We start from the raw sequence: 57,671 nt of genomic DNA on the forward strand, positions 1-57,671 counted from the left end.
GAGCATTAGCCTTCCAAGCTGAGGGTCGCGGGTTTGAGCCCCGTCTTCCGCTCTACAAAGAGTCCTGATTATGGGACTCTTTTTTTTATCCCCTGCATCGAGATGAATTTGGAACAACAAAAAAGCTACCGCATTTAGCGGTAGCTCCCTATATCTCCGTAAATACTTCTATAAAGTTTACTCAGCCTTTTCTACAAATTCTGTAATACCATTTGATACCAATAGGTTATACCACTGTATAAGCTTCTTTATATCACTCAGATGAACTCTGTCTCTATCGTAATTAGGAAGTACCTCTGCCATAAATTCACCCAACTCTTCTGCTGATGCCTTTTTATAATCCAAAGATGTCTTGTTACCACCTTCTTTTGTCTTTACTGCCTCAAAAACCTCAGACAGTGGAACTTCATCAGCATCAGTATACATTGCAATGTCACCCAACGAAATAACTTTATCAGAAGCATAAATTGGTAAACGCTTCTTGTCTGGACTTACAGACTCAACGATAAGCATATTCTTTCCTTGCGAAATAAGCTTATATAATCCCGGTTTGCCGGATATGGCCAAAATTGTTTTCAACATATTTCTATCATTTTTATTTATAAATTCCGAACAAAAATACAACTCACATTCGAATTACACAAGATATTAAATATCTTTTATAAGCTGCAACTCTGAAATAAGTTTGTCAACCTGGCTGTCAAGCAAAAACCTACCGTCATTCTCAATAACAAAATCAGACATTGAAATTTTGACGTCGTCATCCATTTGTGATTTAATACGCTCCATAACCTTTTCTCTATTGGTATTATCACGTTCTATTACCCTGTCAACTCTAATTTCAAGTGGGGCATGGACCATAACTATTTTATCCACAATATCATTAAAGCCAGCCTCAAACAATATAGCACTCTCTATAGCCACTATATTATATCCCAACAAAAAATAACGATCTGCCCACTTTAAGAATTCATTTTTTACATAAGGATGCACTATTGAATTCACTTTTGAAGCGTTTTCAGCAGATGTAAATATATACGAGGCCAAAAGTGGCTTGTTGATTTCCCCATCTTGATACACATGCTCTCCTAACAAAGATTTCAACGAGAATATTATCTCATCATCTGTCAGCATCAACCTTTTAGCCTCAAAATCTGAATCAAAAACAGGTATTCCTTTTTTAATCAACAATTTTGAGAGAAAAGACTTTCCACTTCCTATACCACCTGTAATACCCAATCTGACTTTCATTATTTTTATCTTTTAATTTTAACCGTCTCTTCTATCAAATAATCTACACTTGAAGGATTTACCCTTATATTTGACACTGCCGGATTCGTGGTTGTAGCCACTAAAGTTACATGGTCTGTACCTGAATTGATTACATCATCATATCGCACCCCTATCAGAAAATCCGATGACTGAACTGACGAATAATCAGAAAGCCCCACCTTAAATGTTACTTTTACCTTTGACGGGAAAGTACGAAGTGTCTTATTATCAGGAAATCCCAAACCTACAACAGGAACATCAACTGTTTTCTCAGAATACATGTCAACAGAAATTGAAACATCACAAAACTGGGGATCATATTTCACACCATCAATTTTTTTAAAAGATGTCCGTAATGATGTTTTCCCAGAAATGTCTTTACACTCAAGAGGTACAGTATATGCAGTCTGAATATTTTTTAACACCTTAGCTGGCGCATATATTACAACTGAATCAGGAACAATTGTTATATCAGATACATAATACTGCATTGCCGGAACAATATCACCGCTAACTGAGACCGGAACTTTCTTAAAATCACCACGTGAATATATAAATCCTATGGAATCTGGAGAAACCGACAGCAATCTTGTAGTTGGATTTAACTGCGAAGCTACTCTCTTACGCAAATCATCAGAAGACAGCAGTACACTAGAGGAAGAATTATCGTAATCTGCAAAATCTATCGATATGGGCAAGAAGGAACGTCCAAGCATATAATTCAACAAAACGGTTCCTCTATCCTCAACCTTAACCTTTACTTCATTCTGCAAATCTGACGTAATTATAACATCCTTTGGTACAGACTTTAATCTTAAAGGTATACTGAATTCCGTCTGGAAGGTTCCATCAAGCGTCTGCAACATCCAAAAACCAAATGAAACAGCAACAAAAAAAGAAAAAATCAAAAACTCCCTGCATTTTTCAGTAAGCAGGAAGTTTCTGATTTTTTCAAAAATGTCTCTAAAAATATCTTTGATGTTCTTTTTACCGAACAACATATCAAAATAGTTTTTATTTATTTACCTGTGCCTGAGCATCAGCATAGATTGAATTTCTATCTACTTTTATCTTTACACTTGGAGCTATTTCAACTACCACAGCATTATCTTCCAATTCTTTTACCTTGCCATAAATACCTCCGGCAGTAATAACAGACTGACCTATTTCAAGAGTCTTACGGAAATTAGCAATTTCCTTCTGTTTCTTGTTCTGAGGACGAATCATGAAAAAATACATAATGGCAAAAATAGCCACCATCATTATCAGGAAAGAATAATCTGCTCCACCCTGAGCTTGCAGCATTACTGTCAATAAGTTCATAGTTTCTTTATTTAATTTGATTAGTATTAAGTTTCGCTGACAAATATATCATTATTTTGTCAGCTTATTTTCCTTTTTTAATTTGTTAACTATTGCATCCAATGTACCGTTGATAAATCCACCACTTTTAGGAGTACTGTAAAGTTTTGCAATCTCAACGTATTCATTCAATGATACATTTACAGGAATATTCGGGAAACTAAGAATTTCAGCAAGTGCAATCTGCATTATCACAACATCCATCAACGCTACACGGTTCAAATCCCAATTCTTGGACGTCTCACCTATCAAATGACGATAATATTCGGCATTCATTATGGCACGACGGAACAAACGGCGCGCAAAGTCCTGATCTTCCTCATCCTTAAATTCTGGAAGAAGTTCCTGTTTGGCACCATTTTTAGGATCAAAACGCTTGATTGTCTTAAGAACAAAAGTGTCTACTATTTCTTTATCATCATTCCAATAAAGACTTTGGTCTTCAAGTACCTCATCAAGCTCTGTATTATTGAAAATTATATTTTTATATATTTTTCTCCAGAACTCGCGATCGTCATCGTATGATGTTGTCTCTGCAGACATATACTCGGCATATATATCACTCTGCTGGATTTTTTCGTAAAGAGACTTAACGAAATCCTCTTCATTATCCCATGTTTTCTTTTGGGCTACAACGAAGGCATTAAGATCGTTGTTAGCTTCCAGTTGGGCAATGAACTTGTTTTCAACAAACCTCATGTTAGGTGATAACTCCTCTTTTGTAGGTGCCAATTTATTCTTCGCAGCATCAATTCTCTTATTAGCATACCGCGTTACAGCCACCATAAGAAGCAAAAGATAATTGTACAAATCGTACGCTTTGGATAAACTGAAGAACAACTCTTTCTCTGCAGTATCCAAGTTTTTACCGCCATTCTGATAATAAGCGTAAATAATCTGAACTATTTTCAGACGAATAAGAACTCTGTTTATCATATTAATAAGATGAAATTTCAGCGGACAAAATTAATCATTTTATTCCTTACTGACAACATAAGTACGTATTTTTCTATTTTTTTTCACTTTTAGAATAAATTCTATACATAGTTTCTTTGTACATAAAAAAAAAATATTCAACTTTGGGCACGATTTATTTATTATATATAGTGACTATGGAAGATTTAAAAAAGAAAAGTATGACTGAAACAGACAAAGAGATTGTATTCTCAAAAGCAATTAAAGCCGGAAAAAGAATTTATTATGTTGATGTAAGAAAGAACAAGAAAGATGATATGTTTCTTGCAATCACAGAAAGCAAAAAGGTTATTTCCGGTGAAGGTGTCTCCCCTGCTGTAAGTTTCGAAAAGCACAAAATATTCTTGTATAAAGAGGATTTCGAGAAATTTTTAAACGGTATTCAAGAGGCCATTAAATTTATAGAGGAAAATAAGACGTCTGATTTTACTGTCGACAACAGCAATTTGGCTGAAAATGGGGAAGGAAATGATTTCAAATCATCGTCTGATATTAAAATAGACATAGACTTTTGAAATAAATATTATAATCAAATAAGAACTATATTATATAAATAAAAAAGAAGAAAAACGATACATTGTTTGGCTAATTAGAATAAAAGGCATATCTTTGCACCGCTTTTTTAAATTCATCGTGTGTATACCACATCGTGTGATGGCGAATTAAGCAATTTTTTATTCAACTTAATTTAGAGTAACACAAAATTTTTAAGAAAATGAAATCAATTGAAATTAAAGGTTCTTTGAGAACTGAAACAGGCAAGAAAGCTACTCGCGAACTTCGTAAGTGTGACAGTGTTCCATGCGTATTGTACGGAATCAACAAAGATGAAAATGGAAATCAGGTAGCAACACACTTCACTGTTACTAACGATGGTTTACGTAATTTGGTATATACACCACACATTTACGTAGTTGATTTGAATATTGACGGTAAGGTTGTAACTGCTATCATGAAAGACATTCAGTTCCACCCTGTAACTGACAGAATTCTTCATGTGGATTTCTTGCAGATTGATGAAACTAACCCAATCGTAATGGAAGTTCCTGTTAAATTGGAAGGTCTTGCTGAAGGTGTTAAAGCCGGTGGTAAATTAGCATTGCAGGTTCGTAAACTTAAAGTTAAAGCTTTATACAACTTAATCCCTGAAAAACTCATAATAGACGTTACTAACTTAGGTCTTGGTAAAACTATTAAAGTTGGAGATTTGAACTACGAAGGATTGCAGCTTTTGAACGCAAAAGAAGCTGTCGTATGTGCAGTTAAATTGACTCGTGCTGCTCGTGGTGCTCAGGCTGCAGCAGCTGCTAGTAAGAAATAAGTAATAGTTTAAACAACTAATACATTACAAATCCGTATTTAATGAAATATCTGATAGTAGGATTGGGAAATATCGGTGATGAATACCGTAACACCCGTCACAATATAGGATTTATGGTATTGGACGCCCTTGCTAAGGCGTCCAATATTGTTTTTAGCGACAAGCGTTATGGTGCTGTTGCAAACATGTCATTAAAAGGCAGGCAACTAGTATTGCTCAAACCATCTACTTATATGAATCTTAGTGGAAATGCTGTACGTTACTGGATGCAACAGGAAAAAATACCACTGGAAAATGTTCTTATTATAGTAGACGATCTGGCATTGCCAATAGGTACCCTACGCCTAAAAGGTAAAGGCAGTGATGCCGGCCATAACGGACTTAAACATATAGCGGCAACACTTGGAACACAAAACTATTCACGCTTGCGTTTCGGTATAGGTAATGATTTCCCAAAAGGAGGACAGATTGATTTTGTTTTGGGTGAATTTGATGATGAAGCCAGAAAAATACTTCCTGAAAGAATAGAACTTGCAGGCGAAATTATAAAGAGTTTTTGTCTGGCCGGACTCAATATTACCATGAACCAATATAACAACAAATAATTATGGCGGAAGCAAGAATTGACAAATGGTTGTGGTCGGCAAGAATATTCAAGACTAGAACCATAGCTGCTGATGCATGCAAAAAAGGTAGAGTTTGTATTAACGGAGCTCAGGTAAAACCTTCAAGAATGGTAAAGCCAGGGGATATCATCAATGTAAAGAAATCTCCAATAACATATTCATTTAAAGTTTTGCAAGCTATAGAAAAGCGTGTAGGTGCCAAACTTGTTCCTGAAATAATGGAAAATGTCACTACACCAGATCAGTATGAACTTCTTGAGATGAGTAAAATCAGCGGATTCATTGACCGTGCAAGAGGAACAGGCCGTCCGACAAAAAAAGACAGGCGCAGTCTGGATGACTTCTTTACCCCTGAATACTTTGATGATTTCGATTTTGATTTCGAAGAAGATGAGGAAGAGGAAAATGAAAACGATTGACATCAGAAAATAAAACAAAGCCGTATCAATAATATCCATGAGCAATGATATTAAGATACGGCTTTCTAGCGATTAAAGATATAGAATGAAAATATATGGGTGTTTTTGTGTTTCTTACGTATGCAAAGATACTTACAAAACACTATTGCCGATAAAAATTATGATGTACACGTAAAAGACTTATCTATCTGTATTTCAATTTATTGATAAATTTTATGATGTACATATCAGAAAACACCCTATATTAATACTTACAAAAAACAGCTTTCTACCCTAATAAAACTGTAGTTATTCTGAAAATAATCGAATATCGCTGCTATGTTTCATTTTGCTTACAAAATCCGCATAATCATCCATCCCCAACGATAAAAATCTTTCTCTTGACATATTCAACACATCACTATATCTACTGTCCACGGTACTGAAATCTATATTGTAAAGAATACGTAAGAAATCATCCGAATATTCAACAAAATCAGAATCAGCAAACGAAAGATACCACAAAGCATATTCAATACGTGAATTCATCACATCACGATATATACCGTCGTGAGTTTCTGATTCTGAGAGTAATACCAGGCGGTCGGCACACGAATATTTTTCAAGGATAATATCTTTGCTTGCCATTTCGTCCAAACATCTTGATGCCATAGCTGAGCTTCGTACCGAATCTCCGTTAGACTTAATCCATTCCGCAGCTCCGCATATCATTCTCTGCATGGTGATAGCCATTCGTCTGTTCGTCTCATCGAAATAGACAGAATTGTCTGACAGGTTTCCATATAAATATTGATTCATTATGTTTTCATAACATCTGTCTGCATCAACCGTTTTATCGAGTTTTCGCGCATTGAACGGAACAATCCTTTGAGCCATACCTTCAAGCACAAGGTAATCATCCAAATCAAGATACTCACCTATCTGCATCGATTTGGCTACGTAAAGAGGACGTTCCCAATTACAATTGCTTATCAAGTCGGCAAGTATAATACCGCTTCTTGTCAGATATGATCTCCCTTTAAGGTTCACTGTCATGGTTTCCGGTATTTCAATATCCTCTGGAATATACATTCCCGAACGCCTTACGGCATCTTCATCAATGCTGAAGTGTATCTCATCCGTCGGGATACATCGCATGGATTCATCATCAGAGGTAAGCCAGTATCTGACTATGTTTTTCCATTCCCACGGATCCTCGCCAAAAGGATATTCCCCCGGATGGTCATTATAATATGCTTCTATCTGATCTTTTATACGGACCGGCTTCCCATCATCGGTATATCCTGTTACAGGATTAACACGCACCACATCGTTCACACCGTCTCTGTAATACTTTCTTTCGAAGGATACAGGCAAACCTGGAGAAGAATGTGCAGGGCGGCACATCTGGTCGACATACCATCCACCGGTCAGGTACATAAGATTGCACACCCTAACATCAGTCCGCACTCCCTCAACTTCCTGTGCATACCATAGCGGAAACGTTTCATTATCACCATTCACGAACAGTATCGGATTTCCTTCTTCCTGAAGAGTATTGAGATAGTTATATCCCATATCGCGGCAAAGATAGCGGTTGCTCCTGTCATGATCGTCCCATGTTTGCGAAACAATCAACAGTACAAGACCTGCACATATCACTGCAGAAAAAGTCATTCCCACGCAATCTGTTATCCTACTGAATATTGCCTTTATGGTATAAAAGAGGGCTGCGGCACCCAAACCTATCCAAATAGCAAAGGCATAGAAAGAGCCCGAATAAGCATAATCCCTTTCACGGGGCGGCATAGGAACCTGATTGATATATAGAACAATAGCCAGACCTGTCATGAAAAACAATATCATCACGACATTAAACTGACGTTTTCCGACAGCACCTGTTCTCAATTGCCACACGATACCCATAAGTCCCAATATCAGTGGCAATGCATAATATACATTTCTACCTTTATTATTTTCCAGATGCGACGGAAGCAACTCATTATCGAGAACGAACAATCTGTCAATAAAACCAATTCCCGTAATCCAGTTTCCATTTATCCTGTCTCCATTACCCTGAATATCATTCTGACGTCCTACAAAATTCCAAAAGAAATATCTCCAATACATATAATTAACCTGAAAACAAAGAAAATACTTCAGGTTATCCATAAACGCAGGAACCTTTACAGACACATTTTCACCCTTAGCCTTATCAAAAAAAGTAACCTGCTTTCCTTTCATACCTCCAGGAATCCATGCCTGATATTGGTCCGCATGACTTTCGCTATACATTCGGGGAAAAAGCATACAAGTGACGTCCTCATACTTAGGACTGATTTTACTTCCTGTGACCACATATTTCTCATCCTTACGAGTCTTGGCAGTATCTGTCGTCCAGTTCTTCCTTCTATATATATCCTCTGTTTCTTCATAATCGTACATCAGATATCCATCCTTTTCCTTCAAGGCACGTACAGATGCAAAAGACTGACCATAAAGCAATGGAGTATCACCATACTGCTCGCGCCCCAGATAATCACGAAGAGTAAAAGGATCTTCTGGAGACTGTTGGTTCATAGGCGTATTGTCCGACGAACGTGTCAGTATAAGGGCATACGAACTATAACCAACAGTAAGCATAAGCATGCAGAAACTGACTACATACGACATACGCCACAACCTGTCATGAGCGGTTTTCTTGTAAAAGAACCATAACACAGCGGCAAGCACAAACGATATAAACAGCGTAAGTGGCATACTACCCTGAAACGTAACCCCCAACATCAATGCAGAAAGATATATCAATAACAATACAACACGGATATCATGCATTCTCACGCTCTCAATACACGATATAATAAGTAATATGAATAATATCACGGAATAGACTATCATACCTATGTTATATCCTGCTTCGAGTGTATTGGCAAAAAACAGTTCGAAAATTCCTGCCATCTTCATTACACCCGGCACTACTCCATATAGCACTACAGCTATGACCATCATACTGACGGCAAGCGACAATAATAATCCTTTTAGACCATAATTGGAGAATTTACGATAATACACTACCAGTCCGACAGCGGGAATGCACAACAGATTAAGCAAATGCACTCCTATTGACAGACCGATTATATATGACATAAGGACAATCCATCTATCGGAAAAAACACTCGCGGACTCTTCGTCCCACTTTAGAATAATCCATACCGTAAGGGCCGTGAGAAATGATGAAAAAGAATATACCTCCCCCTCTACCGCCGAAAACCAGAATGTATCCGTAAAAGCATACGACAGGGCTCCGGTAAATCCACACAACATAATCAAGGCTATTGAAGACGACGTATATTCGCTTCTGGCCTTACCGGCATATATCAGCGACGACGCAAGATACGTTATAGTGAGAAACAGAAAGAATATGCATCCTGCACTGAGAAGTGCGTTCATCACATTAATACAATACGCCACATCCTGCGGCGAAGATGCAAAAAGAGAAAACACATTACCAGCCAACATAAAGAATGGAGCACCAGGCGGATGACCGACCTCCAGGCGCGAAGCCGAAAGAATAAACTCAGGACAATCCCAGAAACTGGCGGACGGTTCTACCGTGAGAATATAAACCACAGCAGATATCAGAAACGCTATAAGTCCGCAAATCAGATTAACTCGTTTGTAAGCACACATAATTTACTCTGTTTTTCAGACAAAGTTAGTGTGATTATCAACCAATCGTACAATAGCGATACGGACATTAGTACCAACCGGAGTCAGAACGTATCTATCTGAAAAACAATGGATTTACATCAAAGCTTCGAGAAAGCGATGCAGACATTTGCTGTACAACACCTTCTCCCGTCTTGACATTCAGGCCATTCGGGCAGAAATTTCCGAGACACGGCCAGCCTCTATTTTCTTTTGAATTCTGAATTTAGCCTTAGTAATTGAACCAGGTGATATTCCATAAAATACAGCCAACTGTCCTGTAGTAAATCCCAGTTTAGTAAGGCAACTTATTTCCCTGTCACGTTCCGTCAATCCGTCTGCAGAATCTATCGTCTCAGAGAATCCAGGATATAATGTTTCAGCAAATGAAAAAAGGCAATTCCATTCGTCAGGTGTTTTAACAGGCATATACGAGGGTGAAGACTTCAACCTGTTTATCAGTGTAACTGCAATGATGTTTGTCTCGGACAATAATTGCGACTCGCGCATTTTCAACTGTTTTTCCTGTTGGCACAAGTCCGATTCACGATTGTCAAAATAATTCTTTCTACATATATTCTCTTGTATAGCATAGGAAAGGCTATTTTCAGCTTTTCTTCTGCCACGATAAAAGCAAACAGACAATGCAGACAACATACCGAAAACCAATATTGCACTGGCCGCATTCACGACATTGCTTTTTTCAGTTTCCTCTTTCCTCAGCAAATACTTTTCGTGCAAAAAATCAGCCTCCAACGAAATGAGCTGTTCCCTGCGCTTCAAACAGCCCAGCGAATCTGCCTTTACAGTATTTACCAAAGAGGCAAAATCATCTTTTTGCGGATTGAGAGCAAACAGTCCATATTCATCCTTGAAAACATTTTGCAAGCCTTTTGCAAAGGCAACCTGACGATACTTGTCCATGAAATATAAGGCAGTGTCCTTCTGATTGAGCATCATATAATCCAGTCCCAACTTTGCAGCCGACTCGCACAAAAGTCTGTCATCTTCTATCCTTCGGGCTATGTTGTACCCCTCACGGTGATTCTCTACCGCTTTCTCATACATTCCGTATCTGAAATGAAAATCTCCCAACCGGGTATATGCAGAAACCTTCAACACCGTATCCTGTTTTTCTTTCAACATGTCAACAACACTAAGGTAACATATCATGGCATTTTCAGCATCTCCTTCAGACTCGTAATATCCGGCACGCTCAAACAAAGCCGCAATATCACTTGAAACGTCTGCTGAATAATTACCGGCAGAATTACATGAAACCACAAAACAACAAAGTATGAATGAAAATATAAACAATAAAATATGTCTCATAGAATTACACCTTTATATATAATGCAAATGTAATACTTATATCCGCATATAACAAATCATCCGACCTGATAAAAAAACAGGCCGGATGAAACAAAAGATATTGTATATGAAAGATGAAAATGATTAGAACCTGCAACCTACAGTAAACAATACCTGATGACGGTTATGATCGACCAATGCTGAATTGTTTCTGTCAACAACTGTAACTCCATCATTAGCAAACTGATAATCGTCGAACATATAGAAGTCTGACTTATAAAAATCGTATTTATAAGCAACATCAGCATATATTACTCTGCCACTGTAACCTAATCCTAAGGTTATGGTATTGCGTGCCTTGATATTATGATATTCAGGATCAGTACGTGTTTCATCAAACCAGATATATTTATCGTTCATTGTTTCAACGTTCGGCACATAACGGACTGAACCATCCTTAAATGCAGAAGTTATATAATTATATCCCGCACGGAAACTGAATGACGGTGTAAGCATTGCTTCCATTCCGAGTTTTAATGTATGTACCCCTTTAAGATACTTATCTGTAGCAATGTTCGAGTTGGAAAGATCGTAGCCATTATAGTCCTTATAATTGATATAAGAATAGTCAGAATATTCATATTCTGCTCCTACTGCCAATACTCCACTGAACGTAGTACCCATGTTCACATTAAACTTCCACGGTGTACGCATACGGTAGTCCCACACATAATCCGGATTCAGATAGTCCGAAAGGTTTTCTGTATAAGGTTCAGGCATAGCAAATATATCCGTACCTAATGTTGACGTATATCTGTCTGTCAGCATATACCAAACAGGTGTATGTATTGCAAAACCTATTCTAAAAGGAGAATATTCAAACGGACGGGCTATAAATCCAAGCTTCAAGTCATAACCAGTTCCACGAGTACTGAACCAGTTGTTCAATGTAAAATTACCGTTATCTGCTCCATTATCATCAAGAAGAGTTTCCGAATATGAAGAATAACGATTATAATTTACATCATACACACCCAGTGTCACACCGAAATAATAACGGTCTTGAACATTGAAAGACATATTGAAATCATACAGGTTGATACCTCCTTCTTCACGACTATAGTATTCACCCATATCACCGTTCCATCCCATCATATAGAATCCTTGTTCGTCTGTACTGCCGTCAACAAGTCCTGTTCTGGCTCCCATAGCACCAAGGAATGGTGTTCCATAAAAATATTCTGATGTATATGGATTATCAGCATCAAGAACATTATCATAACTTTCTTGTGAACCATATCCTGCACCAATCATCATGTCAGTCATCTGCCAGCTTAAAGAAGAACCATTCAATGCACCTTTTGAAGTGAATTGCCTGTTAAAGTTCGCAGCCTTGTGATAATTAAATCCAAAGTTAAGATACCTCAAATTAGTCTTGTTACCAATCTTGTTTGAATAGACAAAACCTATCTGATCGAATGACGCCTTTGTACGACTGTCATTTACTTTGGTACCATTAAACGTACTGCTTGTCATATTCTTGTTAAAGCCAAATGAAGTTGCAACATTATGACTCCTGAACAAAGCAATACCTGCAGGATTTGTTCCTATTACGGATATATCAGCTCCTAAAGCTCCCATTGCGCCACCCATACCTACAAAACGAGCTGTTCCATTAAGTTCATTTCCTGTTAAACGGGCTGCATCATATTGTGTTTGTGCCAACAATACCGATACGGACATTGTCAATATAGCAAAAATATTTATCCTTTTCATTATTCTAAATTTATGAAGAACAACCTATTGATTATCTGCGACGACTGCCGCCACCACTTGAACGGGATACAGAACCTCCAGACGACCTACTATAACTACTGCTACTTCTGCTGAAACTGCTTCCTGACGAAGTTGTGTTCGAGCGCTGGAAAGTACTTCTTGTATTGCTATTATTATTGTTATAATAGTCCGAACTTCGTCTGGTACTACTTGGGCGATTATAATTCGAACCAGTTCTGTCAATATTAGTAGTACTACGACGTGTATATGTTCCCGTATTAGGACGTGTATACATATTATTTGAATTTACACGTGTACCGCCAGTACTTGTACCAGTTGATATTCCTTGATTTCTTACAGCAGTTCTACCCGGTCTTACAGACTGTGTAACTTCACCTCTAGTATTACTACCTGTTACCACCCTACCAACAGACGCACGTCTGGTTGCCGTATTAGCTCTATTCGTAGCAATTGCAGATGATGATTGTGGTCGTCTGGTATACGACGAACCTGAACCGGCAATTGAATTACCCCTGTTATACGACTGATATCTGCCCGGTCTGTAGTCTGAATGTCCTGAGCGATACCAACCACTGTTCCATCCATAATAAGGATAATGGTGGTGATGATACCATCCGGCTCCCCAATAACCTCCCCAGTATCCACCCCAATAACCGGCATACCATGGTGAGTACCATCCACCATAATACCAAGGAGAGTACCATAGAGAATGCCATCCAAAACCAAATCCCCATCCTGGACCATAGAAACCGTATGACCATCTCCAGTCCCACCACAAACTGTTTGTATATGTAGGGAAAATATAAGCGTACATGCCATCATCATATACATTCCAGTCCCATGAAGGAAAAGCTCCATAAACTACATCCCAATAAAGAGGACTACTTATAGGAATAGCATATCTAGGATTACGGAAACGTACTATTCTCATTGCATACTCATAGTCCATGTCTGAACCTTGGAAACCATTTACCCACTCACCACGTTCACTATATGGTTTTTCTTCGATATAGAGAGTATCATTATCATAGGTAAATGTATTGTCACGAGATGTATATCGACGGTTGTACTCGTCAACATCACGCACATTTCCCTTTACATCTTTAACAACTATAGCCGTATTCGAAGGCAATTCGTTAATCGTTTTGTTTGAGACTTCCTTAGGTACTACTCCAACCTTCTGACTCACCTCAGTCTTTTTCTCCTTCTTTGGGATAAAATAAAGGTCGTCAGTACTCTGAGCCATTGCCAACCACGGCAGGAAAGCAAACAGCATGGAAGCCAGTACTTTTCTTCTCATCTTCATATCTTTTTGTTTTTTTAGTTTATAAGTTTATTTCGTCATACTTTTATTTACGTACAAATATAATATGATAATATCATACTCGATATAGAAATTCCCTAATATATCATAGGGATTTCCCTATTTTGAGTATATTTGCACTATAAATAAAACAAAAAAATCCGAATATGAAATACTTCGAAGTTACATTTACTGTAAATCCATGCAATGAAACCGTAACAGACATTCTGTCAGCACTCATAGCAGAAACAGGTTTTGAAAGTTTTGTAGAATGCGAAGGTGGTATGCAGGCATACGTACAGCAATCACTCTTTGATGAAGATGCATTGAAAAGTATAATAGCAGATTTTCCTGTTTCAGAAACTGAAATCACTTATACCATAACCGAACCTGAAGACAAAGACTGGAACGAAGAATGGGAAAAGAATTTCTTCCAGCCAATAGTGATAGACAACAGATGCGTGATACACAGTACGTTCCACAAGGACTATCCTAAAGCTGAATATGATATTGTCATTAATCCGCAAATGGCTTTCGGAACTGGACATCACGAGACAACAAGCTCTATACTTGGAGAATTGCTTGACGCCGACCTGAAAGGTAAATCGGTACTCGACATGGGCTGCGGAACTTCTATTCTGGCTATCCTTGCAAGCATGAGAGGTGCAGACCCTGTAACCGCTATTGACATCGACGACTGGTGTGTAAACAATTCTCGCGATAACATAGCACTTAATAACATCAACAATATCACAGTAGAATTAGGTGATGCATCACTTCTCGAAGGACGCAAGCCATTTGATGTGATAATAGCAAACATCAACAGAAACATTCTTCTAAACGATATGGCCGCTTATACTGCATGCATGCACGAAGGTTCTGAAATATATATGAGCGGATTCTATGTTCAAGACATTGATGCTATCCGTAGTAAAGGTGAAAGTCTGGGACTGAAATTTGTACACTATCGAGAAAAGAACAACTGGGCAGCAGTGAAACTTATAATGGGGTGATCATACCGATAAGATGAGATGAAAAGTATTTGAAAATATATTGTAAAACGTTTTCAAAACAAAAGACGCATAATGACTGGTCAAGACAAGACCTTTTTCATTATGCGTCTTTTATATTATCTTATTAAAATTTCTTATTTCACATTCTTTGTAGCCTTGGCATAAATAATAAGTGCAATAGCCGAAACCGCACCGATACCAGTAAACCAATACCAGATGTAATGTGCATTGGCCGCATCGGCTTTCCACGCTTCTACAGAATCATAAAGTGCAGGGTCAGGGCAATATGCTGTGAGAAGAATACCTGACAAACCAAAACCAATTACTGAAGCAAGGAATGAGTGCAAATGGCTGAATCCGAGATACAGTCCTTCCTCACCTTTAGGAGCCTGCAATGAAAAGAATTCCATGTATCGTGGAGATATGAAACACTCAGCAAGTGCCTGGACTGCAATTCCGGCAATCATCATCACCGTAATAGGATGCATACCAAAAATATCTCCTTCAAACAAATTTCCGGATGCCATAATCAATGCAGAAAGAGGGATAAGGAACATTCCTACTGCCATTGATGTAAGAGCCTTGCGCTTTGCCATAAGTTGAGTAATTATATTCACAAATATTACCACAACGAATGGATTTACATTGGCAATCCACCCTGGCTTAGCAGTTTCACCAGCCATACGGATTACATACTTAGGCATTGTGGCATACATCTGATGCTGTATCATCCAGAAGCCTGTTACTATCAATATCAGCAACAGGAGGCGCCCGTTGGTAAACACCTTTCCCAAACCACGGAACACTTCTGCCATACTTTTTCCCTCACCCGATGTATTGGCAGAATGGAAGAAAAAGAATATGGTAAGGAGAGCGATGAAACACAACGTAGCAGAGAAGAAATTGATATATATGTAAGCCTCATCACCTACTATCGAACGCATAGGATCAACAAAACATTTACCAGTAAATGCCCCGATATTTACCATCATATAGAAAATGGAATATCCGCGCGCACGTGTCTCGGATGTTGTTTCCCTGGCCACAGAAGCAGAAATTATAGATTTGATAAAGGAACCTCCAATCACAAGTATCACCATTACAGGCACAATGAGCAGACGCAGACTGCTTGTTTCAAGTCCTGTGAAATGAGTTTTTTCGCCGTACTCTACCAGACCAGCAGACTCAAGCATGACAGGAAGCATACCCAATCCAAGATATCCTATTGTTAAGAGCGTAAATGCTATCAGTATAGCCTTACGATAACCAATCTTGTCAGCAAAAGCTCCTGTAAACATAGGAAGAAAATAAAGCCCTCCGGAGAAAAGACCTGAGATAAGACTCGCTTCAATATCGTTGAAGCCTAATGTGTTAGATAGATAAAGTGTAATTACGATAAAGATGGCATAATAGGCCATACGTTCAAAAAGTTCCGACAAATTGGCTGTCCAGAACGCACGAGAGAATTTTGTCATCAATTTTAAATGTATTAATGGTTAAAAAATAAATAGTATCTCATGATATAGTTTTACCAAACGGAGTCAAAGCCAGTCCAGCGAGTTTGAAATGCTGCATACCGAAAGGTATTCCTATCACTGTGAGACATAATAATGCCCCGAAAAGTAAATGAGTAAGAGCAATCCATATTCCGCCCAATAGAATCCATAAGAGATTCATGAATACATTCAAACATCCACCTTCGGCTGGAGTACTCTGAACTTTTACTCCAAAGGGGAAAAGAGCAAGCATTGCCAACTTTAAGGTCTGGAGACCAAAAGGAATTCCTATGATAGTTATCATAAGAAGGAAACTGGAAACAACATATTCCAGACATACGAATAACCCACCTAAGATTATCCATAGAATGTTCATCAGAATGTTCATAATAATGAAGATAATATGTGTTAGTTATTAATTGTTTGTTATATCATTCCTTAATAGTCAACTCCAGTAAATCACTCATTGACCCATTGAATACATTCAGATCGACTTGCTCATTAATTCCAGGTAAAGTACCGACATCCGTATGCTGCCAGAATTTCCATTCCCCCTCATATCTCACCGAATCTACGTAATAATGTGCAATCCAATAAGGATATGTATTAAAAACAGAATCGGACAAGTATTTGTTCTTGAATTTATAAGAAGTATATAATATCGGCTTTACTTTATAATGCCTTTCCACTCTATTAAGCCATATCAACAAATCTCTTTTCAACTTCACCGCATCCTTAGGCCTTTTCTCTATATCAAGTACCGGAGGTAAGTCACCCGCTTTCAATTTTACATTGTCTATAAAGAAATCCGCTTGCTTTATAGGATCTGTGTTAGGATTATAAAAATGGTAGGCACCACGTATAAAATGAGTGCTGTCAGCTTCGGAAAAGTTATAGTCGAAAGCCTTATCCTTAAAATCTCCTCCCTCTGTAGCTTTTATAAATACGAAGCGTACTGGAAACTGCGCATACTGGACACTTTTCAATGCTTGCCAGTCTATCTCATCCTGATGATGGGAAACGTCTATTCCATGTACTGCATATCCGTATGGCAGACAAACTCCGTAGGCTTTCATTCCGTAACACGGCTTCCACCTGTAGGAATACGGACGTATGAAGAAATAATAAAATCCGACCACGAATATCAATGCACCGACTGCCATTAATACGTAATGTGCTGTATCCGACAGTTTTACAGACTGTGACTGTTTCTTTGAAGTGGAAGATTTAGTCCTAACCGGTTTGCGACTTCTGCCATTTGCTGTTTGCAACGGTTTATGCCTTGTGGCAGGCTTTTTTGAAACCTTCTTCTCCACAGAAACTTTCGGTTCTTTTATCATGGTTAAAATTAATATTATAAAATCAAACAGAGAATTAAATTACAAGTACATATACTATAGTAAAAGAATCACCACAGGAGCATACATACTCTGTTGCTTGTCTGTGGTGATTCCTGGCAATTATTTATTATCAGTCATTAACCGATATTATTTAGCCTGTTCCAACTGAAGAGTCTTTGTTGGTTGGTCGCAAACTTCTGTAGGACCGAAGTACTGTATAGGACCTGGATAAACATATGCAGTTTCCTTAGCCCAAGCTTCACGCTGTGCGGCGAATGCTTTGAAAGGAGCACCGTCAAGTTTAACAAGAGCCTTCTGTATAACTGGTTTCATTTCGCCGTGACGACGTTCCATGTTCATCATCATTGTGATAGGCACACCACCTGCAATCCATTCAGCAGCAGGAGCAGTAGTGTTACGTACTGATGACATGTAACCAGTCTTACCACTTGCGATAAGCAATGAAGCTGTATAACCAAGTGAATAGCAGTAATCAGCATCGAAGTTAGATGGAGCAGCGCAACGTCCTTCGTAACCGAAGAAGTGGTGCTGAGCAGCGAACTTACCTACGTATTTACCTTCAGCCTTCCATGCAGCAAGTTTCTTGCCAACCATTTCAGAAAGAAGTTTTTCTGTTTCGATAAGTGATACCTGTACGTTTCCGTGTGGGTCGCGGTCGAGTGACAACTGACGAGCAACACCTTCTGGAAGAGAAGCATAGATAGCTGAATTTGCTGCAGAAAGTTTACTTATGATATATTCACGCTGTTTGTTAGGTTCGATGCTGTTGAATTCTTCGCCGTTAGCAGCAAGGAAGTCGTTCAATTCAGCGATAAGAGCCTTCATAGCAGGAATGAACTCGATAAGACCTTCTGGGATAAGAACTGTACCGAAGTTGTTTCCGGCAGCAGCACGGTCAGCAACAGCCTGTGCAATGTAAGTTACAACATCGTCAAGTGACATGTTCTTAGCTTCAACTTCTTCAGAGATAATACAGATATTTGGCTGAGTCTGAAGAGCACATTCAAGAGCGATGTGAGAAGCAGAACGTCCCATCAATTTGATGAAGTGCCAGTATTTACGAGCTGAATTACAGTCACGTTCAATGTTACCGATAACTTCAGAGTAAGTCTTACAAGCTGTATCGAAACCGAATGATGTTTCAATCATTTCGTTCTTCAAGTCACCGTCGATAGTCTTAGGACAACCGATTACCTGAACACCATAATTCTTAGCTGCATAGTATTCAGCCAATACACAAGCGTTAGTGTTAGAGTCGTCACCACCGATGATAACCAAAGCCTTGATACCAAGTTCTTTCAAAATTTCGTAACCTTTTTCGAACTGTTCTTCTTTTTCAAGTTTTGTACGACCTGAACCGATGATATCGAAACCACCTGTGTTGCGGTATTCGTCGATGATATCAGCAGTAAGTTCTTTATAGTTATGGTCTACCAGACCGCCAGGACCAAGGATAAATCCGTAAAGTTTGTTGTTAGGATTAAGTTTCTTGATACCGTCGAAAAGACCAGAGATAACGTTATGTCCACCAGGAGCCTGTCCACCAGACAAGATAACACCGACATTCATTTCTGCAGTGTTCTGAGCCTGTCCTTCTACGAACTGGATCAAAGGCATTCCGTAAGTATTAGGGAACAACTTCTTGATAGCTTCCTGATCGGCTACAGACTGAGTAGCTTCACCTTCCTTCACTGCAACCGCACCTGTCAGGGCTTTTGGTAATTTTGGCTGATAAGCAGCTCTTGCAATTTGTAATGCACTTTTTGTCATAATTTCAAAATTTATTTATATAAGGTGTATGTTATTTTGAGCAGTTATACGTTTTTTAAAAACGCTTTGTCATTTTAATCAAAACGCCCTATTGTTTTAATCATAACGTGCTGGCGTTTTATTTCAGATGCTTTTTCAACATTCTGTGCAAATTTCGCCTTTTTTTCGGAAATACGAAAATGACGGATAAAAAAAAATACACGACAGGAATAATATTTGACAAAAAGAGGTATATATTCCAACAAAAACATTATCTTTACGACAAAATATTTTTTATTAATCAATTAAAATCATAGAATTATGGCTAGTAGAAGAGACTTGAAAAAACATGTGAACTATATTTCTGAGGTAACTGTTGGTATGTGTATTATAGAAGGCATGAACGCCGAAGGTGAAAGACGTGAAGATATCGCAAACCTTGTAGAAAAGACACTAAACCTCCGTTCAGATATAATAAGCCGAATCAGCCATACTGAACCAGGAAATGTAAAAGGTTTCTACAAAAAGCTGAAATCGGATTTCAATACACAGATTGAAGAAGTGTTCAACAAGCTGAACGAAAAATAAGCCACTGACAGGAGGAAATGAAGAAAGCGCTTTTCAGTTTTATTTACTTCAAACTATTGGGATGGAAGGCTGAAGTCAATGTTCCCGATTACGACAAATGTATAATCTGTGCTGCTCCACACACCACTAACTGGGACTTGATAATAGGAAAACTGTTCATCGGTGCCATAGGCCGTGAATCAGGGTTTCTTATGAAAAAAGACTGGTTTTTCTTCCCACTGGGATACCTGTTCAAATGGATGGGTGGAATACCAGTAGACAGAAGCAAACGCACTTCATTGGTAGAGCAGACAGTGGAGCTGATAAAGAAAAGTCCGAAATTCCATTTGGCAATAACTCCGGAAGGTACACGTTCGGCAAACCCTAATTGGAAAAAAGGTTTTTATTACATAGCAAGCGGCGCAAATATACCTATTGTGCTTATAGGTATAGATTATCAGAAAAAATGCATCTATGCCAACAAGGCTATCATGCCTACAGGCGATATAGATAAGGACATGCGCGAAATAAAACTCTACTTCAAAGATTTCAAGGGGAAACATCCTGAGAAGTTCGATATAGGAGAGGTCTAAAAAAATAAAGAAAACGGCTGTAAATAATTTGATTTACAGCCGTTTTCTTTACCTGAAACTTTAGCAAATATACTAGAAATCAATAATAAACTCGTCGAAGCTGGTATTCTCTATTCCTATTTTCTCTTTCAGCCTCATCTTGCGTCGTGATATGCTAGCCTTTGCAATATGGTATATCTCAGAAAGCATGGACATGGAGAGTTCCATCTTTACCAGACAGCAAAAACGTATGTCATCATCTGTAAGCTGAGGACAAAGTTTCTTCAGTCTCTCTGTAAACATATCAAAGCAAGCATCAGTATTGCCTGTTATAATCTTCCAGTCTTCATCAGTCAGATGAAGTGCACCCTGAGCATTCTGTCTCCTCATAATCACAGGAAGAGTGATATTGTTAAGTTGTTTATAATAATCAATATTTTTATTCAGTTTCTCAATCTCTTTTTGTTTAAGTTCTTCCTGTTTACGTGCAAGCGATATTTCCATATCCCTACACTTCAACGTTTCTTCCATTTTCAAACATGTCTCCTCTCTCAAACGCTCTGTAAGTTTACGTTTATTTGAGCGGTAATGATGAAGCAATACAGATAAAAACATTATGACAAATAATGCGGCAAGTACAAAGTTTGAAAACATCAACCGACTTGAGGCTGCTTGCATCTCAGCCTTGTTGGCACGGTTTTTCTGGATGTTGTATTCATGTAAGCCATGCATTTTTTCCATAAATTCATCACGCCTGTCTTCTATCAGAGAATCAAGAGTTACAGTATATTTCTTAAGAAAATCATAAGCTTGAGGAAGTTTTCCAAGACTGTCGTACATTTCAGACATTGCCCTATACGACTTTATACGTGCAGACATATCTACACTATACATATTGGGAACTATATAATGTACTGCAGAATCTGAGTTCCCATTCAAAGTGTATGCCAATCCTTTCAACATTAGCAGTTCACTCTTCAACTGGGGAACCGGCCCCAATTCCAGACCTTTGTCGGCAAAATACACTACGCTGTCAGAATTACCAGAAGCCATATATGCCTCCGACAAATGTTTATATATATCCGACTTAGTATTATCGTTTTTATCATATAAATATGCCAATGCCTTCCTTAAAGTGGAATATACCTTCGGCATGTCTTTTTTATTCAGATAATATAATGCCTTTTCATGTAGAAAATCTATGTTTGCCGACGAATCGTGCAGTGACTTCAACAAGCGTTCAGCCGAATTTATGTATGACTTTTCCATATCATGCCTCATCTTGAAACGGTATATTTTCGCCAGTTCCAGATTAATCTTAAAATGAAGCATACTGTCCGACCCGGCATATTCACCAGCCATGACATAACTGTCTATCGCCCTGAGAAGATAAAAATTCTTATGCTGAATTCGGGCCTGATAAAAATAGGCCATAGCAAGACAGGAATCCATCTCCTCACGAGAAAACACCTTGACTGAAAAATTCAGAATAGAATCATTCTTTGGAAAACTGTCTTTATCGCACATGTCTTTCACCATCGACAAAACGTTTACTGCACGTTTCACATCGGCATCGTCACGACGCGAACAGGAAGACATGATAAAGACAAAAAGAAAAGAATATATCAGATATCTGAAAAAACTGTATAAAGACATAAAATCAAGATAAGGTTAATATTATTACGAAGATACAAAACCGTATTAATATCTAAATAATATACAGTCTTTTCAGATATATTTTTTTAGTCTTTTAAGTGTTATATACATGAATAAACTATCAATCCTCGAATAAGGCATTCAGTGCGGACTCCTCTCCCACTACCCAAACGATATCACCTTGTTGCAATTCTGCATCTACATCAGGCTGACGCAATGACATATCGCCGGAAGATTCCACTCCTACTACAAGGCAGTGATACTTGTTTCTAATTCCACTTTCGCGGATAGTCTTTCCTACAAATTTTGAATTTTCGGTCACGACAAACTGTTTCAGAAGCATTTCTTTCTTCTCAAAGTCATCATCCACACAACCCTCTGAAATAGCTTCTGCATGTTCGGCAAATGCCGACAACTGCGAGTCGGAACCTATAACCTGAATTGTATCACCCGGGAATATCCTTGTCTGTCCACCCGGAATATTGATTCTGTGCGTACCACGTATGATTGATGCCACATGAACTCCAAATCTTTTTCCCAAATTAAGTTCCATTAGGGTCAAACCTGCCCACAATGAATCTGCCGAAATCTTTATATCTGTCAAGTGTATATCCCTATCGAGCAATCGTCCTGCGTACTCAGGCTTTTTACTGCCTCTATAAATCATGAACATATCCTTCGACCTCATATTCTGAACAAAAGTCCTCTCCATCAGAATGGACTGTTTTTTCAGGAAACGTGAGAATATCATTGTAAGCACCACGACTATTGCTACTCCAACTACTATTGCTACGGATGCCTGAAACAAATGATTTATAATATAAATAACAAATATCACACCTATCACTATTCTGAGTATAACTACAGATATAAGAGGAGCATGATTGAACCTGCTGTCTTTCCACAAAGCCTTAAATTCTATAGAATGGTTCTTCTTCATAATCATGGCACGCAGGAAAGGCGATATGAGAATTATCGTTATGGCCGCACCAGCCCAGCGTCCCCACCTGTCACCCAAAGCTTCTATAAATAAAGGAAGAATAAAACTGAATGATATAAAAATAGCTGCTATAGTCAGAACGGAATATATCACAGTGATTCTAATTATAGCATAAATCAACGATTTCCAATTGCTCTGATAATTTGCCGGATGTGTAGAACCAGAATATCTTTCTATCATATTTCTCCACTTAGGTGGCATACGTTTATCAACAAAATTATATGCAGGAACAGAAAGACGAATCATATAAGGTGTCAGAAAAGTGGTTATTACAGATACGGCAACGACTATCGGATACAGAAAATCACTAGTCACATTCAAGCTTACCCCAAGCGAGGCAATGATAAAGGCAAACTCACCTATCTGTGTCAAACTGAAACCGCACTGCATAGACGTTTTGAGAGATTGTCCGGAAAGCAGTACACCACCGGTACCGAATATGGTCTGTCCTAACAAGATAGCTACTATTATAGCTACAATCGGCCATATATATTCAACTATAAGGTTTGGATCGACCATCATACCTACAGACACAAAAAATATGGCACCGAACAAGTCCTTTACAGGGGCAACCAGCTTTTCAATACGTTCAGAATCGAGTGTCTCGGCAAGTATAGACCCCATAATAAAAGCTCCGAATGCTGGAGAAAAGCCTACCTTGGAAGCAAGTACAACCATTCCAAAACACATACCTAAGGAGAAAATAAGAAGTGTTTCATCACTCATAAACTTACGCGAGCGTTTGAGAAATGTTGGAATGAGATACATGCCAACTACAAACCACAAGATAAGGAAAAACACCAATTTCAGAATACTGCCTACCATCTCCATACCTTCGAAATTCTTGCTTACAGCCATTGTAGATAGCATAACCATAAGTACGATTGCCAGAATATCCTCAATAATAAGAATACTCAATACAAGACCGGTAAACTTCTGTTGCCGTATACCCAAATCATCAAAAGCCTTATATATAATGGTAGTGGACGACATAGCAAGCATACCTCCCAGATATATACAATCCATCTGCTTCCAACCAAAAGTCCAACCTACGAATATTCCAACTGCTATCATACACAGTATAATGGTACATGCCGAAATCACCGCAGAACCACCGACTTTCATCAGTTTCTTGAAGCTGAAATCAAGACCAAGAGCAAACAAAAGGAATATCACACCTATGTCAGACCATGTTTTAATACTTTCAGCATCTGTTACAGAAGGAGTAAAAGTAAAATGTGGACTGGCCAGAAATCCGGCGACAATATAACCTAATACCAATGGCTGTTTCAACTTCTTGAACACAAGAGTCATTATACCGGCACATATCAATATCAGGGCCAAATCGCTTATTAAAGGAGCCAAATGAGACATAATCGTTATAAATAGTTATTACAACCGCAAAAATACTAAATAAAATAATAGCAAAAGCGGAAGTCTATGCAAAATATCACATAAACTTCCGCCTAATAATATCAAAAAGACAATACTTTTATTTTCTGAAAGGAGGTTTGACTACTATGGCTTTAAGTTTTCTGCCACGATTGTCCAGACATATTTCTGTTCCCGGCTTGGAGAATTCTGCCTTGACATATCCCATGCCTATACCTATCTTGCGTGTTGGCGACATTGTTCCCGATGTAACATTACCGATAACGTTTCCATCCAGATCAGTAAGAGGATAGCCGTGCCTTGGAATACCTCTGTCTATCATCTCAAAACCTACAAGCTTGCGTGAAACTCCTTCTGCCTTTTGTTTCTCCAGTGCGGCACGATTTGTAAAGTTCTTTCCGGCAACAAACTTTGTTATCCATCCCAGCCCTGCTTCTAATGGCGAGGTGGTATCGTCTATATCGTTACCATACAGGCAGAATCCCATTTCTAGTCGCAAAGTGTCGCGAGCTCCCAAACCTATAGGTTTGATGCCGAACTCCTCACCTGCCTCGAACACTGCATTCCAGATTTTCTCTGCATCCTGCGGATAGAAATATAGTTCGAAACCTCCCGCACCGGTATATCCTGTGTTTGATATAATGACATTTTTCACACCGGCAAGTTCGCCAACCTTAAAAGTATAATAAGGAATATCAGCCAGAACAATATCTGTTAGTTTCTGCAATGTATCAATGGCTTTAGGTCCCTGTATAGCGAGTTGTCCGATATTGTCGGACGAATTTTCCAATTCTGCACCGACTGTGTTATGCGAAACACACCAGTTCCAGTCCTTTTCTATATTTGCAGCATTCACCACAAGCATATATTTGTCAGGTTCGTAGGCATAAACCAGAAGGTCATCTACTATTCCGCCATTTTCATTCGGAAAACATGTATATTGAATTTTTCCCGGAGTAAGTACCGCAGCATTGTTCGAAGTAACCTGCTGAATGAATTCAAGTGCAGATGGTCCCTTTACCCAAAATTCTCCCATATGCGAAACATCAAAGACTCCAACACCCTGACACACAGTAAGGTGTTCTTCTATAATTCCTGAATATTCAATCGGCATATTATAACCTGCGAATTCATGCATCTTAGCTCCAAGCGCTATATGCTTCTCTGTAAATGGAGTAGTTTTCATAAGTATTAAGGTATTAAATTTATAGTTTGGATTTTCTGATATTTGTAAGGTTATAAAGAGAAACAGACAAGGCTCACCATTATAGTGAGACCTTGCCAGTTATAATCAATATCTGTTTGCTGTCAGCTCAGCTATTTTCACAATTACTTTTACAGCCTTTTCTATAGACTGTACAGGAACAAATTCGTATCTTCCGTGGAAATTCAATCCTCCCGCAAAGATATTAGGACAAGGAAGTCCCTTGAACGACAGCTGCGCACCGTCAGTACCTCCGCGTATAGCCTTAACCTTAGGCTCTACCCCGGCTTCTTTCATCGCACCGAATGCAATGTCAATGATGTGCATCAGCGGCTCAACTTCCTGACGCATGTTGTAATACTGGTCTTTAAGTTCTACAGCTACAATTTCACTGCCATATTTGGTGTTAATCTTGTTTGCACAATCAGCAACAAAAGCTTTTCTGTTTTCAAATTTTTCCCTGTCATGATCGCGGATGATATATGAAAGTTCTGACTGTTCCACTTCACCTTTCATGCCTATCAGATGATAGAAACCCTCGTAACCTTCAGTAGTGGCGGGAGTTTCATCAGCCGGCAGCATAGACATAAACTCATTTGCTACAAGCATTGAATTTATCATCTTGTTTTTTGCATATCCGGGGTGAACGTTTCTTCCTTTTATCACAATTTTAGCGGCTGCAGCATTGAAGTTCTCGAATTCAAGTTCTCCAACTTCCCCACCGTCCATTGTATAAGCCCATTTTGCACCGAATTTCTCCACGTCGAATTTATGTGCTCCCAGGCCGATTTCCTCATCAGGATTGAAACCGATTCTGATCTTTCCATGCTTGATTTCAGGATGTTCTTTCAGATAAGCCACTGCAGAAACTATCTCGGCGATACCTGCCTTGTCATCTGCACCAAGAAGCGTATGACCGTCTGTCACAATAAGATCTTCACCTTTATGGTCAAGCAATTCAGGGAACTGCAAAGGAGAAAGAACAATATTTTCCTTATTACATAATACTATATCAGTTCCGTCATAATTCTCTACTATACGAGGTTTTACGTTTTCGCCGCTCATATCAGGACTTGTATCCATGTGGGCGATAAATCCTATCACCGGAACAGGTCTGTCTATATTTGCAGGCAAAGTAGCAAACAAATATCCGTTTTCATCAAGAGATATTTCTTCAAGTCCAAGTTCCTGAAGTTCCTGCTGCAGATATTTTGCAAAAACCATCTGCTTTGCAGTACTTGGAGTAACACCTGTATTCTCGTCCGACTGGGTATCAAAAGTCACATACTTTAAAAATCTGTCTATTACTGTCATGTTTTTTATATGTTAAATTATTGATTGATGTAAAGTTAAAGAAATGGTTTCTAATAACAAAACTACATATCCTTTTTTTGGTAATTTTTCAGACTCGGCAACTCATTTAAAAAGAAATACATCATAAAAACCAAAAAGTATTATCAAAAGAACATCAAACTATTGAGTAAGTTTCGTAATTTTGCACCAAAATATATACAGACAGAATGAAATTATATCCTACATTATTGCTCATGGCGTGTTTAATAACGCTTCCAATGAAGACTTTAGGACAAGAAGCCGAGATTGTAAAACAAGGTATTCATATTGCCAGTGATACAACAGTCGTTCTAAGTAAAAAAGAACTCAAAAGACAAAAAAAAGCTCAACGAAACGTACATTATAATATTCTTGGAGGTCCTAGCTATACTCCGGACTTCGGACTACTGGTAGGTGGTAGTGCCCTGGTAACTTTCAGCATGAATCCAAAGGACAGTACCATGAAGCGTTCGGTAGTTCCTGCCTCCGTAGCATTAATGTTCAGTGGAGGACTGAATATAGTTGTGAAACCTCAATTATTCTTCAAGAACGACAAATTCCGTATCTTCGGACAATTCATATACAAGAACACCCAGGAGAATTATTATGGAGTGGGATATACAACTAACAAAAACTACATAAGAGGTAAAGAAACCAGCCAATACAAATACAGCGGAATACAAGTTAATCCATGGTTTCTTTTCCGCATAAAAGAGAGCAACTTCTTTGCCGGTCCGCAGATTGACTTAAACTACGATCACATGATGAATGTGGCTGAAGGTATAACACAAGACAAGAACTACATAAAGGCCGGAGGTACTGCAGACGGGTACAGCAATTTCAGTTCCGGTCTGGGATTCCTGTTAAGCTATGACACACGTGATATTCCTGCCAATCCGTATAAAGGTCTGTATTTTGATTTCCGCGGTATAATGTATCAGAAATGGCTAGGAGGCGACGACAATTACTACCGTTTGGAATTCGACTACCGCCAGTACAAGTCGGTAGGTAAAAGAAAAGTCCTGGCATGGACAGTACAGAGCAAAAACGTATTTGGCAATAATATACCTCTGAACAAGTATGTACTTAGCGGTACTCCGTTCGACCTCAGAGGCTACTATATGGGACAGTTCCGCGACAAGTCATCACATCTTGCAATACTGGAATATAGACAGATGTTCAATACCGACAGAAGTAACTGGTGGAAGAAAGTAGCCAACCGTTTAGGATACGTAGTATGGGGAGGCGCCGGTTTTATGGGACCTAATCCAGGCAAGATTGAAGGTGTACTGCCCAACGCAGGTGTCGGTCTGAGAATAGAAGTACAGCCACGTATGAATTTCAGACTTGATATAGGTAGGGACTTCGTAAACAAGCAAAACTTATTTTATGTAAATATGACAGAAGCATTCTGATAAAACATTTCATATACTAAAAAACTCCACAAGGTACGATGACCTGCGGAGTTTTTTTTATATATCTTATTTATATCAGAAACAGCTTGAACCGTCGAAACAGTGTGTACAAACCTTACACTTAGGAAGTCCGATAGCCTCAATCAAAGTTTCAAGAGTATTGAACTTCAGCGAAGTCAGTCCGAAACGTGCTCTTATACGTTCCACCAATTCCTTATACTCAGGAGAATCAGTAGTAGCATACTTGTCAAGTTTGGCATTCTCATCACCTTCTATTTCCTTGATAATACGGCGTGTGATAAGCTCCATGTCGCTCTTTGACGAAGTGAAACCGATAAACGGACATCCGTAAATAAGCGGCGGACAGGCTATACGCATGTGCACCTCTTTTGCTCCGTAATCATAGAGAATATTCACATTATCGCGAAGCTGAGTACCGCGTACTATAGAATCATCACAGAACAACAGTCTCTTACCCTGAAGCATAGAACGATTAGGTATAAGCTTCATCTTTGCTACCAACGAACGTAGATTTTGGTTACTTGGAGTAAAACTACGAGGCCATGTAGGAGTATATTTAGCTATTGCACGATGATATGGTATACCTTTTCCTTCGGCATATCCAAGCGCCATACCTACACCGGAATCAGGAATACCGCAAGCACAGTCCACTTCAGAATCGTCAGTCTGTCCCATCTTGTAACCGGACATGAAACGAACTTCCTCTACATTCCTTCCTTCGTATGAAGAAACAGGGAAACCATAGTAAACCCACAAAAAAGAGCAGATCTGCATTTTGTCATTAGGTTTGCGCATCTGCTCCAGTCCATCGGCGCGCATACGGATAATCTCTCCCGGGCCGACATATTTTTCTATTTCAAAATCAAGGTTTGGCAAACTGCTCGACTCGCTAGTTGCAGCATATGCGCCATTCTTCTTACCTATGATAATCGGAGTACGTCCCCACTTGTCGCGTGCAACGATTATACCATCTTCAGTAAGAATAAGCATTGAGCAAGAACCTTTTATCTTGTTGAATACATTCTCTATACCATCCACGAAATCCTTTCCCTGAACAATAAGCAATGCAATGAGTTCTGTCTGATTGGTTTTACCCATACTCATTTCTGACAGATGCATGTTCGATGCAAGCAGTTCACTCACCAATTCCTCCTCATTATTGATTTTTGCCACTGTCACTATCGCAAACTTACCCAAGTGAGAGTTTATCATTATGGGCTGCGGATCAGTATCACTTATAACTCCAATTCCAGCATTTCCCTTAAATTGAGGCAACTCAGATTCAAACTTGGTGCGGAAATAAGAACTTTCCAAACTGTGGATAGCGCGCATGAAACCCTCACCGGCAGCGTATGTTGCCATTCCGGCACGTTTGGTACCGAGGTGAGAATTATAGTCTGTGCCGTAAAACAAATCGGTCACACATTCAGCCTTAGAGACTGTACCAAAAAAACCTCCCATTCTTTTTATAGCAATTAAATTAGTTTTAGCGATACAAAAGTATAAAAAAATCAGAAAATATTCATAAGCATGAAGGCATAAAGGTTGCAAAAAAATCGTTCATACTACAATTTGAAAACAAAAAAACAAATTTTGCTTTGGATAAAACCCATTAAGCATTACCTTTACGCGAAATATAAACTTACGACACAATGATACAGAAAACATACAAGGCTTATCTTTTCGATTTTGATTACACACTTGCAGATTCATCTCGTGGCATTGTGATGTGTTTCAGAAACGTACTTGCAATGCATGGGCACCATGGTATCAGTGACGAAGCCATAAAGCGTACCATAGGAAAAACTCTGGAGGAATCATTTACCATACTTACAGGTATAAATGATAAAGAAACACTGGCAGGATACCGCAAGGAATATGTAGCACAAGCAGACAAACTTATGACAGCAAACACTGTATTGTTTCCGGAAACACTCTATGTACTGTCACAACTGAAGGAAAGAGGAGCAAAAATAGGAATTATATCTACAAAATACAGATATAGGATTATGGAACTTTTAGGAGAGAAACTGCCCGAAGGATTTCTTGACATAATAGTAGGAGGCGAAGATGTAAAGATGCCAAAGCCATCTCCGGAAGGTCTATTGTTTGCCATAAACCATTTGGGATTAGATAAAAACGATGTTCTGTATTGTGGCGACAGCACCGTAGATGCCGAAACAGCCCTCAATGCCGGTGTGGACTTTGCGGGTGTGCTGCACGGAATGACTACACGCAAGGAACTTGAAGCTTACCCGCATGCAGGAATTGTAACTTCGCTTGACGAACTACTATAAAAAATTTCCTTTGTCGGTAAGGCAGAATTTCCACCTAGGACGCTTTGGATTTTCCGAATAAGATAAATAGATTCCACCGGATTCTGTCTAAATTCATAAAAAAATGCGGGCAAATTTTAATCAAAACTTGCCCGCATTTTTTTTAACAATATCTAACAAGAGTCACGGCTTGGGGATAGCTACGATGCTGTACCAGTTCCAGCCAGGTGTTTGCTTGTAGGCCTCTACCGCCCCGGCGGGTACGCGGATTTCAGAGATGCTGGTGGCATCGTAGAAAGCCTCTCCATCGCTTCCTGCATCGGGAGGCGTAGTGGCCCGGCAGGTAAGGGTTTGGATGCCGCTAAAGGCAAATACCCTGCCTCCGATGCTCGTCAGTGCTGCCGGGAGTTCGATGGAGGTTAGGGCGGAGCAGCCCTCGAATGCGTAGCTTCCGATGCTGGTCAGCGATGCCGGGAGGTCGACGGAGGTCAGGGCGGAGCAGCTCCCGAATGCCAAGTATCCGATGCTCGTCACCCCGTCCGGGAGTTCGATGGAGGTTAGGGCGGTGCAGTACTGGAATGCGTTTTCTCCGATGCTCTTCAGCCCTTCCGGGATGTTGATGGAGGTGAGGTTTTTGCAGTTCACGAATGCATCCACACTGAGGCCCGTGACACCTTGAGGCAGCTTGGCAGTCGTGAGGGGGACAGGATCTGCGTAGAAGATTTTAACGTATTCCAAGTCATTTGTATTATAGGTGGCACCCGCAAGGTCGAGAGTCTGCAATGTCCATTCGTTCCGTTTGATGGCCTCCCAGTCGTCATCGTTGATCTCGCCGCTTGTCACGGTGATGGAGGTCAGGTCGGTGTGGTTTCCGATTATAGCGGCAAGCTGGCCGGGCTGGTGGTTGCCTATCGCCAGCTTAGTGCCACAAAAGACGGGGATGCGCCCGATGGTGGTGCTGCCCTTCTTGTTGTCCAGCATCACGAGGATTTCGCCCTCGGAGTCCGTGTCGGGAGCGGTGACGGTAAGGGTAAACCCGGTACTGGCAGAGCGGGTCAGGGCGATGTCGGCCTTCCAGCCCGCGGGAGCCACGATGAAGAGGTTGTCCGTGGTGAAGTCGGCACTACCTTCGGCGGTGCATTCTATGGTCGCTTTTTCGTCGTAGAGCAGGGAGAGGCTCGTAGGATTGAACGTCAGACTGATGCCCATGTAGCGGGGCACGGAGAAGGAGCCGCCGCTGTTGGCCAAAGTGAAGGTCACGTAGTCCGGGTTCGAAGTATAGTCTACGCTGTCAAAGAAGCTGTCGCCTTGCGGACCGGCAGGACCGGTGGAACCCGTGTCACCTTTCTTGCCGCTGACGCGTGTCCATGTCGCGCCGCCGTCCACGCTCAAGTAGATGGCATCGACTGCGATGGCGTCGCCCTGCGAGTCGGTGGTGATTTGCTGTTCGTTGAGCTTCGCGCCCGTGGCCAGCTGGGGCAGCGGGGCGTCGTCGCCGGCGGGGCCTTGGTCGCCTTGCTCGCCCTGCGTGCCGTTGGCGCGGATGGGGTTGCCGTCGATGTCGGTCAGGAGCTCGCCGTTCAGCGTCCAGTACCAGTTGCCGTCGTCGGCTTGCGTGGCGCCTATCTGCGAGGTGTCGCCCTTGTCACCCTTGTCGCCCTTCGTGCCGTGGTAGATGGTGATGGCTGGCGTGTTCAGGAAGCTGATGGTGAAGCCCACTTCCACACCGTCCTTCACGACGGGCGTCACGGCGGTGATGTAGTCCGTCGTGCTGAGCAGGGTCTGCAGCGCCTCGATGTTGGTGTTCGTCTCGGTTTGCCAGGCTTCGAGGGCGGCGATGCGCGCGGCCTGAGCGGCCAGTTCTTCGGTGTTTTGGTTCACTTGCTCCCAAAGTTCGGAGTCGTCGTACTTGCAGGCCGCGAAGGTCAGCGCGGCGAGCAGGAGGAGGGTTAAGGTCTTTCTTGCTTTCATATCTTATAAATTTTCTTGTTACATGGCATTGTTTGCTGGAAAGGTTCAAAAGTTTACGGCTCGGTGATGGCGGAGATTTTGTCCGCGTAATCGCTCCAGGTGGATGCTTGCTTGTAGGCATCTACCGACGTGGCCGGCACGTAGATGTTAGTAAGGGCGGTGCAGCCGTGGAAGATACTCCTACCCGGCGTGGGCGGCGTATCAGCCCGGCTGGTGACGGAGGTCAGGGCGGTGCAGTAGTAGAATGCGAAGTTTCCGATGCTCGTCATCCCGTCCGGGAGTTCGATGGAGGTCAGGGAGGTGCAGTCCCTGAATGCATTCATTCCGATGCTCGTCAGCGATGCCGGGAGTTCGATGGAGGTCAGGGCGGAGCAGAGCCCGAATGCGTAGTTACCGATGCTCGTCAGCGATGCCGGGAGTTCGATGGAGGTCAGGGCGGCGCAGTTGTAGAATGCGCCGCTACCGATGCCCGTGACGCCTTGGGGCAGCTTGGCAGTCGTGAGGGGGACAGGATCTGCGTAGAAGATTTTAACGTATTCCAAGTCATTTGTATTATAGGTGGCACCCGCAAGGTCGAGAGTCTGCAATGTCCATTCGTTCCGTTTGATGGCCTCCCAGTCGTCATCGTTGATCTCGCCGCTTGTCACGGTGATGGAGGTCAGGTCGGTGTGGTTTCCGATTATAGCGGCAAGCTGGCCGGGCTGGTGGTTGCCTATCGCCAGCTTAGTGCCACAAAAGACGGGGATGCGCCCGATGGTGGTGCTGCCCTTCTTGTTGTCCAGCATCACGAGGATTTCGCCCTCGGAGTCCGTGTCGGGAGCGGTGACGGTAAGGGTAAACCCGGTACTGGCAGAGCGGGTCAGGGCGATGTCGGCCTTCCAGCCCGCGGGAGCCACGATGAAGAGGTTGTCCGTGGTGAAGTCGGCACTACCTTCGGCGGTGCATTCTATGGTCGCTTTTTCGTCGTAGAGCAGGGAGAGGCTCGTAGGATTGAACGTCAGACTGATGCCCATGTAGCGGGGCACGGAGAAGGAGCCGCCGCTGTTGGCCAAAGTGAAGGTCACGTAGTCCGGGTTCGAAGTATAGTCTACGCTGTCAAAGAAGCTGTCGCCTTGCGGACCGGCAGGACCGGTGGAACCCGTGTCACCTTTCTTGCCGCTGACGCGTGTCCATGTCGCGCCGCCGTCCACGCTCAAGTAGATGGCATCGACTGCGATGGCGTCGCCCTGCGAGTCGGTGGTGATTTGCTGTTCGTTGAGCTTCGCGCCCGTGGCCAGCTGGGGCAGCGGGGCGTCGTCGCCGGCGGGGCCTTGGTCGCCTTGCTCGCCCTGCGTGCCGTTGGCGCGGATGGGGTTGCCGTCGATGTCGGTCAGGAGCTCGCCGTTCAGCGTCCAGTACCAGTTGCCGTCGTCGGCTTGCGTGGCGCCTATCTGCGAGGTGTCGCCCTTGTCACCCTTGTCGCCCTTCGTGCCGTGGTAGATGGTGATGGCTGGCGTGTTCAGGAAGCTGATGGTGAAGCCCACTTCCACACCGTCCTTCACGACGGGCGTCACGGCGGTGATGTAGTCCGTCGTGCTGAGCAGGGTCTGCAGCGCCTCGATGTTGGTGTTCGTCTCGGTTTGCCAGGCTTCGAGGGCGGCGATGCGCGCGGCCTGAGCGGCCAGTTCTTCGGTGTTTTGGTTCACTTGCTCCCAAAGTTCGGAGTCGTCGTACTTGCAGGCCGCCAAGATCAGTGCGGCAAGCAGAAAGAAAAATGTACTTCTCTTTTTCATATTCTTATATTGTTTATATTGACTTTGTCACCCATATTGGAAGATAAATCACACTAAACAATATTGACATGATAAGAAAAGATATCCTATCGCTCATATTTTACATGTTTTTTATATCTCATCAATATGAATTCCAACACATAAAATAAAGCAAAAGGATCCATGTACAAGCTATTTTAAATAATAAAATATGTAATAATTGTCAGAAAGGCATTTCTTTGCTGTATATGATATTTGTTTTTTGTCGTTTGAGATATTTTTTGTTGAATAGAATATTTTATCAAACTACTATTATGACTTCGTTTTCCTCCATTTGGCAGGAGAGAAACCTTCCCTTTCTCTGAACAGACGTATGAAATGGCTCGGCGACTGGAAACCTGATCTAGCTGATATATCGGCTATAGTAAGTTCAGGATATTTGTCAAGCAAACGTTTGGCATACTCCATCCTCAGACCTGTAATCCAGTCACGGAAAGAAACATTATATGTAGATTTTATATATCCGGAAAGATATGTGCGATTAGTATGCAAAGTTTCGGAAAATTCCTTTACTGTAAGTCCGGGAGTGATATAACCTTCGGCATCAATCCATGCTGATATTTTTTCTGATATTTCGGCATAGTGTGAGGGAGCCTCAATATATTTCTGTTCGTCGGATAAATCCAGAATCTCACCGGAAAGCATCTCCGACTCGAAAACACTTTCCACCTGCTCATAAAACAAAAGATAATTCATGTACGAGCAGAAAAGATAGATATAGAAAGGAACTGACGATAGAATCCATATAAACACATACTCATCGGGTAAGAATGTAAACAAACCACATCCCACACCATATATAACAGCCCACCAGGTGAAAAACGAAAGCCATCTGATGTATGTTCCTATATCGTCAGAATGAGAATCCTCAAACAAAACAACAGCGCGTTTATACGCCTTTATCAAACGCATGGCGAGAACTATGCCATACACAACAAGCCATGAAGCAAGAAGCAACAATCCCACATTCTGTATATTTCCCTCGGGAAGATAAATCAATACCACAACTGAAATGGCTGTAAACAATATCCACAACAGCAAATGGATAGTTAGCCTACGGCGAGTAATATAGAAACGATCAAGCAGGGTGGTAAGGGCAGAACTGAAAAGCCAGTAACACAGAAAGTATGTGGAAAGGTTCATCGTTATGGCAGAATTCACGTCACGATACCTGATCTCGAAAAAGAAATGTACTGAATAATTGGCTGCAAGCAAAAGAAGTGCCACCCCCATAATACGGCGCGAACGGAGATAATTACTAAAAATAGATTTGTCCGGAGTTCTTCCAAACATGAAATAAAAGCCGAAGAAAAGCATTAGGGGCAGTGCTACGCAAAGCGAATTACTGTATATAGAAAGATTCATACTCACCTCCTTGATAATGATTTCACAAACAAAATTAAGCATAAATCCTTACTATATATAGAATAATGATGAAAAAAATATATATAATATAAAGAAAACTTACAAAGTTTATCCACTGTATATAAAAATAAATCCCGGAACCGTGTATCGCTCCGGGATTTATTATTTCATGAAAATATATCAATTATTGAACAGTATATATCCGTTCAAATATGTGGCTATAACCAACCATAATATATAAGGTAGAAACATATAAAACGAAGGTTTATCATTTTTATATGCCATCATCATAAAACTGAGAACAGAAGCATCAAGCAACAATATATCTACAAATCCCCATAAAGGCATACGCATAGTGAAGAACAATATGCTCCAAAGGAAATTAAACACAAGCTGAACCATCCAGATTAAAGCACTTTTCTTGTCTCCTTTGCTCAATACTCTTCCCAATGAAAGCCCCATCAGCAGATATATAACTGACCATGCAATAGGAAATGCTATATTTGGCGGAGTCAGGGATGACTTATTCAGATTAGGGTACCACTCCATCATGGACTCAGACTGAAGCCTGCTTGCAGCAAAACCAACGCCGAAACATAAGAGGACAGGCCATATATAATTGATGATACGCTTCATGACATTCTATTTTTATCTTATAAACAACAACTCTCTATACTTAGGAAGTGTCCACATACGGTCATCTACCATAAGTTCAAGCTGGTCTATATGGTAACGTATTTCTTCCAGCATCGGAGCTATCTTGTCATGATAAGCGATTGCTCTTTCGCGGATAGACTCTATTCTGTTTGCTACCCTTCTGGCTTCAACCATAGCATCTACATTTTCCTTGATATAGGCAGTATGCTCAGCTATTTCTCTGATAATAGTTATATTTTCGGCAGACAACTTCTTTGTTTCTTCTTCACCGAATACCGACTTGGTCTTATATACATTATCCAACAACTTAGTCTGATATTCAGTAGCTACAGGAACTACATGGTTCATAACCAGATCGCCGAGCACACGTGCTTCAATTTGGATTTTCTTTACATACATTTCCCATTTAACCTCGTTACGTGCCTCAAGCTCCTTACGGTTCATTACGCCTGTTGACTCGAACATCTTGATTGTTTCAGGTTTCATGTAGTTGTCGAAAATCAACGGACAGCTTGTCTCGCAATCCAGACCACGACGTTCTGCCTCTTCTTTCCATTCGTCGCTATATCCGTTACCGTCGAAACGTATAGGCTTGCATATAGTTATGTACTTGCGGATAGTCTGAAGTATAGCTGACATCTTAGGTTCACCCTTTTCGATAAGCTCGTCAACTTCCTTCTTGAATATCATCAACTGTTCTGCCACAGCAGTGTTCAATGCTATCATTGCACTTGCACAGTTAGATTCAGAACCCGGAGCACGGAATTCAAATCTGTTTCCTGTAAATGCGAATGGCGAAGTACGGTTACGGTCTGTATTATCTATAAGCAGTTCAGGAATCTGAGGAATGTCAAGTTTCAATCCCAACTTGTCGCTCAATGACATGAACTCGTCCGCCTTGCTTTCTTCTATATGGTCGAGCACCTTACTCAACTGAGAGCCGAGGAATGAAGAAATGATTGCAGGAGGAGCTTCGTGTGCTCCAAGACGATGAGAGTTTGTTGCACTCATGATAGATGCCTTGAGCAATCCGTTGTGGTGATAAACGGCCATCAATGTATTGACAACGAATGTGATGAAACGGAGATTTTCTTCCGAAGTCTTACCCGGTGCCATCAACAGTACCCCTGTATCAGTACCAAGCGACCAGTTGTTATGCTTACCAGAACCGTTCACACCCTTGAAAGGTTTTTCATGTAGCAACACCCTGAAACCATGATTACGCGCAATCTTACGCATGAGCGACATAACAAGCATATTGTGGTCAACAGCCAAGTTACATTCCTCATAGATAGGTGCAAGCTCGAACTGGTTTGGTGCAACCTCATTATGACGAGTCTTGACAGGGATACCAAGTTCAAGTGACTGGATTTCCAAATCCTTCATAAATGCAGCCACACGTGTAGGAATAGCACCGAAATAGTGGTCCTCAAGCTGCTGGTTCTTAGAAGCCTCATGTCCCATCAGCGTACGTCCTGTAAGCAACAAGTCAGGACGTGCTGCATACAAGCCTTCGTCAACAAGGAAATACTCCTGTTCCCATCCCAGATATGAATATACTTTCTTTACAGAAGGGTCAAAATAGTGTATTACGTCAAGAGCAGATTTTGTCACTGCATGTATAGATTTCAAAAGAGGTGCCTTATAGTCAAGCGACTCTCCTGTATATGCAATGAAGATTGTAGGAATACACAATGTATCATCAACTACGAATACAGGTGAAGACGGGTCCCAAGCACTATATCCACGGGCTTCGAAAGTATTACGGATACCACCGTTAGGGAATGACGAACCATCTGACTCCTGCTGTACAAGAAGTTTTCCAGAGAATTCTTCAAGCATTCCGCCTTTCCCGTCGTGTTCTACGAAAGCATCATGCTTCTCTGCAGTACCTTCAGTAAGTGGCTGGAACCAGTGAGTATAATGTGTAGCTCCAAGTTCTACAGCCCATTTCTTCATTCCGGCTGCAACTTCATTTGCTATGCTGCGGTCCAAAGTGGCACCATTGTCTATTACGTCAATAAGCTTTGAATAAACCTTACTTGGAAGATACTTGAACATCTTCTCTCTGTTGAATACATATTTGGCAAAATATTCACCAGGACGCTGTGAAGGCGATGGCACATTAACAGGTTTCTTGTGAAAAGCCTCTTCTACTACTTTAAATCTTAATTGTGACATAATACCTAAGTTTGTATATTTTCTAAATTTATTGTTGTTATTTACATTCTAGTTTATATATTGTTGCATATTCTTTGGATTCCCTCCTTACATCTGTCTCTATCACCAAATGCCGTAAGACGTATATATCCCTCACCACTCGGTCCGAAACCTATACCCGGAGTACTTACTACTTGAGATTCATACAGAAGTTTGTCAAAAAAGCCCCACGACGTCATACCTTTGGGAGCCTTTACCCACAGATATGGAGCATTTTCGCCTCCGTAAGCTCTCAAGCCTATGCTCGTTAGCCCTTTTTTCATTATTCTGGCATTCTCCATGTAGTAATCTACCATGGCCTTTACCTCCTCTTTGCCCTTAGGAGTGTATATAGCCTCAGCTCCACGCTGAGCAATATATGAAGCTCCATTGAATTTTGTAGTCTGTCTTTTAAGCCACAGTCTGTTAAGTGAGATTCTTTCTCCCATTAGTGTAGAAGCAGTAACTTCTTTAGGAACTACAGTATATCCACATCTGATACCGGTAAATCCGGCTGTCTTTGAATAACTTCTGAATTCAATAGCGACTTTCTTAGCGCCTTTTATTTCGTAAATGGAATGTGGAATATCCGGTTGCCTGATATAAGCTTCGTAAGCAGCATCAAACAATATAAGAGTATCGTTTTCGAGAGCATAGTTAACCCATTTTTTCAGTTCTGATTTGCTGAGGACTGTACCAGTCGGGTTATTGGGGAAACACAAATATACGATATCAACTCTCTGTTCTGGTATTGGAGGAATAAAATTGTTTTCTGGACTACATGGCATATAAATAACATTGCTCCACCTATACCCTTCTTCAAGCGTTCCGGCACGACCACATGAAACATTAGAGTCTATGTATGCAGGATAAATAGGATCTGTTACTCCAATACTGTTATCATGTCGAAGAATATCTCCAAAGTTTCCAGAATCAGTCTTGGCACCGTCATTTATAAAAATTTCACTATGTTCCAAAGATATTCCCCTCGCTGCATAATCATGCTTTATAATGGCATCAATAAGAAAGCTGTATCCTTGTTCAGGACCGTATCCATGAAATGTCTCGACTCTTGCCTGATCATCCAAAGCCTTGTGCATTGCATCAAGACATGATTGCGGTATAGGACGCGTAACATCACCAATACCCAGATTTATTATATCAGCCTTAGGATGTGTTACCTTGAATGTATTCACCCTTTTCGCCAAGTCAGTAAACAAATAATTATCGGGCAGCTTTAACAAATGTTCGTTGACCAATGCCATATATTATCTCTTTTAGTCTATTTTGGCGCAAAAATACGAAAAAAATGTCATTCATGAAATATAATTATATGCTTTTGTATATCATGTTACACCGTTATTGCTGTTTTTTATCATATCATGATATGCTACATTTTTTACACTTGATTTATATCAATCATTGTTTTTTTTAATAACTTTGCATCGACTTATTAAAAATAAACATGTTAGACATATAACAAACAAACGTCAAAATGAGTTCTGTATTACCGATTTCGAATAGACAGCAATTGTTGAGAGAAACCAAAGATTATCTTCTAATAGCATTGGGAATGATAATGTATGCTGTCGGTTGGACTGTTTTTCTATTACCCAACAATCTTCCGTCGGGCGCTGTCCCCGGTATAGCATCTGTAGTATACTGGGCAACAGGTTTCCCCGTACAATACACTTATCTGCTCATAAATTTTGCACTTCTTCTTTTGGCTTTAAAAATTTTAGGGTTGAAATTCTGCCTTAAAACCATTTTTGCAGTCGGGGTTCTTACTTTTGCCACACCAGTGTTCCAACATTTTGTCAAAGGTTCTCTAATCAACGATCAACCTTTTATGGCATGTGTTCTAGGCGCTTCTTTCTGCGGGGGTGGTATAGGTGTTGCATTTTCTGCCAACGGAAGTACCGGTGGAACAGATATTATAGCAGCTATCATCAATAAATATCGTGATATAACTCTTGGAAGGGTTATCCTGATTTGCGACGTGATAATCATTTCATCCAGCTATCTTGTGCTTCACGACTGGGAAAAGGTTGTTTACGGATATGTGGTTCTGTTCATTTCCAGTTTCGTACTTGACCAGGTAGTAAACAGTGCACGCCAATCTGTACAATTCTTTATCATATCACAGAAATATGAAGAAATAGGAAAAAGAATCAACAAGGACCTACATCGCGGAGTTACTTTCATAGACGGTGTGGGATGCTACACTCATAACAATGTCAAAATGATGTTTGTACTTGCAAAGAAACGTGAGTCGAACACAATATTCCGTCTGATTAAAGACATTGACCCTAATGCTTTTGTTTCACAGAGTGCCGTAATCGGTGTCTTCGGTGAAGGCTTTGACAAAATTAAAGTTAAATAAAATCACACACTAAAAGTTCATGAACATGAATTCCAATTTAGATATAGCAAAAAGATTCGCATCATCTTTAAACTGCACTCTATCAAAGGATGTATTAAAAACGTTTGCTGAAATACTTACCCCAGAGAAGTATAAAAAAGGAGAACGAATACTTGACGAAGGACAGATCTGCGATTCACTATATTTCATTGAAAAAGGGATGACACGTCAGTTCTATTTCAAATACGACAAAGATCTGACTGAACATATAGGTTATGAAGATTCCATAATAATATGTTTGGAAAGTTATTTTAACGAAGAGCCAACCAAACTTATGATTGAAACTCTTGAGCCTACAATAGCATGGAAAATAAACAAGCATGATATTGTACAATTGGCATCGATTAACAGCGAAATAGGAACTCTATACAGAAGAGTGTTCGAGAAATCGCTTATTACATCACAACAAAAAGCCGATACACTGAGATTTGAGCCTGCAAATGAGAGATACAACAAACTAATGCAACAACATCCGGAAATTCTGAGAAGAGCGCCTCTCATTTACATTGCATCATTATTACAAATGACACCAGAAACTTTGAGTCGTGTCCGTTCCGCAAGTCTGAATTCTTAATAATCAATAATTTTAAAGGCAGGAAGCATTGAGGTATAACCTCTGTACTTCCTGCCTCTTTAGTTCAGCTCAGATTAGAATATCACACCCAGGCGGAAACCTGCATTATTCTGTCCATTTATATCACTCGTCAGAGTACAAGTCTTGTTCGTTCCGTAACTGTAGTATCCTGCTACGTGAAATCCCCAATATTTTGTCTTACACGGATATATATTAAATCCTATTTCAGGAGAGACGTAACCTCCCCATGCCTTATCATATAGACCTTTAACACCATAATATGTAGTGTTTCTGGCAAACATTGTTCCGGCTTTCAAACCTACATATGGCTCAAAATGCTTTCCATCATACAGGGTATAGTTAACTGCCAAACCGAAAGGCACCTGAAAGGCAGAACGCTGCTGGTCGGTAGTCAGACTCTCAGTAGGTGATATAGACAATGTCTGCCTTCCTACGTACTGATGATTGGTATGAAATGAAGCAAACAGACCGACATCCCATCTTGGTGCCACTTTATATTTCAGTTCGTAATTCATACCCCAGCCACTTATCTTATCTGCATATCCCGTAGAAAACGGGGCGTTCACCTGCCAGTCTACAACCAATCCCAAATTGCGTACATCCCATTGTGCTTTTGCCGTAAACAAAGTTCCGCATACAAAGCAGCAAAACAGCATAACTCTTTTTAATACAATATTTATAGATTTCATTATCAGCCCCTCCTAATTATTTGTTACTATTAATATATTCTGACTGTTTAAAGGCCTGTCCTACCGAATTCACCAGCAACTGTAAGTTATACATTCCGCTATATTGTGCTCCAGAAGCATTGGCATACCATACTACAGGAATATTCTTACTTTCCTGATTTTCTGTCAGGTCAACCATTTCCATTATAAGAGTATTAGTGTTATAAGAATAAGTAACAGGATATGGATAATACCATCCTCCCCACCATGGGCCCCAATAACCATAATCCCACCAACCACCAAAATATCCTCCGGAAACAATCTGATACGATTCATTCAAATACGACAGCTGAATACCGACATCAGCATTATCTTTATCATTAGGATCTGTAATTCGGATATATCCACGCTCATTCATATTGCTTTCCACTGCTTTAATTATCTTCATTGCATTTTCATCCTTCCAATAAGTAGCCTTATATTCTCCAGCTTCCAGAATACTGTCAGGCAAGAAATAAGTTTTATAAGAACCAAAATCCACACTACTGTCATAATCGGTATAAACAGCCAAATCGGCATCCAATTCAGTCATGTCCGGTTCTTTCTCACATGACACAGCCAATAGAGGCAGACAAATGTAAAATAGAAACTTTTTCATATTCATTTATATTTAAAGATTATCATATAGAACGTCCCTTGAAGACTCTACTCTTAGAAGAAGGAATTATAATCCCGTTTAAAGTCATCCTATTAGAACTAAAATTAGGTAATATTGTTACAGAAGCCTTATTACTTCCCGAATAAAGGCTTATATCTACCATTGCAGATATTCCGGTACCCAACACATTCATGGATACTTGGATATTTCCTTTCTTGTCTTTCTTGACTTCATAATTAGATACAGTTCCATCAAGTGTAATTCCTCCAAGACCATTAGGACCTGAAGCCGGAATATTGAATGCTACTTGAACGACAGACTTGTCGCCATTAACAGAAACAAAATTGGTACTGGATTCCACAAAAGCTGTCTGACCATACTTAAATACTACTTTATCCGCTTCAAGCGTAAAATCTTTCTCCGATATAGCCTTTTCAGCTTCTACAAACATCAGACTATCAAGCTTTTCCTGAATAATCTTCTTTTCCGCACTGGTCATTTCATTAAACTCCTGTGCATGTACGTTGCCTACCATTAGCGCAAACAACATAAATAAAGAAACAATGATTCTCATATTCTATTTTCCTTTCTTTTTTATCGATAGCAAAATTAAAATAAGAATATGATACCCAAAATAGAAATTTCCTATACGTCTATAGGGAAACGAGAATATTATTTAGGAACTTTTCCCCTATCTGTTCCTTATTCCCCAAATTACAAGTCAAGCCAATCAGTCAGCCATACTGTCCTTATATTCTTTCACCAGAGTAAGATAATTTTTGACAAGATTATTGTTTTTGAATACTTCAGGAGCCTCATCAACAATATCTTCCATGACAGGTGTCAAAAAAGGATATGGCAATGAATTGCCTATCATTATAAATACACCCGGACCAAGAACATTATCATAATTACTGGAAATAAATGCCTGAACCAGATTATCCATCTGACGGGCAACTTCTGCTCTTTTCTTCTCTATTTCAATCTGTACAGTATTTATATCTACACCGTCCATTATCATACGGCTTTCTTCTCTCTCCACCTCGTAAGCCTTGTCATCAATTGCTGTCTTATCTTCAATAAACTTATTGAAACTGTCATTCAGAGGAGTCCCTTTAATAGAAATACCGACATTATTTATTTCAATCTTAATATTACCCTCTTCCAATACAAGCGGCATGATACATTCATCATCCATATAAAGAGATGCCAACACAACAGAATCCACTTTGCCTTCCATTTGGAAATAACCATGTATAACCTCTGCCGAATCCACATTGACAAGCTCATCACCGGACAAGACTTTAACGAACAGCATTTTTCCGTCAAGTCTGGATACAGATGTAACACCATCAATCTTAAACTTTCTACCGCAAGACGTCAATGTTGTTATAAATAATAAGACAAAACAAAATCTAAACATAAAATCAAAAGGATTTATTTCGACTGCAAAGTTAGCTTCTTTATAAGTAGTCATGAAAATTATTATCACAAATTATACTAAATACGTGACGATTATACATTTAAAAAAGATGAAAACCAATAGTTGAACATCCCTACTTATTACAAAATGAATATTTTTATAACATAAAAACAAACTTATTTTATCCTTAAATGTTATCTTTGTATCCTATTTATGTTCTTTGATAAAGAAATGTTGGTCTTTTTCTTTTCAATTGGTCACTTTTGAAAATTTTAAACAATAACAATTCAAAAACTATAGTTAAATGAAGAAAATCAAAGTTTTGGCACTGGCACTTCTGTGCTCAGTATTCACGCCATCGAAGGCGGACGAAGGAATGTGGCTTCTGCAGCTGATGAAAGAGCAGAATCTGGCTGACAAAATGAAGGCACAAGGTTTGAAAATGAACATCTCCGACATCTACAATCCTGAACAGATTACACTGAAGGATGCAGTAGGTATTTTCGGAAGAGGATGTACAGGTGAAATCATCTCTCCTAACGGACTTATCCTTACGAACCACCACTGCGGTTATGATGCAATCCAACAGCACAGTTCAGTGGAACACGACTATCTTACAGACGGTTTCTGGGCTAAGAATATGGAAGAAGAACTTCCTACTCCGGGATTAACATTCAAGTTTGTTGAACGTATAGTCGACGTTACAGACAGAGTGAACAGAGACATCGAAAAAGGAAAAATAGAAGAAGCAGAATCATTCGGAAGCGAATATCTGAAGAAGATTGCTGCCGACGAGCTTAAGAAGAGTGATCTGAAGAAAGCTCCTGGCATCACAACTATGGCATTGCCTTTCTACGAAGGTAACAAATTCTACGTATTCTATATCAAGACTTATACAGACGTACGTATGGTAGCTGCTCCACCTTCATCAATCGGTAAGTTCGGCGGTGAAACAGACAACTGGATGTGGCCTCGTCACACAGGCGACTTCTCTATGTTCCGTATCTACACAGACAAGAACGGAAATCCAGCCGACTATAGCAAGGACAATATCCCATTGAAAGCTAAGAAACACCTTACTATCTCTTTGAGAGGTCTTCAGGAAGGCGACTATGCCATGATTATGGGATTCCCTGGAAGCACAAGCCGCTATCTTACTGAAAGCGAAGTGAAACTGAGAATGACAGGTACAAACACTCCAAGAATTGAAGTCCGCGAAGCAAGACAGAATGTGTTGAGAGCAGAAATGGCTGCAAGCGACAAGGTTCGTATCCAGTATGCAAGCAAATTTGCAAGCTCAAGCAACTACTGGAAAAACTCTATCGGTATGAACAAGGCCATCATCGACAATAAAGTGCTTGAAACAAAAGCTGAACAGGAAGCACGTTTCGCTAAATTTGCAATGGCTAAAAAGAATGCCGACTATCAGGGTGTCGTTGAAAAAATCGATGAATACGTAAAGACTGTTGAACCTATCCGCACTCAGTCAACTTATTTCAGCGAAGTGTTCAGAACAGGTATAGAATTCGAATCTTCTTATACTCTCTTCAACAACCTGAAAAAAGCTCTTGAAAAGAACAAGAAGAAAGATATCGAAAAAGCTGTTGAAGCACTTAAAGAAGAATTTGCAGATGTGCACAACAAGGACTACGACCACGAAGTGGACCGCAAGGTAGCAAAAGTCCTGATTCCTCTTTACGCTTCCAAAGTTCCTGCCGATGCTCTTCCTGAGTTCTACGAAACTATCAAGGCTAAATTCAACGGCGACTACAACGCATATATTGACGCTTGCTACAACAACTCTATCTTCGCTAACGAAGAAAACTTCAACAAGTTCATCAGCAACCTTACTGTAGAGGCTATCGAAAACGACCTTATGGTTCAGTACTCTGAAGCAAAAGCTGAAATGAGCAAGAAACTTTCTGAAAAGCTTAAAGCTGCAAGCGAAGGTATCAACCTGCTGCACAAGACATACGTAAGAGGACTTTGCGAAATGTATGCACCGGAACCAAAAGCACCGGATGCAAACTTCACGATCCGTCTGACTTACGGAAATGTCAAGCCATACGATCCTAAAGACGGTGTACACTATAAATATTACACTACTCTGAAAGGTGTAATGGAAAAAGAAGACCCACAGAACCCTGAGTTCGTAGTTCCTGCAAAACTTAAAGAACTTTACTCTACAAAGAACTTCGGACGCTATGCTATGGCTAACGGTGAAATGCCAACATGCTTCCTTACTACAAACGACATCACAGGCGGTAACTCTGGTTCACCTGTAATGAACGGCAACGGAGAGCTTATCGGTTGTGCATTCGACGGTAACTGGGAATCACTGAGTGGCGACATCAACTTCGACAACAACCTTCAGCGTTGTATCGCAGTAGATATCCGTTACGTTCTCTTCATTGTAGAAAAACTAGGAGGATGCAAGAATCTTATTGACGAAATGACAATCGTAGAATAATGAAAAAAACAATATTACTATCACTACTCACCACATTCACCCTCGCCGGACATGCCGACGAGGGAATGTGGATGCTGACCGACCTGAAAAAACAGAATGCGGCAGTAATGTACGATATGGGGCTTGACATCAGCATAGACGATGTTTATTCGCCCGACAACATATCGCTGAAAGATGCAGTGGTTCACTTCGGTGGCGGATGTACCGGCGAAGTCATCTCAGCCGAAGGTCTTGTACTTACCAATCATCATTGCGGTTACGGCTACATACAGCAGCACAGCTCTGTAGAGCACGACTATCTGACAGACGGCTTTTGGGCAATGACACGCGAACAGGAATTGCCTTGCGAAGGACTTACAATCACTTTCATCGACAAGATACTTGATGTCACAACTTACGTCAAGGAACAACTTAAGAAAGATGAAGACCCGGAAGGGCTGAACTACCTGTCACCGTCATATCTTTCGAAAGTGGCTGCAAGATTTGCCAAGAAAGAGAAAATCAAGACAGACGAATTCACAGTTCTGGAGCTCAAGCCTTTCTATGGAGCCAACAAATACTATCTTTTCGTAAAGACAGTATATAAGGATATCCGTATGGTGGGCGCGCCTCCTTCATCAATCGGTAAGTTCGGTGCTGATACAGACAACTGGATGTGGCCTCGCCATTGCGGCGACTTCTCAATGTTCCGCATCTATGCCGACAAGAACGGAAAACCTGCCAACTACAGTGCAACCAACGTTCCTCTGAAAGTGAAGAAACATATCGCAATCAACCTGAAAGGAGTGAAAGAAGGCGACTTTACTTTCGTTATGGGATTTCCGGGAAGAAACTGGAGATACATGATAAGCGACGAAGTGGAAGAACGTATGCAGACCACAAACTTCATGCGCGACACTATCCGCGGCGTACGCCTCAGAGTACTTGGCGAAGAAATGGCTAAGGATGCAAAGACACGCATACAGTATGCTGCCAAATACGCATCGTCTGCCAACTACTGGAAGAACGCAATAGGAATGAACGAAGGGTTGATAAAACTGAAAGTTCTAGACAAGAAGAAAGAACAGCAGGAACACCTTCTGGAATATGGCCGTGAAACAGGCAACAACAGTTACAAGGAAGCCTTCGATGCCATCCGCTCAATAGTGGCAAAACGCAGAAATGCCGTTTACCATCAGCAGGCTATCTACGAAGCACTAATGCTGGGAACAGAGTTCTACAAGGTTCCTGACACAGACGCACTCCGTAACGCTCTAGAAGCTAACGACAAGAAAGCCATAAAGGAAGAAACAGAAAACCTGAAAGAAGCTTACAAGAAGTTCTACAACAAGGACTACAATCCGGAAGTAGACCGTAAGGTTTCAAAACAGCTTATTGCTCTTTATGCAAAATTAATTCCGGCAGAACAGCGCATAAGCATTTTCAAGCAGATAGGTGAAAACTTCGGCGGAAATACAGATGCTTTTGTTGACGCATGTTTCGACAAATCTATCTTCAGAAGTCAGGCTGCACTTGATGCTTTCCTTCAGAATCCTGACATCAAGACTCTTCGTGAAGACCTTATGGTACAATATTCCAAGTCTGTAAAGGACGGATACAACGCTACATCAAATGCAATGAAAGCCGAAACAGACGCATATAATCTTGCACACAAGACATGGGTAGCAGGAATGCTTGAACTGAAAGCCAAGAACGGTACACCGGTTTATCCTGATGCCAACTCTACACTGAGACTTACTTACGGCAAGATTGGTTCTTACGAACCGGCAGACGGAATGGAGTATCTGTACTACACAACACTGAAAGGTGTTATGGAGAAAGAAGATCCTAACAACCCTGAATTCGTTGTTCCTGCAAAACTTAAGGAACTGTATGAAAAGAAAGATTTCGGTCCATACGCAATGCCGGACGGACGTATGCCTATATGCTTTGCCACAGGAACAGACAACACAGGAGGTAACTCCGGTTCTCCTGTATTCAACAGCAAAGGCGAGCTGATAGGAACAGGTTTCGACCGTAACTACGAAGGACTTACAGGCGACATTGCCTACAACCCACAGTTGCAGCGTGCCGCATGTGTTGACATCAGATATACACTGTTTATCATCGACAAGTTTGCAGGCGCAGGTCATCTGATTGATGAAATGACAATCATCAAATAAGCCTGTTTCCAAACCAGTGAATAAATAAAAATCGCGCTTTGACTCCCCTGTCCTACAGGAAACGTCAAAGCGCGATTTTATTTGTTATGATCTAAACGGTATTTAAATACCGCTTAAATCTTATTATCATTGGAAGAACAAGTCATCAAGACGACTTGTATTCTCTTCTTCCAGTTCAGAAACCTTATCCTTACATGGGTCAAACTCATCAGGAATATCGAATTTCTCTTCCTGCGAATATCCCAAAGTCTTGTCGGCATAAACCTTATTCATATATATACCCCAGATAGGAAGAGCCATTGAGGCACCCTGTCCGTCAGCCATACGGTCGAAGTGAATGTCACGTTCTTCGCCTCCTACCCAACATCCTGACACCAGACTTGGAGTGAAGCCCATGAACCAACCGTCGGAGTTATTATTCGTAGTACCTGTCTTACCACCCATATCAGCCGTGATGTGATACAGTCGTCTTACACGTCCACCGGTACCTTCATTAATTACCGCACGAAGCATTACAAGCATCTTGTATGCACTGCTTTCGCTTATCACCTCGTTGACCTGTGGAGAGAATGTAGCCAACACATTACCGTCGTTATCCTCTATACGTGTAACGAACAATGGTGCTGTACGTATTCCCTTGTTCACGAAAGCCGTGTATGCGCTTACCATTTCGCCAACCGAAATTTCGCAAGGTCCGAGGCACAATGATATCGTAGGCTGTATCTCCTTATTAAGAACACCAAACGAATGAATCAATCTGACCAACTCATAAGGATTAAGCTTACTCATAAGATAAGCCGAAATCCAGTTGTTTGAATTTGCAAGACCCCATTTCAGAGTAACTATCTCTCCGTAATGTTTCTTAGAACTGTTTCTCGGAGTCCATGCAATACCGTTCTCATCGAAATAAGTTCCCTCAACGTTTCTTGTCTCGTCGCATGGAGAGAAACCGTTTTCCATTGCAAGCGAATATAGGTACGGTTTGATAGTAGAACCAACCTGACGGCGTCCAACCATAGCCATATCATACTTGAAGTTGTCATAGTTAGGTCCGCCCACGTATGCCTTCACATATCCAGTAATAGGATCCATAGACATAAATCCGGCACGAAGGAAGTGTTTGTAGTATTTAATAGAGTCAAGAGGAGTCATGATAGTGTCCTTCTCACCCTGATATGTAAACACAGTCATCTCACGCGGAGTATTGAAAGCCTTCATGATTTCGTCATCCGAATATCCAGCAGCCTTCATCACACGGCGACGCTCACTCTGTCTTATAGAACGGTTCAGGATAGCCTCAACCTCCTCATTAGAAAGCTGATTTGTATATGGAGCAGTCTTTCTGCCTTTCTTTTCCTTGAAGAAACGAGGCTGCAGATATTCAGCCACATGTTCCTGTACAGCTTCTTCAGCATACTGCTGCATACGCGAATTTATAGTGGTATAAATCTTCAGCCCATCTGTATAAAGATTATAGTTTGAACCATCCTTTTTCTTGTTCTTTGCACACCACCCGTACAGAGGATTTGTTTCCCATGCAAGGGAATCTTCGTAGAACTTCTGCATCTGCCAGCCACGGTAATTCTTCTTCACCGGTTTCTTGGCATTCAGAACACCGCGAAGATATTCCCTGAAGTATGTAGCCAGACCGTCGTTATGGTCAACCGGTCTGTATTTCAACACCAATGGTAATGCCTGAAGCGAGTCACGTTCAGCCTCAGTCAGATAACCGGCCTTACGCATCTGGTCGAGCACTACATTTCGGCGTCCACGAGTACGTTCGTTGAAACGGCGCGGATTATACAGCGAAGGGTTCTTACACATACCTACAAGTGTGGCTGCCTCCTCGATACTCAGGTCCTTAGGCTCTTTTGAAAAATAAGTACCTGCCGCAGTCTTAATACCAACGGCATTGTTCAGGAAGTCGAACTTATTGAGATACATCGTAAGGATTTCCTCTTTAGTGTAATAACGTTCCAGCTTAACGGCAATAACCCATTCAATAGGTTTCTGCAGCAAACGTTCCATCACATTGTCGGCTGTAGGCGAATAGAACTGCTTTGCCAACTGCTGGGTAATAGTACTACCACCACCGGCATTCTTCTGCATGAATACACCACGCTTGATAAGGGCACGCATAAATGCTCGAGCATCTATACCGGAATGTTCACTGAAACGCACATCTTCTGTAGCCACAAGAGCATGCACCAGATTTGGCGACAAATCCTCATAACCTACATACAGACGGTTCTCCTTGCTGAGCGACCACGTACCCAACACCTTTCCGTCGTCAGAAATAACCTGTGTGGCAAACTTTAGATTAGGATTTTCCAGTTCCTCGATAGGTGGCACATAACCAATCTTGCCATCCGAGATAGCAGAAAATATTATATACGTTGCCAGCATTCCTATCAGCAGCAACGCCCAAAGTACGATGATAAATGTTTTTCTCATTGAAATAGCTTATTTGTTACATATCAGTTCCCTAATTCTCCAAAAAGGGAACAAATCGGCACAAAATTAGCAAAAGGTGAGCGCAAAAACAAATGAAAACTGAAGTTTTCAAATTTAGTCATGGCAGAATCGTATTCTGTATTTATATAATAAGGATTCAATTCATTTCATAAAGCCAATTAATTTGTATTTTCGGCCACAAAAAACTATATTTGTGCTTATAAAATATATAAACTATACTGTTGTTTATAAAAGCGACACTGTAATTTATACAAACAACACTGTTGTTTATAGAAACACAATTGATATTTACAGAAAATAAAAGCATAAAACAAACTTTATTACAGCAAGGAAATAACTTTTATACTAACCTAATAAACTTTTACAGAATATGGCAAAATACGTGATGCAGGAAATGAGAAACCTTCATAAAGAAGGAGAAACGCTACTCTACCCTAGAATGGTGATAGACGGTTGTTGCGAAACAGAAGAACTAGTAGAAATGATTACCAAAGGCTCCACTCTTAGAAAAGGTGAAGTTATGGCATCTCTTCAACTTATAGCAGACGGAATGGCAACATTAATGGCACATGGCCGTTCGGTACGTATTGAAGGAATAGGACTGTTTACACCGTCACTGTCGTTGAAAGATGGGAAGGAAAGAGAAGGCATAAACGATGAAACTAGCCGACGTAATGCTCAAAGCATAGAAATCGGCAACATTAACTTCCGTGCTGAAAGAAGTCTGATTCATGACACAAACTCCCAATGTAACCTGCAAAGACAAAAAGGCGACTGGCGATGCAACAGATCGAAATACTCTCCGGAAGAAAGACTTGCCCTTGCGCTGAAATATCTGGAATCAAACCCGACCCTTACTATTGGCGAATACAAAGAACTTACAGGACTTAGCCACACTGCTGCCGGACAGGAACTTAAGAAATGGGCGTCTACTCCTGAGTCTGGAATATATTTTAAAGGAAGAGGATCGCATAAAGTTTATGTGAAAAGATAAATATCCCAAATTGAGCGGAATTTTGAAATATTTTATGTACCTTTGGGCTTCGGTATTAAAAAATAAACATAAAACTGCTAATATGGAAAATAGAAGTTTAGTTACTATTGCCGAACATTCCAAGGAGAAAATACTTTATCTTCTGGAAATGGCAAGAGAATTTGAGAAGAAGCCGAACCGTAGCCTTCTGGCAGGAAGAATTGTGGCAACATTGTTTTTTGAGCCATCAACTCGTACTCGCCTTAGTTTTGAAACAGCAGCTAACCGTCTGGGTGCAAAAGTAATAGGTTTTACAGACCCTAAGGTAACAAGCTCATCAAAAGGCGAGACTCTGAAGGATACCATTATGATGGTGAGCAACTATGCTGACATTATCGTAATGAGACACTATCTGGAAGGAGCTGCAAGATACGCAAGCGAGGTAACAAAAGTGCCTATCGTAAATGCGGGCGACGGTGCAAACCAACACCCTTCGCAAACTATGCTGGACTTGTATTCCATATACAAAACACAGGGAACTCTGGAAAACCTGAACATCTACATGGTGGGCGACCTGAAATACGGACGTACAGTACACTCTCTCTTGATGGCTATGCGCCATTTCAATCCTACATTCCACTTCATTGCACCGGACGAACTGAAAATGCCGGAAGAATACAAAATCTACTGCAAGGAACATAATATTAAATATGTGGAGCACACTGAATTCAACGAAGATGTGATTGCTGATGCAGATATTCTTTACATGACACGTGTGCAAAGAGAACGCTTCACCGACTTGATGGAATATGAGAGAGTAAAAGATGTATATATTCTGAACAACAAAATGCTGGACAAGACACGCCCTAACCTGCGTATCCTGCATCCACTGCCTAGAGTCAACGAAATCGCTTACGACGTAGATGACAATCCAAAAGCATACTACTTCCAGCAGGCTCAAAACGGACTATATGCCCGTCAGGCTATTCTTTGCGACGTATTGGGTATTACTCTTGACGAGGTAAAAGCCGATACAGAAAAATAATAACAGGATATAAATACATTTTGACCATGAACGAAAAAAAAGAACTGCAGGTAGCCGCTCTTGAAAACGGCACTGTAATAGACCATATACCGTCAGACAAACTTTTCACCGTAGTTTCACTGCTGAACCTCAAGGACATGGACAGCAATATCACTATAGGATATAACCTTGAAAGCAAGAAACTAGGTAAAAAGGGTATCATAAAAATAGCTGACAAATTTTTCACAGACGAAGAAATCAACCGTATTTCTGTAGTTGCATCAAACATCAAACTGAATGTAATCAGAAACTATGCCGTTGTGGAAAAGAAAGAAGCAATCATGCCTGACGAACTGAAAGGTATAGTGAAATGCAACAATCCTAAATGTATCACAAACAACGAACCTATGCAGACTTGGTTCCACGTGACTGACAAGGAAAAAGGACTGTTGAAATGTCATTACTGCGAAAAAGAACAGCAGAAGGACAATATTAAACTTATCTGATAATGAAGCAGGACTGGAAACCCGGAACAATGGTTTATCCGCTTCCTGCCGTAATGGTGAGTTGCGGCAGTTGTGAAGAAGAATATAATATAATCACTGTAGCGTGGGTGGGTACTATATGTACCAACCCACCTATGTGTTACATATCGGTAAGGCCGGAAAGGCACTCCTATCCTATTCTGAAAAAGAATATGGAATTTGTGATAAACCTTACCACTAAAGATATGGCATATGCCACAGACTGGTGTGGAGTGAGATCGGGCAAGAACTTCAACAAGTTCAGCGAAATGAAACTAACACCGGGAAAAGCATCTGTGGTCAATGCTCCCATTATAGAAGAATCACCACTCTGTATAGAATGCAGGGTAAAAGAAGTGATATCACTGGGATCGCACGATATGTTCATAGCCGATGTGGTAAACGTTAAAGCCGACGAGAAATACCTTGATTCGGAAACCGGAAAATTCGAACTCGCTAAATCAAACCTTCTTGTATATGCACATGGAGGATATTATGAAATGGGAAAGAAGATTGGCAAATTCGGATGGTCGGTAGAAAAAAAGAAATAATCTGCCAATGAAAAGATTATGCTTGACTATATTTTCAGCAATAATGCTTGCATGCAGCACAAATCTGTATGCACAAGATATTATGCTGCATAATGACAAGCAGAAAAAACAAAAGATAAGTATTGGTATTAAAGGTGGATTCAACTCCACTATGATGTTTACCGACGAGCTACGCTATGGAGAGCAGGATATAACGGATATCCAAAACAACTATAAGGTAGGATACATCGGAACTTTGTTCATACGAATACCTGTAAAAAACAAACATTTCCTTCAGCCTGAAGTTTCGTATGCAGTATCGCAAGGAAGTATAAGCATGAGCAATCTCAGAGAGAATGCGACAATTCTGGAAGACAACGCACTGATTAAAACAAAAATATCATCCTTTGAAGTTCCGCTTCTGTACGGATATAAATTTATTGACTCATATCCGTATGGAATGTCTTTTTTCCTAGGACCTAAAGTGGCTTGGACCATAAAGAAACAAACCTCAAGCGAATATTCAGGTTTCTATCAGAAAAACATCAAAGAAAACATTAAGCCTTTCAATTATAGTGCAGTACTGGGAATAGGAGTAAATATATCAAATATATTCTTTGACTTCAGATACGAAATAGGATGTAACAACATTACGGAATCCATAGTTTACGATAAAGACCAGACTATGGAACCTTACAATGAAAAGGATCTGACACTCAAAAGACGAAAAAACATTATGAGTTTTTCAGTGGGGGTAATTTTCTGATTTAAACATTATATTATTAACATACAATACATTGATTAACTATGAAAAGAGATGAATTGATTTTTGGAATTATAGAAAAAGAACATCAGCGTCAGCTTAAAGGTATAGAGCTGATTGCTTCGGAAAACTTCGTAAGCGACCAGGTTATGGAAGCTATGGGTTCTTGCCTTACAAACAAATACGCAGAGGGTTATCCGGGAAAAAGATATTATGGTGGTTGTGAAGTAGTTGACCAGAGTGAACAGATTGCAATTGACAGACTTAAACAGATTTTCGGAGCTGAATGGGCTAACGTACAGCCACACTCAGGAGCACAGGCTAATGCTGCTGTATTTCTGGCAGTATTGAATCCGGGTGACAAGTTTATGGGACTTAATCTGGCTCACGGAGGACATCTGTCACATGGTTCTGCTGTAAATACATCAGGTATATTATATACTCCTTGTGAATACAACCTGAACAAGGAAACAGGAAGAGTGGATTACGACCAAATGGAAGAAATCGCTTTGAGAGAAAGACCGAAACTCATCGTGGGTGGCGGTTCAGCATATTCAAGAGAATGGGACTATAAGAGAATGAGAGACATTGCCGACAAGGTAGGAGCATTGCTTATGATTGACATGGCTCATCCAGCAGGACTTATTGCTGCCGGATTGCTTGACAACCCAGTGAAATATGCTCATATCGTGACTTCTACTACTCACAAGACATTACGCGGTCCTCGCGGTGGCGTTATCATGATGGGTAAGGACTTCCCTAACCCATGGGGAAAGAAAACTCCAAAGGGTGAAATCAAGATGATGTCACAACTTCTTGACTCAGCTGTATTCCCAGGTATTCAGGGTGGTCCGCTAGAACATGTAATAGCAGCCAAAGCTGTTGCATTCGGCGAATGTCTGCAGCCAGAATATAAGGAATATCAGATGCAGGTTAAGAAGAATGCCGCTGCACTGGCACAGGCTCTTATGGACAGAGGATTCACTATCGTATCAGGTGGTACAGACAACCACTCTATGCTTGTCGATCTGAGAACAAAATACCCAGACCTTACAGGTAAAGTAGCTGAAAAGGCTTTGGTATCGGCTGATATCACAGTGAACAAGAATATGGTTCCTTTTGACACACGTTCTGCTTTCCAGACTTCAGGAATCCGCCTTGGAACTCCTGCCATCACTACACGTGGTGCTAAAGAAGATTTAATGTATGAAATAGCAGAAATGATTGAAACAGTCCTTTCTAATGTAGATAACGAAGAAGTTATCGCTTCAGTAAGGGCTAGAGTAAACGAAAAGATGAAGAATTATCCTATTTTTGCTTATTGATAAATTTCCCAAAACTGTACATTTCAATAATGTATGGTTCTAATTTTAATTCTGTAAAAAGACGATAAGAGAACAATTTTATAATTGGACTTTTATCGTCTTTTATTTGTTTATATAAAACAAGTCCGGTAAAAACTATATTATAATTGAAATAATAGGCTATAAAAAGAGCATTTATAATAATATTTTCACGACTTCTTATTATATTTGTACTTATAACAACATAAACCCATAAAACTATGTTTACAATTCAAGCTAACCCTTCAGGCACAAGAAGTCTGAACATATCGGAAGAAAATCTTAAGACAATAGAAAAATATTCTCTGTTCCAGCAACTTATTGACAGCAACGGTATAGTTGACGAAAGTGTTCTGGAGAAGTTAAAACTCAATATACGTTCCATTATAGGTTCGTCTGAAAACGACTGTAAGGACTTGCTTGACCTCTGTCTGAACGTGATTTATCACGACAATATGAAGGCTTTCGGTCTGCATCAGCTCATCATGCTGTACATCAACTGGGAGAGAGA

General features: G+C 40.5%; 49 protein-coding genes (1 of these 49 running past the window's edge). 20 read left to right on the plus strand and 29 right to left on the minus strand.

Translation table 11 applies throughout. From position 1 onward, the window contains the following. Nucleotides 1-177 precede the first annotated feature (177 nt). From Q0486_RS00830 to nusB, 5 genes are all read right to left on the minus strand, one after another. Nucleotides 178-582, minus strand: coding sequence for a DUF5606 domain-containing protein (locus Q0486_RS00830; protein WP_299229358.1), 405 nt, complete (start codon nt 580-582; stop codon nt 178-180). Between the two features lie 66 nt (nt 583-648). Continuing rightward, complete coding sequence (gene coaE, locus Q0486_RS00835) at nt 649-1,251, minus strand: dephospho-CoA kinase (protein ID WP_299229360.1); 603 nt, start codon at nt 1,249-1,251, stop codon at nt 649-651. A gap of 5 nt (nt 1,252-1,256) precedes the next feature. After that, nucleotides 1,257-2,273 (minus strand): YbbR-like domain-containing protein, encoded by a 1,017-nt coding sequence (locus tag Q0486_RS00840; protein ID WP_299229363.1) that lies wholly within the window; start codon nt 2,271-2,273, stop codon nt 1,257-1,259. A gap of 13 nt (nt 2,274-2,286) precedes the next feature. Continuing rightward, nucleotides 2,287-2,595: a preprotein translocase subunit YajC gene (yajC, locus tag Q0486_RS00845; RefSeq protein ID WP_299229366.1), complete on the minus strand. Its 309-nt coding sequence runs from the start codon at nt 2,593-2,595 to the stop codon at nt 2,287-2,289. Nucleotides 2,596-2,646: 51 nt separating this feature from the next. Then, on the minus strand, nt 2,647-3,570 hold the full coding sequence (gene nusB, locus Q0486_RS00850; RefSeq protein WP_299229369.1) for a transcription antitermination factor NusB: 924 nt from the start codon (nt 3,568-3,570) through the stop codon (nt 2,647-2,649). A 176-nt stretch (nt 3,571-3,746) separates the two neighbouring features. Between nusB and Q0486_RS00855 the strand changes: the two genes are divergently transcribed. The 4 genes from Q0486_RS00855 to Q0486_RS00870 all read left to right on the plus strand — a co-directional run bounded on the left by Q0486_RS00855 (nt 3,747) and on the right by Q0486_RS00870 (nt 5,975). After that, a complete protein-coding gene (locus Q0486_RS00855) occupies nt 3,747-4,124 on the plus strand; it encodes a DUF3276 family protein (protein ID WP_299229372.1) in 378 nt (125 codons plus the stop codon). 200 nt (nt 4,125-4,324) lie between these two features. Beyond that, on the plus strand, nt 4,325-4,930 hold the full coding sequence (locus Q0486_RS00860) for a 50S ribosomal protein L25/general stress protein Ctc (protein WP_299229375.1): 606 nt from the start codon (nt 4,325-4,327) through the stop codon (nt 4,928-4,930). A gap of 41 nt (nt 4,931-4,971) precedes the next feature. Then, nucleotides 4,972-5,535: an aminoacyl-tRNA hydrolase gene (gene pth / locus Q0486_RS00865; protein WP_299229378.1), complete on the plus strand. Its 564-nt coding sequence runs from the start codon at nt 4,972-4,974 to the stop codon at nt 5,533-5,535. Between the two features lie 2 nt (nt 5,536-5,537). Continuing rightward, entirely contained in the window at nt 5,538-5,975 is a 438-nt protein-coding gene (locus Q0486_RS00870) for an RNA-binding S4 domain-containing protein (protein ID WP_299229382.1), read from the plus strand. A 288-nt stretch (nt 5,976-6,263) separates the two neighbouring features. On the opposite strand, the gene Q0486_RS00875 is transcribed toward Q0486_RS00870, so the two are convergent. From Q0486_RS00875 to Q0486_RS00890, 4 genes are all read right to left on the minus strand, one after another. Next, nucleotides 6,264-9,644, minus strand: coding sequence for a DUF2723 domain-containing protein (locus Q0486_RS00875; protein ID WP_299229385.1), 3,381 nt, complete (start codon nt 9,642-9,644; stop codon nt 6,264-6,266). Between the two features lie 180 nt (nt 9,645-9,824). Beyond that, nucleotides 9,825-10,994 carry a transcriptional regulator gene (locus Q0486_RS00880; protein WP_299229389.1) on the minus strand — a complete coding sequence of 390 codons (1,170 nt, stop codon included), beginning with the start codon at nt 10,992-10,994 and terminating at the stop codon, nt 9,825-9,827. 123 nt (nt 10,995-11,117) lie between these two features. After that, the gene (locus Q0486_RS00885) at nt 11,118-12,749 is read right to left on the minus strand and encodes a hypothetical protein (protein ID WP_299229392.1); all 1,632 of its coding nucleotides are present in this window, start codon (nt 12,747-12,749) and stop codon (nt 11,118-11,120) included. Nucleotides 12,750-12,780: 31 nt separating this feature from the next. Continuing rightward, nucleotides 12,781-14,070 (minus strand): hypothetical protein, encoded by a 1,290-nt coding sequence (locus tag Q0486_RS00890; protein WP_299229692.1) that lies wholly within the window; start codon nt 14,068-14,070, stop codon nt 12,781-12,783. A 170-nt stretch (nt 14,071-14,240) separates the two neighbouring features. Here Q0486_RS00890 and prmA point away from each other — a divergent pair, with 170 nt between their 5' ends. Beyond that, on the plus strand, nt 14,241-15,086 hold the full coding sequence (prmA, locus tag Q0486_RS00895) for a 50S ribosomal protein L11 methyltransferase (RefSeq protein WP_299229395.1): 846 nt from the start codon (nt 14,241-14,243) through the stop codon (nt 15,084-15,086). Between the two features lie 134 nt (nt 15,087-15,220). On the opposite strand, the gene Q0486_RS00900 is transcribed toward prmA, so the two are convergent. From Q0486_RS00900 to Q0486_RS00915, 4 genes are all read right to left on the minus strand, one after another. Beyond that, nucleotides 15,221-16,561 carry an MFS transporter gene (locus Q0486_RS00900; protein ID WP_299229398.1) on the minus strand — a complete coding sequence of 447 codons (1,341 nt, stop codon included), beginning with the start codon at nt 16,559-16,561 and terminating at the stop codon, nt 15,221-15,223. 40 nt (nt 16,562-16,601) lie between these two features. After that, on the minus strand, nt 16,602-16,970 hold the full coding sequence (locus Q0486_RS00905; protein WP_299229401.1) for a YccF domain-containing protein: 369 nt from the start codon (nt 16,968-16,970) through the stop codon (nt 16,602-16,604). Nucleotides 16,971-17,013: 43 nt separating this feature from the next. Beyond that, nucleotides 17,014-17,922 (minus strand): glycoside hydrolase family 25 protein, encoded by a 909-nt coding sequence (locus Q0486_RS00910; RefSeq protein WP_299229404.1) that lies wholly within the window; start codon nt 17,920-17,922, stop codon nt 17,014-17,016. A 147-nt stretch (nt 17,923-18,069) separates the two neighbouring features. Next, the gene (locus tag Q0486_RS00915) at nt 18,070-19,713 is read right to left on the minus strand and encodes a diphosphate--fructose-6-phosphate 1-phosphotransferase (RefSeq protein ID WP_299229407.1); all 1,644 of its coding nucleotides are present in this window, start codon (nt 19,711-19,713) and stop codon (nt 18,070-18,072) included. A gap of 300 nt (nt 19,714-20,013) precedes the next feature. Between Q0486_RS00915 and Q0486_RS00920 the strand changes: the two genes are divergently transcribed. Together Q0486_RS00920 and Q0486_RS00925 are read left to right on the plus strand one after the other, a co-directional pair. Next, nucleotides 20,014-20,280, plus strand: a complete 267-nt coding sequence (locus Q0486_RS00920) for a hypothetical protein (protein WP_299229409.1) — start codon at nt 20,014-20,016, stop codon at nt 20,278-20,280. Nucleotides 20,281-20,297: 17 nt separating this feature from the next. Continuing rightward, nucleotides 20,298-20,852, plus strand: a complete 555-nt coding sequence (locus Q0486_RS00925) for a 1-acyl-sn-glycerol-3-phosphate acyltransferase (protein ID WP_299229412.1) — start codon at nt 20,298-20,300, stop codon at nt 20,850-20,852. Between the two features lie 72 nt (nt 20,853-20,924). Here Q0486_RS00925 and Q0486_RS00930 read toward each other — a convergent pair whose 3' ends face one another. The 4 genes from Q0486_RS00930 to pepT form a co-directional block, all read right to left on the minus strand. After that, entirely contained in the window at nt 20,925-22,430 is a 1,506-nt protein-coding gene (locus Q0486_RS00930; RefSeq protein ID WP_299229415.1) for a hypothetical protein, read from the minus strand. 178 nt (nt 22,431-22,608) lie between these two features. After that, nucleotides 22,609-24,861 carry a cation:proton antiporter gene (locus tag Q0486_RS00935; protein WP_299229417.1) on the minus strand — a complete coding sequence of 751 codons (2,253 nt, stop codon included), beginning with the start codon at nt 24,859-24,861 and terminating at the stop codon, nt 22,609-22,611. Nucleotides 24,862-24,979: 118 nt separating this feature from the next. Next, entirely contained in the window at nt 24,980-26,065 is a 1,086-nt protein-coding gene (gene gcvT / locus Q0486_RS00940; RefSeq protein ID WP_299229420.1) for a glycine cleavage system aminomethyltransferase GcvT, read from the minus strand. 105 nt (nt 26,066-26,170) lie between these two features. Continuing rightward, complete coding sequence (gene pepT / locus Q0486_RS00945; RefSeq protein ID WP_299229423.1) at nt 26,171-27,397, minus strand: peptidase T; 1,227 nt, start codon at nt 27,395-27,397, stop codon at nt 26,171-26,173. Nucleotides 27,398-27,654: 257 nt separating this feature from the next. Here pepT and Q0486_RS00950 point away from each other — a divergent pair, with 257 nt between their 5' ends. Then, nucleotides 27,655-28,830 (plus strand): BamA/TamA family outer membrane protein, encoded by a 1,176-nt coding sequence (locus tag Q0486_RS00950; protein ID WP_299229426.1) that lies wholly within the window; start codon nt 27,655-27,657, stop codon nt 28,828-28,830. A gap of 75 nt (nt 28,831-28,905) precedes the next feature. Here the strand turns inward: Q0486_RS00950 and Q0486_RS00955 are convergent, their stop codons facing one another. After that, entirely contained in the window at nt 28,906-30,312 is a 1,407-nt protein-coding gene (locus tag Q0486_RS00955) for an amidophosphoribosyltransferase (protein ID WP_299229429.1), read from the minus strand. A gap of 191 nt (nt 30,313-30,503) precedes the next feature. On the opposite strand from Q0486_RS00955, the gene Q0486_RS00960 reads away from it, so the two are divergent. After that, nucleotides 30,504-31,148, plus strand: coding sequence for an HAD-IA family hydrolase (locus tag Q0486_RS00960; RefSeq protein WP_299229431.1), 645 nt, complete (start codon nt 30,504-30,506; stop codon nt 31,146-31,148). A gap of 162 nt (nt 31,149-31,310) precedes the next feature. On the opposite strand, the gene Q0486_RS00965 is transcribed toward Q0486_RS00960, so the two are convergent. The 6 genes from Q0486_RS00965 to Q0486_RS00990 all read right to left on the minus strand — a co-directional run bounded on the left by Q0486_RS00965 (nt 31,311) and on the right by Q0486_RS00990 (nt 40,395). Then, nucleotides 31,311-33,098 (minus strand): leucine-rich repeat protein, encoded by a 1,788-nt coding sequence (locus Q0486_RS00965; protein ID WP_299229434.1) that lies wholly within the window; start codon nt 33,096-33,098, stop codon nt 31,311-31,313. A gap of 53 nt (nt 33,099-33,151) precedes the next feature. Beyond that, nucleotides 33,152-34,870: a leucine-rich repeat protein gene (locus Q0486_RS00970; RefSeq protein WP_299229437.1), complete on the minus strand. Its 1,719-nt coding sequence runs from the start codon at nt 34,868-34,870 to the stop codon at nt 33,152-33,154. A gap of 291 nt (nt 34,871-35,161) precedes the next feature. Beyond that, a complete protein-coding gene (locus Q0486_RS00975) occupies nt 35,162-36,274 on the minus strand; it encodes an AraC family transcriptional regulator (RefSeq protein WP_299229695.1) in 1,113 nt (370 codons plus the stop codon). Between the two features lie 180 nt (nt 36,275-36,454). Further along, entirely contained in the window at nt 36,455-36,910 is a 456-nt protein-coding gene (locus Q0486_RS00980) for a TspO/MBR family protein (protein ID WP_299229440.1), read from the minus strand. Between the two features lie 12 nt (nt 36,911-36,922). Then, nucleotides 36,923-39,112 (minus strand): glutamine synthetase III, encoded by a 2,190-nt coding sequence (locus Q0486_RS00985; RefSeq protein WP_299229443.1) that lies wholly within the window; start codon nt 39,110-39,112, stop codon nt 36,923-36,925. Nucleotides 39,113-39,165: 53 nt separating this feature from the next. Next, nucleotides 39,166-40,395, minus strand: coding sequence for an LL-diaminopimelate aminotransferase (locus Q0486_RS00990; RefSeq protein ID WP_299229446.1), 1,230 nt, complete (start codon nt 40,393-40,395; stop codon nt 39,166-39,168). A gap of 230 nt (nt 40,396-40,625) precedes the next feature. Between Q0486_RS00990 and Q0486_RS00995 the strand changes: the two genes are divergently transcribed. After that, on the plus strand, nt 40,626-41,513 hold the full coding sequence (locus tag Q0486_RS00995; RefSeq protein WP_299229449.1) for a YitT family protein: 888 nt from the start codon (nt 40,626-40,628) through the stop codon (nt 41,511-41,513). Between the two features lie 25 nt (nt 41,514-41,538). Beyond that, nucleotides 41,539-42,126 (plus strand): Crp/Fnr family transcriptional regulator, encoded by a 588-nt coding sequence (locus Q0486_RS01000; protein ID WP_299229452.1) that lies wholly within the window; start codon nt 41,539-41,541, stop codon nt 42,124-42,126. A 74-nt stretch (nt 42,127-42,200) separates the two neighbouring features. Here Q0486_RS01000 and Q0486_RS01005 read toward each other — a convergent pair whose 3' ends face one another. From Q0486_RS01005 to Q0486_RS01020, 4 genes are all read right to left on the minus strand, one after another. After that, nucleotides 42,201-42,836, minus strand: coding sequence for an outer membrane beta-barrel protein (locus Q0486_RS01005; RefSeq protein WP_299229455.1), 636 nt, complete (start codon nt 42,834-42,836; stop codon nt 42,201-42,203). Nucleotides 42,837-42,852: 16 nt separating this feature from the next. Beyond that, complete coding sequence (locus Q0486_RS01010) at nt 42,853-43,473, minus strand: DUF4136 domain-containing protein (protein WP_299229458.1); 621 nt, start codon at nt 43,471-43,473, stop codon at nt 42,853-42,855. A 22-nt stretch (nt 43,474-43,495) separates the two neighbouring features. After that, entirely contained in the window at nt 43,496-44,047 is a 552-nt protein-coding gene (locus Q0486_RS01015; protein WP_299229461.1) for a DUF4251 domain-containing protein, read from the minus strand. A gap of 156 nt (nt 44,048-44,203) precedes the next feature. Continuing rightward, nucleotides 44,204-44,896, minus strand: coding sequence for a DUF4369 domain-containing protein (locus Q0486_RS01020; RefSeq protein WP_299229463.1), 693 nt, complete (start codon nt 44,894-44,896; stop codon nt 44,204-44,206). Between the two features lie 304 nt (nt 44,897-45,200). Between Q0486_RS01020 and Q0486_RS01025 the strand changes: the two genes are divergently transcribed. Both Q0486_RS01025 and Q0486_RS01030 read left to right on the plus strand, forming a co-directional pair. Continuing rightward, nucleotides 45,201-47,366, plus strand: coding sequence for a S46 family peptidase (locus tag Q0486_RS01025; protein WP_299229466.1), 2,166 nt, complete (start codon nt 45,201-45,203; stop codon nt 47,364-47,366). Continuing rightward, complete coding sequence (locus Q0486_RS01030; protein ID WP_299229468.1) at nt 47,366-49,528, plus strand: S46 family peptidase; 2,163 nt, start codon at nt 47,366-47,368, stop codon at nt 49,526-49,528. Before Q0486_RS01025 ends, Q0486_RS01030 begins: the two co-directional genes overlap by 1 nt. Before the next feature lie 126 nt (nt 49,529-49,654). Here Q0486_RS01030 and Q0486_RS01035 read toward each other — a convergent pair whose 3' ends face one another. Then, complete coding sequence (locus Q0486_RS01035) at nt 49,655-51,982, minus strand: transglycosylase domain-containing protein (protein WP_299229471.1); 2,328 nt, start codon at nt 51,980-51,982, stop codon at nt 49,655-49,657. A 391-nt stretch (nt 51,983-52,373) separates the two neighbouring features. Between Q0486_RS01035 and Q0486_RS01040 the strand changes: the two genes are divergently transcribed. The 7 genes from Q0486_RS01040 to Q0486_RS01070 all read left to right on the plus strand — a co-directional run. Then, a complete protein-coding gene (locus tag Q0486_RS01040; RefSeq protein WP_299229474.1) occupies nt 52,374-52,997 on the plus strand; it encodes an HU family DNA-binding protein in 624 nt (207 codons plus the stop codon). An 82-nt stretch (nt 52,998-53,079) separates the two neighbouring features. Continuing rightward, on the plus strand, nt 53,080-54,021 hold the full coding sequence (gene pyrB / locus Q0486_RS01045) for an aspartate carbamoyltransferase (RefSeq protein ID WP_299229477.1): 942 nt from the start codon (nt 53,080-53,082) through the stop codon (nt 54,019-54,021). 20 nt (nt 54,022-54,041) lie between these two features. Continuing rightward, nucleotides 54,042-54,506 carry an aspartate carbamoyltransferase regulatory subunit gene (gene pyrI, locus Q0486_RS01050; RefSeq protein ID WP_204392244.1) on the plus strand — a complete coding sequence of 155 codons (465 nt, stop codon included), beginning with the start codon at nt 54,042-54,044 and terminating at the stop codon, nt 54,504-54,506. Between the two features lie 2 nt (nt 54,507-54,508). Next, nucleotides 54,509-55,075, plus strand: a complete 567-nt coding sequence (locus tag Q0486_RS01055; protein ID WP_299229480.1) for a flavin reductase family protein — start codon at nt 54,509-54,511, stop codon at nt 55,073-55,075. A 7-nt stretch (nt 55,076-55,082) separates the two neighbouring features. Next, nucleotides 55,083-55,820 carry a porin family protein gene (locus Q0486_RS01060; protein ID WP_299229483.1) on the plus strand — a complete coding sequence of 246 codons (738 nt, stop codon included), beginning with the start codon at nt 55,083-55,085 and terminating at the stop codon, nt 55,818-55,820. A 41-nt stretch (nt 55,821-55,861) separates the two neighbouring features. Beyond that, nucleotides 55,862-57,142 (plus strand): serine hydroxymethyltransferase, encoded by a 1,281-nt coding sequence (gene glyA, locus Q0486_RS01065; RefSeq protein ID WP_299229486.1) that lies wholly within the window; start codon nt 55,862-55,864, stop codon nt 57,140-57,142. Between the two features lie 239 nt (nt 57,143-57,381). Continuing rightward, on the plus strand, nt 57,382-57,671 hold the 5' portion of the coding sequence (locus Q0486_RS01070; RefSeq protein ID WP_204443025.1) for a hypothetical protein. 31 nt of this gene lie beyond the right edge of the window; 290 of the gene's 321 nt are visible here — the first part of the coding sequence; it begins with the start codon at nt 57,382-57,384; its stop codon lies beyond the right edge, outside the window.

The organism is uncultured Bacteroides sp. (assembly GCF_937912035.1).
GTDB lineage: Bacteria > Bacteroidota > Bacteroidia > Bacteroidales > Bacteroidaceae > Phocaeicola.

What these genes read in the sequence shown, in the direction of transcription:
- Q0486_RS00830 (WP_299229358.1), bottom strand. Translation starts at nt 582, where the DNA reads ATGTTGAAAACAATTTTGGCCATATCCGGCAAACCGGGATTATATAAG.
- coaE (WP_299229360.1), bottom strand. Translation starts at nt 1,251, where the DNA reads ATGAAAGTCAGATTGGGTATTACAGGTGGTATAGGAAGTGGAAAGTCT.
- Q0486_RS00840 (WP_299229363.1), bottom strand. Translation starts at nt 2,273, where the DNA reads ATGTTGTTCGGTAAAAAGAACATCAAAGATATTTTTAGAGACATTTTT.
- yajC (WP_299229366.1), bottom strand. Translation starts at nt 2,595, where the DNA reads ATGAACTTATTGACAGTAATGCTGCAAGCTCAGGGTGGAGCAGATTAT.
- nusB (WP_299229369.1), bottom strand. Translation starts at nt 3,570, where the DNA reads ATGATAAACAGAGTTCTTATTCGTCTGAAAATAGTTCAGATTATTTAC.
- Q0486_RS00855 (WP_299229372.1), top strand. Translation starts at nt 3,747, where the DNA reads ATGGAAGATTTAAAAAAGAAAAGTATGACTGAAACAGACAAAGAGATT.
- Q0486_RS00860 (WP_299229375.1), top strand. Translation starts at nt 4,325, where the DNA reads ATGAAATCAATTGAAATTAAAGGTTCTTTGAGAACTGAAACAGGCAAG.
- pth (WP_299229378.1), top strand. Translation starts at nt 4,972, where the DNA reads ATGAAATATCTGATAGTAGGATTGGGAAATATCGGTGATGAATACCGT.
- Q0486_RS00870 (WP_299229382.1), top strand. Translation starts at nt 5,538, where the DNA reads ATGGCGGAAGCAAGAATTGACAAATGGTTGTGGTCGGCAAGAATATTC.
- Q0486_RS00875 (WP_299229385.1), bottom strand. Translation starts at nt 9,644, where the DNA reads ATGTGTGCTTACAAACGAGTTAATCTGATTTGCGGACTTATAGCGTTT.
- Q0486_RS00880 (WP_299229389.1), bottom strand. Translation starts at nt 10,994, where the DNA reads ATGAGACATATTTTATTGTTTATATTTTCATTCATACTTTGTTGTTTT.
- Q0486_RS00885 (WP_299229392.1), bottom strand. Translation starts at nt 12,749, where the DNA reads ATGAAAAGGATAAATATTTTTGCTATATTGACAATGTCCGTATCGGTA.
- Q0486_RS00890 (WP_299229692.1), bottom strand. Translation starts at nt 14,070, where the DNA reads ATGAGAAGAAAAGTACTGGCTTCCATGCTGTTTGCTTTCCTGCCGTGG.
- prmA (WP_299229395.1), top strand. Translation starts at nt 14,241, where the DNA reads ATGAAATACTTCGAAGTTACATTTACTGTAAATCCATGCAATGAAACC.
- Q0486_RS00900 (WP_299229398.1), bottom strand. Translation starts at nt 16,561, where the DNA reads ATGACAAAATTCTCTCGTGCGTTCTGGACAGCCAATTTGTCGGAACTT.
- Q0486_RS00905 (WP_299229401.1), bottom strand. Translation starts at nt 16,970, where the DNA reads ATGAACATTCTGATGAACATTCTATGGATAATCTTAGGTGGGTTATTC.
- Q0486_RS00910 (WP_299229404.1), bottom strand. Translation starts at nt 17,922, where the DNA reads ATGATAAAAGAACCGAAAGTTTCTGTGGAGAAGAAGGTTTCAAAAAAG.
- Q0486_RS00915 (WP_299229407.1), bottom strand. Translation starts at nt 19,713, where the DNA reads ATGACAAAAAGTGCATTACAAATTGCAAGAGCTGCTTATCAGCCAAAA.
- Q0486_RS00920 (WP_299229409.1), top strand. Translation starts at nt 20,014, where the DNA reads ATGGCTAGTAGAAGAGACTTGAAAAAACATGTGAACTATATTTCTGAG.
- Q0486_RS00925 (WP_299229412.1), top strand. Translation starts at nt 20,298, where the DNA reads ATGAAGAAAGCGCTTTTCAGTTTTATTTACTTCAAACTATTGGGATGG.
- Q0486_RS00930 (WP_299229415.1), bottom strand. Translation starts at nt 22,430, where the DNA reads ATGTCTTCCTGTTCGCGTCGTGACGATGCCGATGTGAAACGTGCAGTA.
- Q0486_RS00935 (WP_299229417.1), bottom strand. Translation starts at nt 24,861, where the DNA reads ATGTCTCATTTGGCTCCTTTAATAAGCGATTTGGCCCTGATATTGATA.
- gcvT (WP_299229420.1), bottom strand. Translation starts at nt 26,065, where the DNA reads ATGAAAACTACTCCATTTACAGAGAAGCATATAGCGCTTGGAGCTAAG.
- pepT (WP_299229423.1), bottom strand. Translation starts at nt 27,397, where the DNA reads ATGACAGTAATAGACAGATTTTTAAAGTATGTGACTTTTGATACCCAG.
- Q0486_RS00950 (WP_299229426.1), top strand. Translation starts at nt 27,655, where the DNA reads ATGAAGACTTTAGGACAAGAAGCCGAGATTGTAAAACAAGGTATTCAT.
- Q0486_RS00955 (WP_299229429.1), bottom strand. Translation starts at nt 30,312, where the DNA reads ATGGGAGGTTTTTTTGGTACAGTCTCTAAGGCTGAATGTGTGACCGAT.
- Q0486_RS00960 (WP_299229431.1), top strand. Translation starts at nt 30,504, where the DNA reads ATGATACAGAAAACATACAAGGCTTATCTTTTCGATTTTGATTACACA.
- Q0486_RS00965 (WP_299229434.1), bottom strand. Translation starts at nt 33,098, where the DNA reads ATGAAAGCAAGAAAGACCTTAACCCTCCTCCTGCTCGCCGCGCTGACC.
- Q0486_RS00970 (WP_299229437.1), bottom strand. Translation starts at nt 34,870, where the DNA reads ATGAAAAAGAGAAGTACATTTTTCTTTCTGCTTGCCGCACTGATCTTG.
- Q0486_RS00975 (WP_299229695.1), bottom strand. Translation starts at nt 36,274, where the DNA reads ATGAATCTTTCTATATACAGTAATTCGCTTTGCGTAGCACTGCCCCTA.
- Q0486_RS00980 (WP_299229440.1), bottom strand. Translation starts at nt 36,910, where the DNA reads ATGAAGCGTATCATCAATTATATATGGCCTGTCCTCTTATGTTTCGGC.
- Q0486_RS00985 (WP_299229443.1), bottom strand. Translation starts at nt 39,112, where the DNA reads ATGTCACAATTAAGATTTAAAGTAGTAGAAGAGGCTTTTCACAAGAAA.
- Q0486_RS00990 (WP_299229446.1), bottom strand. Translation starts at nt 40,395, where the DNA reads ATGGCATTGGTCAACGAACATTTGTTAAAGCTGCCCGATAATTATTTG.
- Q0486_RS00995 (WP_299229449.1), top strand. Translation starts at nt 40,626, where the DNA reads ATGAGTTCTGTATTACCGATTTCGAATAGACAGCAATTGTTGAGAGAA.
- Q0486_RS01000 (WP_299229452.1), top strand. Translation starts at nt 41,539, where the DNA reads ATGAATTCCAATTTAGATATAGCAAAAAGATTCGCATCATCTTTAAAC.
- Q0486_RS01005 (WP_299229455.1), bottom strand. Translation starts at nt 42,836, where the DNA reads ATGAAATCTATAAATATTGTATTAAAAAGAGTTATGCTGTTTTGCTGC.
- Q0486_RS01010 (WP_299229458.1), bottom strand. Translation starts at nt 43,473, where the DNA reads ATGAAAAAGTTTCTATTTTACATTTGTCTGCCTCTATTGGCTGTGTCA.
- Q0486_RS01015 (WP_299229461.1), bottom strand. Translation starts at nt 44,047, where the DNA reads ATGAGAATCATTGTTTCTTTATTTATGTTGTTTGCGCTAATGGTAGGC.
- Q0486_RS01020 (WP_299229463.1), bottom strand. Translation starts at nt 44,896, where the DNA reads ATGTTTAGATTTTGTTTTGTCTTATTATTTATAACAACATTGACGTCT.
- Q0486_RS01025 (WP_299229466.1), top strand. Translation starts at nt 45,201, where the DNA reads ATGAAGAAAATCAAAGTTTTGGCACTGGCACTTCTGTGCTCAGTATTC.
- Q0486_RS01030 (WP_299229468.1), top strand. Translation starts at nt 47,366, where the DNA reads ATGAAAAAAACAATATTACTATCACTACTCACCACATTCACCCTCGCC.
- Q0486_RS01035 (WP_299229471.1), bottom strand. Translation starts at nt 51,982, where the DNA reads ATGAGAAAAACATTTATCATCGTACTTTGGGCGTTGCTGCTGATAGGA.
- Q0486_RS01040 (WP_299229474.1), top strand. Translation starts at nt 52,374, where the DNA reads ATGGCAAAATACGTGATGCAGGAAATGAGAAACCTTCATAAAGAAGGA.
- pyrB (WP_299229477.1), top strand. Translation starts at nt 53,080, where the DNA reads ATGGAAAATAGAAGTTTAGTTACTATTGCCGAACATTCCAAGGAGAAA.
- Q0486_RS01055 (WP_299229480.1), top strand. Translation starts at nt 54,509, where the DNA reads ATGAAGCAGGACTGGAAACCCGGAACAATGGTTTATCCGCTTCCTGCC.
- Q0486_RS01060 (WP_299229483.1), top strand. Translation starts at nt 55,083, where the DNA reads ATGAAAAGATTATGCTTGACTATATTTTCAGCAATAATGCTTGCATGC.
- glyA (WP_299229486.1), top strand. Translation starts at nt 55,862, where the DNA reads ATGAAAAGAGATGAATTGATTTTTGGAATTATAGAAAAAGAACATCAG.